The organism is Streptomyces sp. NPDC045955, assembly GCF_056430805.1.
In genome coordinates this window covers 112,031-153,208 of sequence record NZ_JBWKKY010000012.1, presented here as the reverse complement: position 1 = coordinate 153,208, position 41,178 = coordinate 112,031, and the positions used below count along the sequence as shown (strand labels likewise).

Below are 41,178 nucleotides of genomic sequence, written 5' to 3'. Positions count from 1 at the left end.
ACCGCGAGCCGCGAGCCGCGAGCCGCGAGCCGCGAGCCGCGAGCCGCGAGCCGCGAGCCGCGAGCCGCGAGCCGCGAGCCGCGAGCCGCGAGCCGCGAGCCGCTGACCGGCTGGAGGCGCGGGTTTGTTAGAGGCGGCCGCCTTGTCCGGTGATCAGCCTCTTCGCGTGCCCGTGGGGCACGACGCCCACCGGTGGGGCACCTTCCGCGGAGAACGGACGCTGGTCGTCGCCACGCGTACGGTCACGTCGGCCGTACGCATCCTGGAAACGCTGCCCGCGCTGCTTCGCGGCGACGATCGCGTGACCGTCGTCTTCGCTCACGACCCGACCTCTGCGTTCGGCTCCGGCGTTCTCGACCTGCTGCACGGCGCCGGCTGCCGGGTCATGCCCTGGGAACAACTGGAGCGCATCGCCCCCGACCTCATCCTCTCCGCCAGCGAGAACATCGACGTACCGGAAGGACACTGTCCGGTCCTGGTGTTGCCGCACGGGGTGGGCTTCCAGAAGCTGGTGCCGGACTCGCGCGGTCCGCACGAGCGGCTCTCCGGTGCCGTGCCGGATTCCCTGCTGGAGTCCGGCCGTGCCTGGTTGGCCGTATCGCATCCGGCCCAGGAGGAGCAGCTGCTCGCCACGCACCCGAAAGCAGCCGGCCGTACCCTGCTGGTGGGCGATCCCTGCTTCGACGAACTCCTGGCCAGCCGGGAGAGCAGGGATGCGTACCGCGATGCCCTGGGGGTCACGGCGGGTCGGCGCCTGATCGTGGTCAGTTCGACCTGGGGGCCCACGTCGCTCCTGGGACGTCACCCGCACCTGCCCGCGAGTCTCCTCAGCGAACTACCCGGTGATGAGTATCTGGTTGCTGCGATAGTCCATCCCAACGTGTGGGCCGCGCACGGCGCGTGGCAGATCCGGGTCCTCCAAGCGGCTGCCCTGGACGCGGGACTGCGTCTCGTGCCCGCTGTTCACGCGTGGCGGGCCGCGCTCGTCGCGGCGGACGCCGTGGTCGGCGACCACGGCTCGGTGACGCTGTACGGTGCCTCGGCGGGTACGCCCGTCCTGCTGGGGGCGTTCGGCGCCGACGCGGTGCCCGGGACCGCGATCCACGCTCTGGCAGCCGTCGCGCCCCGGCTCGACCCCGATGGAGACATTCGCCGCCAGGTCGAGCACGTGATTCACGAGCACACGCCCGAGCGGTACGCGGCCGTCGCGCAGTCTGCCTTCGCCGAACCTGGACAGGCTCTCCCCCGGCTCCGTGCCGCCCTCTACCGGCTGCTGCGGCTCCCGGAGCCGTCCTCCCCGCCACCGTCTGCGCTGGTGCTGCCCCGGCCCGACCCGCCGGCCTCACCGGTCACCTCCTGGCAGGTGATCACAGAGGTCGAGGGGATCGAACAGGACCACGTGCCCTCGGCTGTCGTCGTACGCCGTTTCCCCGCCGCCGCGCACTCAGGCGGTGGCACGGGCGCCAGCGCGCCCCTGTTCTTCACCCATCTCGCGTGCTCCGACGGTGAACGCGACCGGCGGCTGGTCGAGAGTGCCTCAGTGATCCTGGCCCACCGTCCGGCCCCTACCACGGCAGCTGCGTCGCGGTGGATCCAGGGCACCCTCGAGCGGCTGCCCGGAAGCCTCCTCGCCGCATCGGCCGTCCGCCATGGGGGCTTCCTGATCGGGCTCAGGGACGGCCGGATCGTGGAGGCGGCCGTCACCGGCCCCGAGCTGGACGCGGGTCTTCCGGCCGCCGTTGTCTACGCGTGCCTGCGTGCGGGTCGCCCGCTGGACGACGCCTTCGTCACCCTGCGGATCGGAGACCTGCGGACCGAGGACGTCGTCCTGCGGCTGCGCCCTTCTCCCGCACCGAGCGGCTCGCGGTGACCGGCTGTCACCGGTCGAGGTTCTCCAGCCGCCGACGCAGGTCCTCGGCCACAGGATTGCTGTTGGCCTCGTGGAGCGTGACAGCCCGGGTGAGCCAGCCGCGCACGCTGTCCTGGTGGCTTCCGGCCCGCTCGGCGATGTCGACGAGGGTGACGAGGGCCTCGGCCTCGTAGTGCGTCGCTGTCTCCTCTTCCAGGACACGTACCGCCTCGCGCAGCGCGCGCACCGCCTCCTCAGTGGCGCCCAGGTGGTCATGGACGACACCGATAGCGGCCATGGCCCGCGCAGCCATACGCAGGTCGGGTTCCTCGCGTGCGAGCAGGTCGTGGTGCGCCATGCGCAGGGTTTCCAGCGCTTCGTCGTACTCGCCGCGGGCGTCCAGCGCGCAGCCGAGGAAGTAGGCGGCGATGGCTGCCCCACGGCTCTGTCCCGCCTCCTTGTTCAGTTCGTACGACCGCCGGTAGGCGGGAACGGCCTGGGCAGGGTCGACCTGGTCCAGATACCGTCCGAGGAACTCCTGCACGGAGGCACGCAGAGTGAGGTGGTCGGTCACCTCGGCCCGTGCGACCGCAGTCCGCAGCTCCCTCCCGGCACGGTCGGTCTCGCCGAGGTCCATCAGCGGGCGGGACAGCAGGCTGCGCAGCCGCGCCTCGGCTTGTGCGGCCTCGGCGATATCGTTCGCGGTTTCAGCCGTCTCGGCGAGGGCGGCGGCCGACGCGACGCCGAGTTCGAGCGACTCCTTCCACGCCTCCAGGTGACGGTGGCGCAGGAACAAGGCCGTGAACGCCTCGGCCAGTGGCCAGACAAGGCTGTGCAGCCCGTGCCGGCTCGCGGCCCGCAGGACGGCCAGGACGGCGTGGCGCTCGGCATCCAGCCACTCCAGGGGGGAGGGTCCCGTGCCGACCGCGAAGGGATCGTCCGCGGTGCGCAGCAGCGGTGACAGGTCGGCGATCCGCAGCCGCTCCTTCCTCAGCGCCCGGTCGGCGAACGCGGTGAGAACGAGGTAGTGGGTGGCCACCCTCCTCGTCATCGCCTTCTCCTCCGCCTGCGGCTCCTCCTGCGCGGCGCGTTCCCGGGCATGCAGGCGCACGAGGTCGTGCATGCGGAAACGGCCGTCGCGGCCGGCCTCCACGAGGCTCGCGGTCACGAGCGTGCGCAGCAGGCGCTTGGCACTCGGGGTGTCGAGGTCCGCCGCGACCGCCGCGACTCCGGCGTCGAAGGCCCCAGTCGGCAGCCATCCAAGGAGGCGGTAGAGCCGGGCGGCGTCGGGCGGCAGCAGCCGGTACGAGGAGCCGAGCAGGGCGGACACGGAGTACTCCTCCCCGGGGAGAGTCCCCTGGAATCCTGGCAGGGCCAGCGCGGCAAGCCGGCCGGCTTCGTCCTCCAGTTCCTCCGACAGCGACGTCATGGTCACACCGTCGTCCGTGATCAGGCGGGCCGCCGCTATCTGCAGCGCCACCGGCAAGCCCCCGCACAGCTCGACCAGGCGCTGGGCAGCAGCCCGCTCGGCTGCCACGACGTCCTCGCCGCAGCGGTCGACCAGGAGGGCCAGGCCACCCTCCGGATCCAGGGGTTCCAGTGAGATCAACTGTGCTCCGTCGAGGACCAGTTCACCCAGCTTCCCGTGGCTGGTCACGAGAACGGCGCTCCCCGGGCCCTTGGGGATCAACGGCCGTACCTGTGCGGGCTGGCTCACATCGTCCAGGACGAGCAGCAGGCGCTGGCCGGCGGTGCGCGAACGGAACAGGTTGGTCCGCTCCGCGAGCGACGCAGGCATGCCGGCGTCGCTCACCTTCAGGGATCTGAGGACCATGGCCAGGGCTTCGGACACGTCGGCGCCGACGGTCCCACCGGTGGCCGCCTGGTCACGAAGAGCCGCGAAGTCCACATACAACTGCCCGTCCGGGAAGAGCTGCCGGGACATGCTCGCCCATTTCGCGCCATGGCGCTCTTACCGACCCCCGGCAGCCCGCCGACGACCGTGACGTCGACGCCGCTCCGCCGCCGGGCAGCCGCACCGCACATCGCGTCCAGCAGGGAGAGTTCGCGCCTGCGGTTGCTGAACGGTACGGTCAGCACCGGAACCTGGTCCGGCCGGGCGGTCTCACCGGCCGTTGGCATCGCCGCCGGAACGTTGAAGGTGATACCGCCATGGATCTGCGCACCCTGGAAGGCGGGGCCGTGGTTCACACCACCGCTGATGACGGTGTGCGAGACGTTGCCCGCCCATTCGGCCAGCAGGCCGCGCAACTCGGCTGCGGCGGCGGGCTCTTCCCGAAGAACGTCGAGCAGCCGCTGCCGCCAGTCCGCCTCGATCTCCTCCTCCGCGGCCCTGTCCCCTGCCGCCCGAGCCCGGGCCAGCTCCTCGCTGGCTGCCTGGAGTTCTTCCTCCGCCTCGCCCGCCGAGCGGCGCCGGGCGAGAAACCTCGTCAGCCTCTCCTTGGCGCTCGACCAGGAGTCGGAGATCATCAACCCGACCAGAGTCGTCGCCCCCGACGCCGCGAGCGCCGCCAACTCGGCTTCCACCCAGCCCCCTTCGCATCACTTCCTGCCCTGCGGATCAGGAAAGGCCACGGTAGAACGATCTCGCCGAGTTGGACAGCTCGCCCCACCGAGCAGCCACGATCATCACGTCGCAGGCCTCCGGAGCCGTGTGCGCAGCACAGAGGCGTGACGTCGCAGGAAGGAGACGGTATGCGGAGCGATGTCTCGCACCGGCGCCGGGCCGGCTCGTCCCAGCACGGCATTCCTGCCGAGCCGCTCAAGGGCGCCGACTGGCCCGGCTCTTCGTGGAGTGGCGGCGTGCCGCCGTCGCCAGGAGGGCCGCACCCGCGCCGCCGACCAGGAGTGTTCCCCATTCAGGGACGTGCGCTGCGCGTAGGAGGCCGGCGACGCCGAAGCTCGTGTTCCAGCCTGCCTCCGTGATGGCGGAGCCGAAGCCCTGGATGGACAGGATGGCGCCGAACAGCCAGAGCAGGCCCTGGCCTGACGTGGTCTCCGACGTGTTGAGCTGCTGCCGCTTGGGCATGGCGGGTCCCTTCGAGAGTTTTTCGATGCGGTCGCATCACATCGTGCAGGGTCGGCGATTATGATGCAAGCGCATCGGAAAAGAGGGGTCGAGAGGAGCGGCGCGTGCCCAAGCAGGTGGACTACGAGGAGCGGCGGCTGCGGATCGCGGAGGCGGTGTGCGCTCTGATCACGCGCTCCGGGATGGAGGCCGTCAGCCTCCGGGACGTCGCCGCCGAGGCGGGCGTGTCCATGGGGGCCGTGCAGCGATGCTTCCGCACCAAGGAGGACATGCTGCTCTTCGCGCTGGAGCACATCTCACAACACGTCAGCGAGCGCGCCGAGCAGCGCATCGCCGCGACCTCCACTCCGCAGGCCGCGGCCATCCTGCTCTCACACACCCTGGCCGAACTCGCCCTGCTGGACGAGGAGTCGAGGGCTCAGGCGCATGTGTGGCTGGCCTTCGTCGGCCACGCTCCCACCAGCGAGAGGCTCGCCGCCGTCCTGCATGAGACGTACGGCAAGCTCCATGACCTCGTCGCGTGGCTCATCCGCTACGGCCAGGACACCGAGGAGATCCCGCCGCATCTCGACGCCGTCCAGGAGGCGCGCACGCTCCTCGCCGTCGCCGACGGTCTCACCGTTCACGTTCTCGCGGGGCATCTCTCCCCCGAGACGGCGTCGGCCGTCCTTCAGCGCCACGTCGATTCCCTGTTGCGGTGAGCGCCCGCCCGGACAGTTCGGCACTTTCGCCCCATTTGCACCAGTGTTCTACGGTGGATACGGGCGGATAGGAACGACGCTGCTCATACCCCTCGCACCGATCATCGAGGTGACGGTCATGACGGAGACCACACAGCGCAGAAACACCGCTACCGGGACGGGAAAACAGGACGCGGGCACGACGCCGCAGAGCCGCAGAGGAGATGGCTCCGCTCCCCCGGAGGCCCGGGGAAGCACCGCGATCGCGGACACGGTCGTGGCGAAGATCGCGGGCATGGCGGCCCGGGAGATCCCCGAGGTACACAACCTCGGCGGAGGGATGACCAGGGCCTTCGGGGCCGTGCGCCAGCGCGTGCCGGGCGGGGGCAGTGGGGTCACCCAGGGCGTGAAGGTGGAAGTCGGTGAGCGCCAGGCCGCCGTCGACCTCGACGTGGTCGTCGAGTACGGCGCCGCCATCGCCGACACCGCCGCGGACATCCGGACCAACGTCATCAACGCGGTGGAGCGGATGACCGGGCTGGAGGTCGTCGAGGTCAACATCGCCGTCGACGATGTCCATCTGCCGGACGAGGAGGAAGAAGAAGGCGAGTCCGGGCAGGAGGGGCGGCGCGTGGCCTGAGGGTCCGGGTCCGCCCAAGGGAGGGTCACGGAACTCCCGCAAGTCGCAGCAAGGCGGTCGCGCCCGCCGCCGCCAGTACGACCGCGAGAAACGGGGCCCTGCGCCAGGCGAGCACCCCGCCGGCCAGGACCCCGAGCGGTCGTGCGGGGCCGGTGAAGGCATGGCCGTCGGTGAGGGCGGACGTGGCGGCCAGGGCGGCGAGCAGGAGGACCGCCGAGACCTCCAGCAGTTTCTCGGCGCGCTCCGGGAGCCTGAATCTCGCGCGCAGGGCCGGTCCGGAGAGGCGGAGCAGGAAGGTGCCGGCCGCCAGGGCGAGCATCGCCGCCAGCGTCGGCGTGAGGGAGAGGGCGGTGTCGCTCACCGCGTGGCCTCCTTCCCCGTCCGGACGCTGAACAGGGGCAGGGCGGCCAGCGCCAGCAGGACCGGCAGGCCTGCCGGGAGGAACGGGGTGACGGCCAGGGCCCCTGCGGCGCCGGCCAGTGCCGTGCGCCGCAGGGGCCCGTCCCTCAGCGCGGGCAGGATCAGCGCCAGGATCACCGCGGGGAACATGGCGTCCAGGCCGAGTACGCCGGTGTCCCGCACGGCGCTGCCGAGCAGTGCGCCCAGCGCGGCGCCGACGGGCCAGCAGATCAGGATGCCCAGGCCGCAGAGCCAGTACGCGGCCCGTTTGCGCTCCGGCTCGTCCTGGGCGAGGGCGAAGACGACCGTCTCGTCGTTCATGAGATGCGTGCCGAGCACTCCGCGCCAGCCCCGCCCGAGGACGTCGTGTACCGCCAGACCGAACGGCAGATGGCGTGCGTTGACGAGCAGCCCGGCCAGCAGCGCGGCGATCGGGCTGCCGCCGGCGGCGATGATCCCGACGAACAGGAACTCGGACGAGGCGGCGAGGACGAGCACCCCCATCAGGACCGGGAACCACCAGGCGAACCCGGACGTGACCGCGACGGCGCCGTAGGACAGGCCGATCACCCCTACCGCCAGGCAGACCAGCGCGATGTCGCGAAGCAGCAAGCCATCCAGTGTTCGGCCCCATGGGGCCCGGACTTTCAGTGGCCGGTCTTTCGGTGTCCGGCCTTTCGGTAGCCGGTCTTTCGATGGCCGGTCTTTCGATGGCCGGTCTTTCGCTGTCCGGCCTTTCGGTGTTCGACCGCCCCGTGTTCTCCAGAGCGAACGCATGATTTTTATAGTGAACAAGGCTTACGATGTTCGTCAAGACGAACGAATGACCTCTGGAGCGAACACGCCATGTCCGACGCCGGCCCCGCCCCCAAGCCCCCGATCGAAGTGATCGCCGCGTCACTGCGGGCGGAACGCCTCCGGGTGGGGCTGTCCCTCACCGAGGTCGCCCGCCGGGCCGGGCTCGCCAAGTCCACGCTCTCCCAGCTGGAGTCGGGCACCGGGAATCCCAGCCTGGAGACGCTGTGGGCACTCTGCGTGGCGCTGGAGATCCCCTTCTCGCGGCTGGTGGCCGTGTCGCGGCCGCAGGTGCAGGTGATCCGGGCGGGAGAAGGGCCGGCCGTCGGCTCCGAGCAGAGCGACTACCGGGCCACACTCCTCGCCGCCTCCCCTCCCGGGGCCCGGCGTGACGTCTACAGCGTGGCCGCCGAGCCGGGGCCGCAGCGCTCCTCGGCGCCGCACCCGCCGGGAGTCGTCGAGCACGTCGTGATCAGCTCGGGCCGGGCCCTGGTGGGCATGGCCGACGAGCCGGTGGAACTCCATCCGGGCGACTACATCTGCTATCCGGCCGACGTCCCGCATGTCTTCCAGGCGCTGGAGCCCAGGACTCGTGCGGTGCTCGTCTCCGAGCATCACTGAGGAGTTCCTGGAGGGTTTCCCGGCCGCGGCGAACCTGACCACGGGGCCGACTCACCGAGCCGGAGGAGGTCGCCCGGGTCGTCCGCATGCTCGTGAGCGGCCGCGCCCGCGCCCTGAACGGAGCGGACCTGGTCGTCGACGGCGGCCGGCTCACGACCGTCTGACCCCGCAGGGCCGGGTTGGAGAGGGCGGCCCTGCGGGTCAGGCCGGGCGTTTGCGGGGGGTCGACTTCTTCGCGGCCGTCTTCTTCGCGGTGCTCTTCGACGCCGTCTTCTTCGCGCCCTGGCCGGACTTGGCGGTCGACTTCTTCGCGGACGCCGTGGTCTTCTTGGCCGCCGTCTTCTTCGCGGTGGACGCCGACTTCTTGCCGCCGGTCTGCTTGGGCGCCGCGCGGGCCGTCTTGCGCTGCGGGAGCGACTTGACCTCGGCGTGCTCGCCTGCCTCCTCGCCCCGGGACTCGCGGGCCGCGCGGACGCTGTTCTCCAGGGCCGCCATGAGGTCGAGGACCTTGCCGCCCGCGGCCGGCTCAGGGGCCTGCGGCAGGGCCTCGCCGGCGGCCTTCGCGGCGATGACCTCCTCCACGGCCTCGCGGTACTCGTCGTGCAGGTCCTCCAGGTCGACCTCGCCCAGGGTGTCCATCAGGGCGTCGGCCAGGTCCAGTTCCTGCTCCCGGACCGTGACGTTCGTGTCGGGGGCCACGCCCTCGGGGGCGCGGACCTCGTCCGGCCACAGCAGGCCGTGCATCGCGATGGCCTCGCCGACCACCCGGAGCATGCCCAGGCGCTCCCGGCCCCGCAGCGCGAACTTCGCGATCGCCACCTTGTTGCTGCGTTTGAGCGCCTCCCGCAGCAGGGTGTACGGCTTGGCCGCCGGGGCGCCGCTCGCCTGGAGGTAGTACGCGGCGTCCATCTGGAGCGGATCGATCCGGTCGGCCGGGACGAAGGCGACGATCTCGATCGTCTTGGCCGTCGGGATCGGCAGGCTGGACAGGTCCTCGTCGGTGATCGGGATGATCGAGCCGTCCGCGTCCTCGTAGCCCTTGCCGATTTCCCCCTGGGTGACCTCGCGGTCCTCCAACTCACAGAACTTGCGATAGCGGATGCGGCCGCCGTCCTCGGTGTGGATCTGGCGGAAGGAGATCGAGTGGCTCTCGGTGGCGTTCACCAGCTTGATCGGAATGCTGACCAGGCCGAAGGAGATGGCGCCGTTCCAAATGGATCTCACGTGCAGCACCCTTCCGGTCACTCTCGGGAGCGTTTGTCACGATTCGCGTGGGATTCTTATCGTATGGCGCCTATCACCGTGGTGGAGGGGCGACGGCTCCCGCTCAGCAATCTCGAGAAGGTGCTGTATCCCGCCACCGGCTTCACCAAGGGCGAGGTCCTGCACTACTACGCGACCGTCGCCGAGGTCCTGCTGCCCCATCTGCGCGACCGGGCGGTGTCCTTCCTGCGGTATCCGGACGGGCCGGACGGGCAGGTGTTCTTCACGAAGAACGTCCCGCCGGGTACGCCCGACTGGGTCACCACCGCCGAGGTGCCACGGGTGGAGGGACCCTCGCGGATGGTGCTGGTGCAGGACCTGCCGAGCCTGATGTGGGCGGCCAACCTCGTCACGGAGTTCCACACCCACCAGTGGCTCGTCGACTCGCCGGACGAGGCCGACCGCATCGTCTTCGACCTGGATCCGGGAGCGCCCGCGACCATCGTGCAGTGCTGCGAGGTCGCGCTGTGGCTGCGGGAACGGCTCGCGGCGGACGGCATCGAGACGTACGCCAAGACCTCCGGCTCGAAGGGGCTGCATCTGCTCGCCGCCGTGCGCGGGGCGTCCTCCGAGCGAGTGTCCGAGTACGCCAAGTCGCTGGCCGTCGAGGCGGAGAAGGCCATGCCCCGGCTCGCGCTGCACCGGATGACCAGGAACCTGCGTCCCGGGAAGGTCTTCGTCGACTGGAGCCAGAACGCCGCGCGCAAGACCACGGCGACCCCGTACACGCTCCGGGCCCGCCCCGAGCCGACCGTCTCGGCGCCCGTGACCTGGGAGGAGGTCGAGGAGTGCGGCTCACCCGGCCGGCTGGACTTCCACGCCACCGACATCGCGGCCCGGGTGCAGGACTACGGCGACCTGCTCGCCCCGCTCCTCGACCCGGACAGCGCGGGCCGGCTGCCTTAGGCCGTGTCCGCAAAGTCCCGCCTGCCCCGCGACGCCCGGCACGCTCCCCCACTGCCTCAAGGGCGTGGGAGGTGCCCCCACTCGCCGCACCGGACGAAGCCCCAAGTACACCCAGTACGAGGGACTCCGCCCGGCGCACCGAGAGCACGCACCAGACGCCGCGGAGCCCGCCCTCCGGGCGGACGACGGGACTTCGCGGACACGACCTAGGGGTCCTTTCACTGTGCCCGCCCGGGCCGCGCGGTCTGGCACCCCGCCTCGCCGTGTTGCCGAAACGTCTACGTGGCTCCTCCCCCAGCTCTCGGCTCCGCTCGAGCCGGGGGCGCACCCATCGAAGGCGCTCCGGCGCCTTGCGATGCACGGCACCAGACCACGCGACCTCATCGGGCGCTCATGGCGAGAGGACCCCTTGGTCACGGGGCGCCCTCAGCAGGTACGGGCCGCGTATGCCCTCACACCCGCGTCCAGGTGTTCCGGTCCCGTGCCATCGCGTGCAGGGCCTCGACGTCCGCCGGCTTCAGGACCCCGCCCTGCCGGGCCAGGGTCTGCACCTCCAGGTCCGTGAGGACGCGGACCTCGCGCGGTGCGGCCGGGACCGACACGGCCGTCGGGCCGACCAGGGCGAGGACGGGGCGGACCTCCGCCGTCAGGGCGTAGGAGGCGCGGTCGGCGTCGGCGCGGACGCCGCGCAGCAGGGCGGTCGGTTCGCGGCGGCCCAGGGCGACCATGGGGTCGGTGACCGTCACCCGCTGCTTGCGCGCGTACAGGGTGTGCAGGGCGTACAGCCCGCCGGGGCCGATCAGCAGGTGGTGGATGCGGCGGCCGCCGGGGAGCGGGACGGAGTGCACGGCGTGCCAGCCGGCGCCGTCCAGGCGGTCCAGGGCGTCCCCGACCGTCTGCTCCGCCTCCAGGGCCCTGCGGCGCGGGTCGGGGCGCAGTCGGCGGGCCGGGCCGGGGTCGCGGTCGAGGGCGACGAGGAGGGCCTCGCCGGGGCGGTTGGGGGCCAGGTCGTCGTCGGGGTGGAGGGTCAGCCGGGCGAGCTCGGCGGGGGTCGGCACCGGGGGCGGCCCCACCGTCACCGCGCCGGTGAGGAAGGGCCCGAGGGCGCGGAGCACGTCGTCCTCACGATCCTCGCCCAGCAGGTTGACCCGGCCCGCCTCACGGTCGTACCAGGCGATGTTCCGGCCGTCCGGGAGGCAGACGTACAGCCGTTCCTGACCGTGACGCCAGGTCGGTATGACGCGCAGTCCGTCCATGCACCATCACCCCAGACCATGGGAACAGGCGGGGTGCTGCGGGGGCAAGAACCCGGCTACCTTTGAGAGGAGTTGAACCCGCCGGGCAGACCCGAGGGCGGTGACGCCGGGGAGGCGCCGTTGCGTACCCGCAGGAAACCCGATGTTCCGGCTCCGGAGAGCCCCTGGGACGAGGTCGTCCCAGGGCTGTGGATGGGCGGCCACGAGTACACCGGAGGCCTGGGCCATCCGGAGTTCGCGGTCGTACGGGACGAGTTCGACCTGGTGCAGACGCTGCTGCGGCTGCCGGGGCACGGGCCCGATCCGGACGTCCCGCACCACGTCTGGCCCATCCCCGACGGGCCGCTCGACGGGACGCAGCTCGCCGGTGTGATCCGGCTGGCCGAGGCCGCGTGCGAGGCGCTGGACGGGGGCCGCAAGGTCCTCGTCCGCTGTTACCACGGGTACAACCGCTCCGGCCTCGTCGTCGCGCACGCGCTGATGCGGCGGGGGAGCTCCGCCGACGCGGCGATCCGGCTGATCCGGGACCGCCGTTCGCCCTGGGCGCTGCACAACGAACTGTTCGTCGAGTACCTGCGGGCCGGGCTGGCGACGGCCCGGCTGCTGGAGGAGCTCACCGAGTAGGGCGGCACACGGGCTCCCTCGCGCGCAAATAGGACTTCCCTACGAAATAAGGTGTACGGGGCCGACGGTCGGTCCGAGCCGTGTGATCACCCTCGAACCGCAGGAGTGCAGTGCCCGTCAGCCACGCCCGCAGCCTCCCCGGCCGCCCCGATGACCTTCCCGGCCCCGAGGCCGGCCCTTCCGGCTGCTCGGACGGCCCGTCGGGCCGCGCCGACGGCCGCCGCCGGAAGCGCGGAAGGACTGCCTGGGGTGTCGTCGGTGTCGGCTTCCTTCTCCTGGGGGCCGTGGGCTGTGGGGACGCCGGGGGGCTGGAGGGGGCCGGAGCGACGCCGACGGCCGTCGGGCCGGCTCGGCTCTGGCCCGAGCTGACGCCGGCGTCCCGTCCGGCCTTCGAGATCGGCGAGGTGAACACCGAGGTGGTCAAGGGCATCAAGGTGCCCGGCGACGACATCCGCCGGGTGAACCCGGTCGGCGTCGTCCGGGCCGAGATCGCCGCGAACCCGGGCGACTACGCCGGCGACAAGGCGCCCTACCGCGACACGAACCGCCGGATGGCCGACTGCGGCAAGGGCCCGGAGCACGGACGGTGCCCGGTCCTCAGGCCGTACTACCGGGACCTGACCGGCGACGGGCGCGACGACCTGACACTCGGCTTCCGGCTGCTTCCCGGCAAGACCACCGCGGTGCGCGTCTACACCGTGGACCAGCACCGACTCGTGCAGGTGATGGCCTGGGAGGACGCGCTGAGCGGCGTCGAACTGGCCGGGCGTTCCCTCGTCATCCGCTCGCCGTCCGAGGTCGCGGGCTACGAGTACCGCCTGCAGTGGACCTGGGACCGGGACCAGCGGGCCATGCTCCTCACCCAGGACGAGATGCTGCGCACCGGCCCGCGGAAGCACTCCCTGCACCCCTCCGCCACGCCCTCCGCCACACCCTCCGGTTCCCCGTCCGCCTCCTCCCCCGGCGTCTCCCCCTCGGCGAGCACGGGATGAGACACACGCTCCCCCAGTGGTCCGGGACGCTCGCCGCGAAGGCCGCCGCCTTCATCACCGTCATGTGCTGCGCGCTGGCCGCCCTGCTCGGCGTCCTGGTGCACGTACAGGTGACGAACCAGACCGTCGACCAGGCCCGCGACCAGGCGTTGCAGCGGCTGACGCAGGCGACGGAGCGGTACGAGGCCGGGGACTCGCTCAAGCATGGCGCCGGCGTGGATCCCCCCGGCCTGCCCACGACGCTGCGCGACCTCGCGGTCACCGGGGACCGTGGCACGATGGTCGCCGACTTCGCGGGGCGCCCCACGATGTGGGCGGCCGGGCCCGCCGACGGCCACCGCGCCCTGGCCGTCGCGGTCGACTACTCGCAGCAGGCCCGCACCATCGAGGGCCTGGACCGGGCGATCCTGTGGTCGTCGGGGCTGGCCATCGGGGCGACGCTGCTGGTCGGCGCGTTCGCGGTGACGCGGGTGACGCGGCGGCTGCACACCACGGCGCTGGTGGCCCGGCGGATCAGCGCGGGCGACCTGGACGCGCGCGTGAACGACCCCCGTACGGACCCGCGGACGAAGGTCCCGGCGCGCCCGCAGGACGAGGTGGCGGCGGTCGCCGCCGCGCTGGACTCCATGGCGTCGTCCTTGCAGGGCAAACTGCTCGCCGAGCAGCGGTTCACCGCGGACGTGGCGCACGAGCTGCGCACCCCGCTGACCGGGCTGCACGCGGCGGCCGAACTGCTGCCGCCCGGCCGTCCGACCGAGCTGGTGCGGGACCGGGTGGCGGCCCTGCGCACCCTCACCGAGGACCTGCTGGAGATCTCCCGGCTGGACACCGGCCGGGAGCGGCTGGAGCTGGACACCGAGCTGTTGGGGCCGCTGGCCGAGCGGGTGGTGCGGGGCGCGGGGAGCGACACGGAGGTCAGGGTCGTACGGGACGTGGCCGTGGAGACGGACCGGCGGCGGCTGGAGCGGGTGCTGGAGAATCTCGTGGCGAACGCGCACAAGCACGGGCGGGGGCCGGTGGTGCTGACCGTGGACGGCCCGGTGGTCACCGTCCGGGACCACGGGGACGGTTTTCCGGAGTACCTGGTGGCGCACGGGCCGCAGCGGTTCCGGACGGAGGGCGGCGCCAAGGGGCACGGTCTGGGGCTGACCATCGCGCTGGGGCAGGCCGAGGTGCTGGGGGCGCGGCTGGAGTTCGGCAACGCCCCGGACGGCGGTGCGGTGGCGACCCTGAGACTGACCACGGAGTGAGAGCCCGGGGCCTCGGGTGATCGTCGTCCTGCGGGCCGCATGTGGCTGGTCGCGCGGTTCCCCGCGCCCCTTCGCGGCGTCCACCTATGGCCCAGCGTGAAGGGCGGGGGCCGCAGGGCGCTCCTAATGTGGCGATTAGTCAGCTTCGGCACTTTCGCCGCACCTTCGTCCCCGCATGGAGGTAACTCATGTCCCTGCGCTCCCGCCTCTCCATAGCCACCGCCGCCGGACTCCTCGCCGCCGCGGCCGCCGTCACGCCCGCTGCCGCCACCGCGCACGACGACGGGGACCCGAGCGGCGGCAACGGCGGCCACAGCCACCACGATCCGAGCGGCGGCAACGGGGACGGACACGGCAACCACGACCCGCGCCTGTTCACGGGCGTCGTCACGGCGAACACGCTGGCGCTGCGCAGCGCCCCGAACCGCGGCTCGCAGATCATCCGGTTCGCCCACCGGGGCGACATCGTCAAGATCTTCTGCAAGACCGGAGGCGAGACCGTGCAGGGCAACCCCCTCTGGTACCTCCTCACGGACGGCACGTGGGCCTGGGGCGCGGCCCGCTACATCGACAACATCGGTCCCGCGCCACGCTGGTGCTGACCCTACGTCACCCAAAGGCACACAAGACCCACTGCTTGGGTAGGTTCCGGACATGAGTAAGGCCGGAATCACCGTGGCGACGGCGGACCCGCCCACGCCCGCCGTCCGCCGCCTCCCCCGGCGCCGTGGCGTCGAACTCGCCCTCATCGTCCTCGCCGTACTGCTGTCCGTGTACGGCTACTGCGCCGTGGGCCTCGCCCGGCACGACGCCCTCCCGCCCGGTGCCGCCGGCTACGGCGCCGGGCTCGGCGTGCTCGCGCTCCTGGCACATCTGGCCGTGCGCCTGCGGGCCCCGCACGCCGACCCGCTCCTGCTGCCCATCGGCGTGCTGCTCAACGGGCTCGGCCTGGTGCTCATCTACCGGCTCGACCTGGAGACCCCGGGTGACCGGGCGGCACCGGCCCAGCTGATCTGGTCGACGCTGGGCGTGGCACTGTTCATCCTGGTCGTCCTGCTGCTGCGGGACCACCGGGTGCTCCAGCGGTACACGTACGTCTGTGTCGTCGCCGCGCTCGTGCTGCTCACGCTGCCGATCCTGTTCCCGGCGGTGAACGGTGCCCGCATCTGGATCCGGATCGCCGGGTTCTCCATCCAGCCGGGCGAGTTCGCGAAGGTACTGCTGGCGGTGTTCTTCGCCGCGTACCTGGCCGCGAACCGCAGCGCCCTCGCCTACACCGGCCGCCGCCTCTGGAAGCTCCAGTTGCCCACCGGCCGGGTCCTCGGCCCGATCGTCGCCGTCTGGCTGGTGAGCGTCGGCGTCCTGGTCCTGGAGCGGGACCTCGGGACCTCGCTGCTCTTCTTCGGCCTGTTCGTCGTCCTGCTCTACGTCGCCACCGGCCGCACCGGCTGGATCGCCCTCGGTCTGCTGCTGGCCGCGCTGGGGGCGGTCGCCGTCGGCCGGCTGGAGCCGCACGTGCACAGCAGGATCGAGACGTGGCTGCACCCGTTCGCCTCGATCGAGGCGGGCGAGGGACCGGACCAGCTCGCCCAGTCCCTGTTCGCCTTCGCGGAGGGCGGCATGCTCGGCACCGGCCTCGGCCTCGGTCACTCGATCCTCATCGGCTTCGCCGTGAAGTCGGACTTCATCCTGGCCACGGCGGGCGAGGAACTCGGCCTGGCAGGCCTGTCCGCGATCTTCCTCCTCTACGGACTGCTGGTGGAACGCGGCTACCGGGCCGGCCTCGCCCTGCGCGAGCCCTTCGGGCGGCTGCTCGCCGTCGGCCTCGCCTCGCTGGTGGCGCTCCAGGTGTTCGTGATCGCGGGCGGGGTGACCGGCCTGATCCCGCTGACCGGCATGGCGATGCCGTTCCTGGCGCAGGGCGGCTCGTCGCTCGTCACCAACTGGGCGATCGTGGCGCTGCTGGTGCGCGTCAGCGACTCGGCACGCCGCCAACACGACGGGCCGGGCCCCCGGTGACGCGGCACATCCGGCACGCCGGCGTCTTCTGCGCCCTGCTGCTGGTGGCGCTGCTGCTGAACGCCGCCCGCGTCCAGGTCGTCCAGGCCCCGGAGTACGACACGAACCCCGCCAACCGCCGCCCGGAGATCTTCCGTTACGGGCAGCCGCGCGGCGACATCCTGGTGGGCGGCCGGCCCGTCACCGGCTCGAAGGACACCCGCGAGCACCTGCGCTACGAACGGACCTACACCGACGGCCCGCTGTACGCGCCGGTCACGGGCTTCGCCTCCCAGCTGTACGGGACGACGCTCCTGGAGAAGGCCGAGGACGGCATCCTCTCGGGCACGGATCCGATGCTCGCGCCTTTCCCCTTGTGGAACGACTTCACCCGCGCGCACAGCCGCGGCGGCCACGTCGTGACGACCCTCGACCCGGCCGCACAGCGGGCGGCGTACCAGGGACTCGCCGGGCGCAAGGGCGCGGTGGCGGCGCTGGACCCGTCGACCGGCCGGATCCTGGCCCTGGTGTCCGCCCCGTCCTACGACCCCCAGCCGCTGTCCGGCAACGGAGCGGCGGCGGCCAGGGCGTGGAAGCGGCTGAACGCCGACCGGGACCGTCCGATGCTCAACCGGGCGGTACGGCAGACGTATCCGCCGGGCTCGACGTTCAAGGTCGTCACCACGGCCGCCGCGCTGGACTCCGGCGTGGTCAGGGACCTCGACGCGCCGACGGACTCCCCCGACCCCTACACCCTGCCCGGGACCCGGACCCGCCTGACGAACGCGTCCCGGGGCTGCCGGGACGCCTCCCTGCGGGAGGCCTTCATCCTCTCCTGCAACACGGTGTTCGCCAAGCTCGGCGTGGAGGTGGGCGTGACGGACATGACGGCCACGGCCCATGCCTTCGGCTTCAACGACCCGGCGCTGCGGGTGCCCTTCCCGGTGGCCCGATCCACCTTCGACACCTCGCTCGACAAGGCCCAGCTCGCCCTGTCGTCGATCGGCCAGTACAACACCCGCGCGACACCCCTCCAGATGGCGATGGTCGCGGCGGCCGTCGCCAACGGCGGTCAGGTACGGGAGCCGTACCTGGTGGAGCGCACGACACGACCGGGCGGCAGCACTCTCGCGACAGCGGGTTCACGCGCGGTCCGCCAGGCGATGTACCCCTCGACCGCGGTCCGGCTGCGGGCGCTGATGCGGGAGGTGGTCGAGGACGGCACCGGGCACCGGGCCGCGATCCGCGGCGCCAAGGTGGGCGGCAAGACCGGCACCGCCCAGCACGGTCTGGGCAACTCCGGTACGCCGTATGCCTGGTTCGTCTCCTGGGCGCAGGGCGACCGTGATCTGGCGCCGCGCGTGGCGGTCGCGGTGGTCGTGGAGGACGCGGAGGCGGACCGCGATGACATCAGCGGCGGGGGTGACGCGGCGCCGATCGCCCGGGCCGTGATGGAGGCGGTGCTCAAGGCCCGCTAGTCAACAAGTGGCACCCAGGGGATTGACGGCCTTGCTGACAGGCAGTCTCATAAGGGGGGACAGTGACGTGTGCACAACGAGGTGGGCAGCCATGACGACCCTGACGGAAGCCGACGCGCTCGACGGCCTGCGCGATGCCCTGGGCCTGCTCAAGGACCGGGAGCAGGTGGCCCAGCGGCTGCTCGACTCCTCCGCCAAGCACTCCTTCGACCCGGACAAGGAACTGGACTGGGACGCGCCCTTCGAGGAGGGCAAGTGGTTCTGGCCGCCGGAGCTGGTGTCGCTCTACGACACCCCGCTGTGGAAGCGGATGAGCGAGGAGCAGCGCATCCTGCTCTCCCAGCACGAGGCGGCGGCCCTCGCCTCCCTCGGCATCTGGTTCGAGATCATCCTGATGCAGCTCCTGGTCCGCCACATCTACGACAAGGCCGCGACGAGCGCGCACGTGCGCTACGCCCTCACCGAGATCGAGGACGAGTGCCGCCACTCCAAGATGTTCGCCCGGCTGATATCCCACGGCGGCACGCCCTGGTACCCGGTCAGCCGCGTCCACCAGCACCTGGGCCGCCTGTTCAAGACCATCTCGACCACTCCGGGTTCCTTCACGGCGACGCTCCTCGGCGAGGAGGTCCTCGACTGGATGCAGCGCCTGACGTTCCCCGACGAGCGGGTCCAGCCCCTCATCCGCGGCGTCACCCGCATCCACGTGGTGGAGGAGGCCCGCCACGTCCGCTACGCCCGCGAGGAACTCCGCCGCCAGATGGTGACGGCCCCCAAGTGGTCCCAGGAGTTCACCCGCATCACCTCCGGGGAGTTCGCCCGCGTGTTCTCGGTGGCGTTCGTGAACCCCGAGGTCTACACGAACGTCGGCCTGGACCAGCGAGAGGCCCTCGCACAGGTACGAGCGAGCGGACACCGCCGCGAGGTCATGCAGACCGGCTCCAAGCGGCTGACGGACTTCCTCGACGACATCGGGGTACTGCGCGGAGTCGGACGGCGGCTGTGGAAGTCGTCGGGGCTGCTGGCCTAGGAGCACAAGCACCCGCACCCGGGCACGGAGAGAAGGGGACGGGCCGGGGAGGGTGTCCGCCCGCAGCGATTGGCGCGTCAAGGGGGAGTCGGTCGGTACGCAACCCCGTCGCGCCGTTCCGAGGACGGACACCCCCCGACGCGGCCCCGAACCACCAGCCGACCGCGGGCGCAACGCGCACCCCCACCGAACCGGCCACAGGCCGCCGCAGGCACCCCGCACCCCCGGTTACGCTGCGTGTCATGACACCAGCCGCCCCCACCCCCGCCTACCGGCGCCTCAGTGTCGAGGAACGTCGTAGTCAGCTGATCACCGCCGCGCTGTCGCTCTTCGCGCACCGCGCCCCGGAGGACGTCTCCCTGGACGACGTGGCGGAGGCGGCCGGGGTGTCGCGGCCCCTGGTCTACCGGTACTTCCCGGGCGGCAAGCAGCAGCTGTACGAGGCCGCCCTCCGCTCCGCCGCCGACGAGCTGCGGCACTGCTTCGACGAACCCCGCGAGGGCCCCCTGCTCCCCCGCCTGTCCCGCGCCCTCGACCGCTACCTGGCCTTCGTCAACAAGCACGACGCCGGCTTCAGTGCCCTCCTCCAGGGCGGCAGCGTCGTCGAGACCTCACGGACGACCGCCATCGTCGACGGCGTACGCCGCGCCGCCGCCGAGCACATCTTCCGGCACATGGAGGTCACCGAGCCCGGCGCCCGCCTGCGGATGACCGTCCGGATGTGGATCACCGCCGTCGAGGCGTCGTCGCTCATCTGGCTCGACGAGGACAAGCAGCCCCCCGCCGAGGACCTGCGCGACTGGCTCGTCGAGCAGTTCTTGGCCATGCTGACGGTGACCGCCCGCCGCGACCCGCAGACCGACGCCCTGGTCGTGGCCCTCGCCGAGGAAGTCTGACACTGGTCCCGTGAAGAGCGAAGACACCCCCTTCGAGGGCGGCCCCATGGACGGCAGGGTCCTGCCCGTCCTGCTCGGCATCACCGGCCACCCGCCCAAGACGTACCGCATCCCCGTCCCGGACCCCGCCGGCGGTCCGCCCACCGTCCTGGTCTACCGCCGCGCACCCCGGGGCCAGGGCCGGGTCGGACTGACCCACCGCTGGAAGTACGAGTACGCCCCCGAGGGCGCACCGGCCCGCCGGCTCAACTGGCCCTGGTCGAAGCCAGACGCCACGCCGCCCGGCAAGCGGGACGACGCCGACGGGTGACCCCGTTGCGCCGAACCGCGCACACCCACCGCGCGCACCTCGCGCACACGCCTGATCCTCACGGTGTCCGGCGGCGAACAGGCCGCCCAGCAACGGAGGTGATGGCATGTCAGGAAGCCTTCTGCGCCTGGTCTGCACGGCGGCGGTGGCAGCAGCAACCGTCCTCGCTCCCGTCCCCGCCACGGCTGCCCCGGAACCGGAATCCGACCTCGGGCAAGACCCCGCCGCCGTCTCCGACCTCCTGACGGACCTTCAGCAGCTGTACCGCAAGGCGGAACAGGCCACCGAGGCCTACAACGCCACCGAGGAGAAACTGAAGAAGCAGCGCGCCGAGACCGACCGTCTGGACCGCGCCCTCGCCCGCACCCGGCTCTCCCTGCACGACAGCCGGGGCGCGGCCGGCCGTCTGGCCCGGCAGCAGTACCAGAGCAGCACCGACATCTCCCCGTACGTACGCCTGCTCCTGGCCCGCGACCCGCAGCACGCGATCGACCAGAGCCGTGTGATCGGCAGGCTGGCGCGAGAACGGGCCGGCATCGTCGGCCGACTGACCGGCGACGAACGCAAGGCCCGGGACCTGGCCCGCAAGGCCCGCAAGGCCCTCGACGATCAGCTCTCCCTCACCGAGCGGCGGAAGAAGGAACGGGACGAGGTCCTGGAACGGCTCCACGACATCGAGGAGCTGCTCGCCTCCCTCAGCCGCGACCAGCTCACCGCCCTCGCGGAGTTCGAGAAGGAGGGCGTCGCCAAGGCACAGCAGAAGTTCATCGCGTCCGGCGCGCTCAGCGGCGTCACCAACGGCGACGACAGCAAGAGCGGGAGCAAGCGCAAGAACAAGAACAAGAACAGCAGGAACAACACCGACAACGGCGTCCGCAAACCGTCCGCCGGGGGCGACCGCGCCGTGCGCTACGCCGTGCGGCAGCTCGGCAAGCCCTACGAGTGGGGCGCACACGGCCCGGAGTCGTACGACAGCTCGGGCCTGACCTCGCGGGCCTGGGCGGAGGCCGGGACACCCATCCCCCGGACCAGCCAGGAGCAGTGGAAGCGGCTGCAGCGGATCCCGCTCCCGGAGCTGCGGCCGGGGGACCTCGTCGTGTACTTCACCGAGGCCACGCACGTGGCGCTGTACCTCGGCGACGGCATGGTCGTACAGGCGCCCCGGCCGGGCGCGAAGGTGAAGGTGTCACCGATCGCGGCCAACCCGGTCCTGGGCGCCGTACGCCCGGACCCGGACGGGAAGCCCCTGCGGCGCTAAGAGCCACCGGAGCTCCCCGAGGGCGCCACGGACGGGTCGGACGAGTGATACGAGGGCTGCGACAGGGAAGGGACCTACGCGGCGCCCGCGCCGGACACCTCGACGAGGTAGGCCTGCGTCTTCTCCGGGTCGTAGAAGAAGTTCTCGAAGTCGGCCGGGTCGTTGAAGCCGTTGGCGAACCGGTCGGCGACCGGCTGGAGCTCACCGGCGGCGCCGATCAGGTTCAGGATGTGCTCCGGCGGCGGTGCGAGCATCGCGTTGGTCCACTTGGTGACGTGCTGCGCGGTGGCCCAGTAGCGGTCGAAGGTGGCCCGCATCCACTCCTCGTCGAACGGCTTGTCGCCGCGCTCGACGATCGAGGCGAGGTAGGCGGCCGCGCACTTCGACGCGGAGTTGGAGCCCTGGCCGGTGATCGGGTCGTTCGCGACGACGACGTCCGCCACCCCCAGCACGAGCCCGCCGCCGGGGAGGCGGCCGACGGGGTTGCGGACGGTGGGGGCGTAGCGGCCGGCCAGCGTGCCGCCGGCGTCGGTCAGTTCGACCCTGGTGGCCCGCGCGTACTCCCAGGGGACGTACCGCTCCATTAGTTCCAGGGTCAGGGAGAGGTGCTCCGCCGGGTCCTTGACGCCGTTGAAGACGTCGAGCGGGCCGCCGGGTATGCCCTCCCAGAACAGGATGTCGGCGCGACCGGAGGTGGTAAGGCAGGGCATGACGAACAGTTCGCCGACGCCCGGCACGAGGTTGCAGCGGACCCCTTCGGTGTCGGGGTGCTCGGGGCGCGGGCCCAGGCCGTGGACGTACGACACGGCCAGCGCGCGCTGCGGCTCGCTGTAGGGGGACCGCTCGGGATCCCGGGCGAACATCTGCACCAGCTCGCCCTTGCCGGCCGCGACGAGCACCAGGTCGTACGTCCGGGCGAAGTAGTCGAGGTCGCCGACGGCCGCGCCGTGGATGACGAGCTGCCCGCCGCGCTGGGCGAACGTCTCCATCCAGCCGGCCATCTTCACGCGCTGGTCGATCGACTGGGCGTACCCGTCGAGCCTGCCCAGCCAGTCGATCGCACGGGCCGCGGGGCCCTCGGCCCAGGAGCCGGGGGCGGCGACGGAGACGCCGAGTGCTTCGATCTTCGGGGCCTGGGACTCCCAGAAGTTCAGCTGGAGATCGCGCTCGTGCTGGAGTGCCGTGTGGAACATGCACTGCGTCGACATGACCCGGCCGGTGCGGATCTCGTCCGCCGTCCGGTTGGACATCAGGGTGACCTCGTACCCCTGCGACTGGAGGCCGAGAGCGATCTGGAGCCCGGACTGACCGGCTCCGACGACGAGTATCTTCCGCATGCGGGGTTGTCCTCTACTCGGGGGTTTCGTCGAGCGCGTGGCCCACCAGGGCCAGGAGGGTCTCGATCACGGAGATCCGGCGACGCGCGTCCATGATCATGACAGGTATGTGTCGCGGGATGGTCAAGGCCTCCCGCACGTCCTCCGGCTCGAAGAGCTCGCTGCCGTCGAAGTGGTTGACCGCGACCACGTACGGCAGTCCGGAACTCTCGAAGTAGTCCAGGACCGGGAAGCAGTCCTTCAGACGGCGGGTGTCGGCCATGACGACGGCGCCGATCGCGCCGCGCACGATGTCGTCCCACATGAACCAGAACCGCTGCTGGCCGGGCGTGCCGAACAGGTACAGCACCAGGTCGTCGTCGAGCGTGATGCGCCCGAAGTCCATGGCGACCGTGGTGGTGGTCTTGCCCGGCGTGGCGGTGAGGTCGTCGGTGGCCTCGCTCGCCTCGGTCATCAGCGCCTCGGTCTGCAGGGGCGTGATCTCCGAGACGGCGGTGACCAGCGTGGTCTTGCCCACGCCGAAGCCGCCCGCCACCACGATCTTCGTGGCGATGGGGGCACGGGTGCGGTCCGTCTCCCAGGCGTGCATGCTCTCGCCGGGCTGGGCGAACGGGGATGTACCAGCGACGCCGTGAGCGGCGTCAGAGACGACGGAGTCCACTCAGCACCCTTTCCAGCAGAGCTCGATCCGGGCGGCCCGTGCCATGGCCGGTGCCCGTCCCGTACACACGGATCTTTCCCTGGTCCGCGAGGTCGCTGAGGAGCACGCGGACCACGCCGAGCGGCATCTTCAGCAGCGCGGCGATCTCGGCCACCGTACGCATCCGGCGGCACAGTTCGACGATGGCCCGCAGCTCCGGCATCACGCGGGTGGAGAGGTTGCCGTTCGCCAGTTCCTTGCGCTCTTCCGGGGCGTCCAGCGCGGCGGTGCTCGCCACGAACGTCTCCACGAGGAGGACGTGGCCGAAGCGGGTGCGGCCGCCGGTGAGCGAGTAGGGGCGGACCCGGGCGGGTTTGCGGTCACCGCCGCGGACCGGGAGCTGCTGCCTGGGCGTACTGCTCATCGTGCACTCCCCGTCGTCTGGGAATCCTCCAGGGATTTCCGCAGTTCGCTGCGGAGCTCGGGCGTCAGGACGTGACCGGCGCGGCCCACGAACAGGGCCATGTGGTACGCGACCACGCTCATGTCGCAGTCCGCGGAGCCGTGGACGCCGAGCAGCGAGCCGTCGCTGATGGACATCACGAACAGGCTGCCCTCGTCCATCGCGACCATCGTGTGCCGGACCCCGCCGAAGTCCATCAGCTTCGCGGCGCCGACGGTGAGGCTGCCGATGCCGGAGACGATGGTGGCCAGGTCGGCGGCGGAGCCGCGCGGGCCGCTCTTCCTGGCCCCGCGGCCCTGGAGAGCCTCCCGGGCCTGCTGGTTTCGGTGGTCGTCGGAGGACAGCAGAAGCAGTCCGTCGGACGAGACGACCGCGACCGAGAGGATGCCGGGAACCTCCTCGACCAGGTTGGTCAGCAGCCAGTGCAGGTTGCGGGCCTCACTGCTCAGTCCGATCAGTCCGAAGGTACTGGGAGCGGTCAACTGCTTGCCTCCTCGACTGTGCCCCCCGTGGCTTCTTCGGCTTCAGCTGGTTCTGACGCGCCGGTGTCCGGCCGCTTGTGCGAGGCCGTCTTCTCGGCGATCTCCGCCTCCACCTCGCGGTAGCCGGCCTGGGCGCCCTGCCGGAAGCCGCCGAGGCGGCGGCGGAGGGCTTCGGCGTCCACGGAGCCGCCGCGCTGGCGCGGGGCGGTGGCCGGAGCGGTGATCTTGGGTGTGCGCTTGGGGAGGCCCTTGTCGGTGACGCGTTCGTGCTCCACGTCGGTCTCCGCCTCGGCCTCGCCTTCGGCATCGTGGTTCCCACCCGCACCCCCCGTGCGGGTTTCCTCGTCGCCTGCGGACGGCCCCTGCGGGGCGGCCGCGGCGTCGCCGGCCGCGGGCTCGTGCCCCGCCGGGGCCGGCTCGTCCTGCGGGATCGGGGCCAGCAGCTCCATCGTGGTCTCGGCAAGGGTCTCCGCGGGTGCCGTCACCTCTGCCGCCGGGGCGGCCGGCTCCGCCGCTTCCGCCGGTTCCGGATGCCCGGCGGCCTCCGTGTGCGCGGCGACCTCCTCGCGCCGTACCGCCTTCTCCGCCAGCGCCACCAGCGGGTCCCCGTTGCCCGCGCGGCCGTGCAGGACGTTGGAGTTGGCCTCGGCGTCGGCGCCGGGGAACGCGACGGTGTGGCCGGTGCCGGAGTGCGGGCCGGAAGCCGGGACGGCCGCCGCCGGCGCCGCCGCCAGCAGGGCGCGGGGCAGGACGACGACCGCCGCGACACCGCCCTGCTTCTGCTCGCGCAACTGCACGCGCACACCGTGCCGGTGGGCGAGGCGGGCCACGACGTACAGGCCGAGACCGAGACCGTCCTCGCCCTCCTGGTCGTACGGCGCCTCCGGGTCGAAGTCGGCGAGGCGGGCGTTCAGGCGCTCCAGCCGGTCCTCGGCCATGCCGATGCCCTCGTCCTGGACGGAGAGCATGACCTCGCCGTTCTCCAGCAGCCAGCCGGAGATCTCGACGGGCAGGTCGGGTGGCGAGAACGAGGTGGCGTTCTCCAGGAGTTCGGCCAGCAGGTGGGACAGGTCGTCCGCGGCGAACCCGGCGATGTGCGCGTGCGGCGGCAGCGCGGCGATCCGGACCCGCTCGTACCGCTCGATCTCGCTGACCGCCGCGCGGACGACGTCCACGAGCGGCACGGGCCCGGCGGCGTGCTGGACGTGCTCGGTGCCGGCGAGGACGAGGAGGTTCTCGCTGTGCCGGCGCATGACCGTGGCGAAGTGGTCGAGCTTGAACAGCGTGGCGAGGCGGTCCGGGTCCTGCTCGCGCTCCTCCAGGTTCTCGATGACGGCCAGTTGCCGCTCGACCAGCCCGAGGGTGCGCAGCGCGAGGTTGACGAACGTACCGCCGATGGCCGTGCGCAGCCGCTCCAGCTGGGCGGCGGACTCGGCGAGTTCGCCGCGCAGTTCCTCGCGGGCGTCGGCCATCTTCTGGCGCTGGCCGACGAGGTGCTTGCGGTCGGACTCCAGCGTGGCGATCCGCTCGGTGAGGGCGACGGTGTGTGCGTGCAGGGCGTTGACGGAGCGGACGACCTGGGCGAACTCGTCGTTGCGGCCGGTGAACTTGACGGGTTCCTCGGCCGCCGGGACCTCCGCCTCGGCCAGCCGCTTCGAGCCCAGGCGCAGGACCGCGAGGGGGCGTGTGAGGCTGCGGGCCATGCCCGTGGCGACGCCGACGGCGAGCAGCATCAGGGCACCGAGGACGGCGATGCGGATCTCCAGCGCCGTGACGTCGTCGTCACGCAGCAGCTCCAGGTCCTTGGTGCGGCGGTCGTAGAGGGCGGACTCCACGCCGCGCATCAGGTCGACCCGCGCGGAGAGGGCCGTGTCCAGCTTCCGGGCGTTGGTGGAGCGTTCGCCGCTCGAGAGGGTCGGCTGGTCGGTGAGCGTGGCGAGGTACTTCTCGGCGGAGTTGACCTCGGTGCCGGTGACCGTGTTGTCGAACGAGGCGCGGGCCGCCTTGGGCGCGGTGTCGCGGAAGTCGGCCAGGGCCGCGTCGGAGCGCAGCCGGGCCTGCTGGGCTGCGGCGCTCAGGGCGTCGCGCTGCCGGGTGTCGGCGTCCGAGGAGGTCTCGGTCGGCAGGCCGGTGACCGGGTCGATGACCGTCTCGGTGCCGCGCGGCACGCTGAGGGCGGCGAGCAGCAGCCCCCGGGCCGCGGCGGCCTGCTGCACGGCGGAGTCCAGCTCGGCCAGGGCCTGTCCGCCGGAGCCCGCGCGCGGCGGCGTCTGCTGCGCCAGCTGCTCGGCGAGCCGGTGGAGTTCGGTGATGGCGGCGGAGTACGCCTGGTGCGCTTCGAGGGCGTTGCTCTTGCCGGTGAGCGCCGCCCGGCGTACGGCCGCGATCTCGTCGAGGCCGGAGCGGAGCGAGGCGGATGTGTCGGTGTCGCCCCGCAGCTCCTCGACCTGCCGGTCCACGCGGGCGCTGCGCTGCTCGGAGGGCGCCTTGGACTTGGGGCGGCCGGCCGCGATGTAGGAGGTGACGTCGTCGCGCTCGTCGGCGAGGGAGTGCGCGAGGGTGAGGGCGTCCTGCGTCTGCTCGGCGAGCGTCACGAGCTCCTGTGAGTCGTGGAGTTGCCCGGAGGCGGCGAGGACGGACGGGGTACCCGCACCGGCGATGGCCGCGGCGACCACGGCCACGGCGACGATGAGCCGGTTGCGTACATGGGTGGGGCGGCCCTTGCCGGTGGGGGGCGTCGGCTCAGCGCCCTGAACGGGGGCCGTCTGCTTGCCTGTGCGACGAGGCCGCGACATCTGCACCGGTGCTCGCATTCCTGACTCGTGAACTCATGGGCCCGGATGACGCTCCGTCAACTGGTGCGTACTCCAGGTACACTTCCCGACCCTCCCAGCGCCGGTGGGCAGCGCACGTGCATCACCTGACCCGCCACCCGAAGGAGTGAACCCCGGAGGAGAGTTGGGGGGCAAGTTCCGCTGGCCCTTGCAGCGGCCTTGCGCGGCAGGCCGGTTGGACGCCGCGCGCGGGCGGTGGCAGTATTCGCCACCACGCCTTCCCGGAACAAATCATTCCAGCCCAAACAGGGCGTCTGACCTGCACGACGGCACCGGTCCGGCAACCTTTGCCAGCGTTTTGCGGACCTTGTGAAGGGCTCGTGCAGACTGGCTGGATGCGTACTGAACTCGCCTCGGAACCGGGAGACGCGGACCGCCCCAACGAGGACTTCGCCAGTGTCGGACTACCGGCCTCCGGGCAGGGCGGTTCGGTCGTCGTCCTGGACGGTGTCACCCCACCGAAGGGCGGGACGGGTTGTCTGCATTCCGTCCCCTGGTTCACCGCGCGCCTCGGCGGAGCCCTGACCGAACTGACCGTTTCACTCCCGGATGTTCCCCTGGTCGACGCCTTGTCCCGCGCCATCGCGCGTACCGCCGAGGCACACGCCTCAACCTGTGACCTTTCTCACCCCCGCACACCTCAGGCCACGGTGGTCGTGGCCCGCTGGTCCCCGGGGGCGGTCGAGTACCTGGTCCTGTCGGACTCGGCGCTCCTCGTGGAGTCCCCGGACGGTGTGGTGACGCCCTTGCTGGACGACCGGCTGGCCCTTCTCCCCCGCTCGGCCCTGGCCACGGACGCGCTGGTGGACTCCACGCTCCGCAACCGGGAGAACGGCTTCTTCACGGCGGCGGCCGATCCCTCGGTGGCCCGGCGCGCGGTGACCGGCACCCTGCCCCGGCGCGAGGTGCGTGCACTGGCCGCCCTGACGGACGGCGCCGCCCGCTGGGTGGAGCGGTTCGCGGAGGGCGACTGGACGGACTGCTTCCACCTCCTGCGCAAGGAGGGACCGCAGGCGCTGGTGGACCGGGTGCGGACGCTGGAGCGGGCGGATTCGGCCAGGTCGTTCCTGGGCCGGAGCAAGACGCACGACGACGCGACGGTCGTGTACGCCGAGTTCTGAACAGCCGGCCGCTGTCACAGCGAGCGCTGGGTGCTACTTCTCCATGCCGCGGTTGAGCTGGTGCAGCAGCCGGGCCAGTTCCGTGACCTCGCGGGTGTCCCAGTCGGCCAGGCGGCCGGCGTAGCGGGCGCGGCGGGCCTCGCGCACCCGGCGGACCCGGTCGTGGCCCTCCCGGGTGAGGGCGACCAGCCAGGCGCGTCCGTCGGCGGGGTCGGGCTCGCGGGCGATCAGGCCCAGGTCCTCCAGGGCGCGCAGCTGGCGGGACATCGTGGCCTTGCCGACGCCGATGTAGGCGGCGAGCTCGGTGGCCCGCTGCTTGCCGCACTCGTCCAGCCGTACGAGCAGGCCGTACGCGGACGACTCCAGGTCGGGGTGGACCTCCCGGGCCATCTCACCCTGACTGGCCCGGGCCCGCCGCAGCAGCACGGTCAGCTCCCGCTCCAGCGCCAGAAAGGCAGTCTGATCCACACCGGTTCCGGCCAGGGAGGGGTCCCGGTGTCCGTCGTCGTTGCCGTCCTCGTGCACGTGAGCCCCGCCTCGGTTGTCGCCCGCTACCTGCATTTTCCGCCATGTGCGGCCGTCGCCGCAGTTCGGCAAGTATTCCGCAGGTCACGGGGTGTGCGTCCACAGGGCCGCCACACGGTGAAGGCCCGGGCCTCCCTCACGGGACCCGGGCCTTCCCTCATCCGATGACCTCCGTCACGCGGCCACCGGAACCTCCGGCGCCGCATCCGCCGTGGCGGGCGCCAGCGCCAGCTCAAGGACCTGGCGGACGTCGGTGACGGTGTGGACGTCGAGCGTGTCCAGCACCTCCGCCGGGACGTCGTCCAGGTCGGGTTCGTTGCGCTTGGGGATGATCACGGTGGTGACCCCGGCGCGGTGGGCTGCCAGCAGCTTCTGCTTCACGCCGCCGATCGGCAGGACCCGGCCGGTCAGCGAGACCTCGCCGGTCATGGCCACGTCCGTGCGGACCAGACGGCCGGACAGGAGCGAGGCGAGGGCCGTGGTCATCGTGACGCCGGCGCTGGGGCCGTCCTTGGGGACCGCGCCCGCCGGGAAGTGGATGTGCACGCCCCGGTCCTTCAGATCGCCCACCGGCAGTTCCAGCTCGGCACCGCGCGAGCGCAGGAAGCTCAGCGCGATCTGCGCGGACTCCTTCATCACGTCCCCCAGCTGCCCGGTCAGGGTCAGCCCGGCCGCTCCCGTCTCGGGGTCGGCCAGCGACGCCTCGACGTACAGCACGTCACCGCCGGCACCCGTCACCGCGAGGCCCGTCGCCACGCCCGGTACGGACGTCCGGCGCTCGGCCGGGTCCTGGGCGGACTCGGGCACGTGGTGCGGACGTCCGATCAGAGAACGCAGGTCCTCGTCCCGGACGGTGAACGGCAGCTCCCGCTCACCCAGTTCGTGCTGGGCCGCGACCTTGCGCAGCAGCCGTGCGATCGACCGCTCCAGGTTGCGCACGCCCGCCTCGCGCGTGTACTCGCCTGCGAGCTTGCGCAGCGCGCCCTCGTCGATGGCCACCTCGTCCTTGTCGAGCCCCGCCCGCTCCAGCTGGCGCGGGAGCAGGTGGTCGCGGGCGATGACGACCTTCTCGTCCTCGGTGTAGCCGTCCAGGCGGACGATCTCCATCCGGTCGGCCAGCGCCTCCGGGATCGCCTCCAGGACGTTGGCGGTCGCGAGGAAGACCACGTCCGACAGGTCCAGCTCGACCTCCAGGTAGTGGTCCCGGAAGGTGTGGTTCTGCGCCGGGTCGAGCACTTCGAGCAGGGCCGCGGCCGGGTCGCCCCGGAAGTCCGAGCCCACCTTGTCGATCTCGTCGAGCAGCACGACCGGGTTCATCGACCCGGCCTCCTTGATGGCGCGGACGACCCGGCCGGGCAGGGCACCGACGTACGTACGCCGGTGACCGCGGATCTCGGCCTCGTCGCGCACACCGCCGAGGGCGACGCGCACGAACTTGCGCCCCATCGCGTGGGCGACGGACTCGCCCAGGCTGGTCTTGCCGACGCCGGGCGGCCCCACGAGCGCGAGAACGGCACCGCCGCGCCGCCCGCCGACCACGCCCAGTCCCCTTTCGGTACGCCGCTTGCGCACCGCCAGGTACTCGGTGATCCGCTCCTTCACGTCCTGAAGGCCGGAGTGCTCGGCGTCGAGGACGGCCTGTGCGCCCTGGATGTCGTACGCGTCCTCGGTGCGCTCGTTCCACGGCATCTCCAGGACCGTGTCGAGCCAGGTGCGGATCCAGGAGCCCTCGGGCGACTGGTCGGAGGACCGCTCCAGCTTGTCGACCTCCTTGAGCGCGGCCTCCCGGACCTTCTCGGGCAGGTCGGCGGCCTCCACCCGGGAGCGGTAGTCGTCGGACTCCTCGCCCTCCTGCTCGCCGTTCAGCTCGCGCAGCTCCTTGCGGACCGCTTCGAGCTGGCGCCGCAGCAGGAACTCGCGCTGCTGCTTGTCGACGCCTTCCTGGACGTCCTTGGCGATGGACTCGGCCACGTCCTGCTCGGCGAGGTGGTCGCGCAGCTGCTGGGTGGCGAGCTTCAGCCGGGCCACCGGGTCGGCGGTCTCCAGCAGCTCGACCTTCTGGTCGGTGGTCAGGAACGGCGAGTAGCCGGAGTTGTCGGCAAGCGCCGAGACGTCGTCGATGGCCTGCACCCGGTCGACGACCTGCCAGGCGCCGCGCTTGCGCAGCCAGGCGGTGGCGAGGGCCTTGTACTCCTTGACCAGTTCGGTGACCTGCCCGGGCAGCGGCTCCGGGACGGATTCGTCGACGCTGGTGCCCTCGACCCAGAGGGCCGCGCCGGGACCCGTGGTCCCCGCACCGATCCTCACCCGGCTCCGGCCGCGGATCAGCGCGCCCGGATCGCCGTCGGCCAGCCGGCCCACCTGCTCGACGGTGCCGAGGACACCGGTGCCGGCGTACGTGCCGTCGATGCGCGGCACCAGGAGTACCCGGGGCTTTCCGGGCGTTGTCCGAGCAGCGGCCTGTGCGGCCTCCACCGCGGCACGGACCTCGGAGTCGCTCAGGTCCAGCGGGACCACCATCCCGGGCAGGACGACCTCGTCGTCGAGCGGCAGCACGGGCAGGGTGAGCGGTGTGGACGTCGAAGCCATGATCTCCCCTTCGGCAGTCAAGTTGAGCTATGCCGACTCAATGCTCGGGAGCTGCCGGATGTTCCCCACCCGCCGTTCGCTGTGAGCGATCAACCGTGACGCCAGGGGCGACTGCGGCCGTAGAGTCAGCGACGTAACAGACGAATGCGGCAGGCACCTATTACCAGGGGGCGGCGTGGACCGGACCGTGCAGGCGTGGGTGGACGGGTGGGTCGTGTCGCGCGGGGCCGCTCCGCCCATGACGGAGCCGTGGGGCTGCACGATCGACATGGGGATGAACGGACACGTCACACGGCACGTGTTCGGCGCGACCGGCGACGACCTCGACGAGACGGCCGTCCGCAAGGTGGCCGGCGCGGTGACCGGGGCCGGGGTCTGGCTGAAGGCCTTCCGGGACCCGTCGGTGGTCGCCGGCTGGCTGGACGACAGCTGGTGGATCGACCCGGAGCCCGGCTACCTGATGACCGTCCCGCTGACCCCGGCGGATGCTCCGGACGTGCCCGACGGCTACCGGCTGCGCAGCTGGTCGCGCGGCGGAGTGACGCGTGTGATGGTGGCCGCGCCGGACGGTTCGCTGGCGGCGCGCGGGCAGATCGCCCCGACCGGCGCCACCGCCGTCGCCGACCAGATCGAGACGGCGCCGGAGCATCGCCGCAAGGGACTCGGCAGCCTCGTCATGCGGACGTTGCAGAGCGCCGCCGTTCGGCAGGGGGCACGCACCGGCGTGCTCGCCGGTACGCCCGCGGGGCGAGGGCTGTACGAGGCGCTGGGCTGGGAGGTGGTGGCCCTGCTCACCAGCGCGAAGCACGACCCGCGGCCCTGAAGGGCCGCGCCTTCAGCGCCGGGCCGCTCCGAGCGAGCCGGTACGGCCCCGCCACCGCCGGAGCACCGGCCAGGTCGCCATGCCGATGGCCAGGGCGATCAGGTGCCCCCAGTTCGTCAACGGGTCGGTGAGGGCGAGCAGGTCCTGGAGCAGCATCCCGCCGAAGCCGGCCAGCAGCGGCACCCGCAGCCAGAGCGGCAGCAGTCCGGCCAGGGCGCCGGTGCCGGCGGCGACGCCGAAGCTGACGCCGTAGTCGAGGCGGTGCAGCGAGCTCTCGGGGAGCTGCCCGGCCAGCACCGCGAGCCCGACCGGGACCTCGGTCGCCAGGGTCGCGAGGACGTGCCCGAGCAGGAAGACACCGGCCGTGCGCAGGCCGCCGATCCGCCGTTCCAGCGCGGTCAGCACGAGCACGAACCCGATCGCGAACGGCGAGGCCACCCCGCCCGCCAGCCACAGCGCACTACCGACCAGCACCAGCTCCGGCGTCCGCACCAGGTGCGCCACGTCCGTACTGGAGCCCTGGAGCAGGGCGTGCACCAGGGCGGGGTCCGCGTACGCGGAGAACAGCGAGGTCAGGCAGAGGACGATCCCGTACCCGAACGTGAACGGCGTACCCGTGGGAGAGGGGAACAGCCGCCAGACCCGCGGTGCCCGAAGCCGGGGCTTCTCCACCGGAGCGGACTCCTGTACACCCGGACCCACGGTCGCGCACGGCACCCGGCCGCCGGCCCGCTGCCGCGGCACCCCGTCCAGCAGCGCCGGCACGTCGGAAACGGGCGCACTCGAAGGCGTCGGCGTGGCCGTCTGGTCGGCCGGCGCGGTGCGATCCACGGCGGGGCGCTCCTTCCGTCATGTCCCACCCTTCGCGCACCTCCGGCCCCTGTCTGTGACGGGCGTCACGCCAGACCCGATTCACAGCAACCCGACAGCAGCGCACGGCGTCCCTGGGGGCCGCTCCGTAATGCTTGGCGCCGGACGCCCCTCACCTGCCAGGATGATCGGATGCCCACCTCGAACGACACCCCCCTCGTGCTGGACCGTCGCGAGGGTCCGCACGGCGAGGTCGTGCTGCGACGGCACGGCGGCCGACTGGAGATCATCGCGAACGGCTGTTTCCTGATGGACACCTCGGACGGCCGCTCGGAGCGGCGGCTGGTCGACGCGGCCCTGGACGCACTGACCGGCCGGGACCGCCCGGAGGTGCTGATCGGCGGACTCGGCGTCGGCTTCTCCCTCGCCCACGCGGCGGCGAACCCGCGCTGGGGCGGGATCACGGTCGTGGAACGCGAGCGCGCGATTGTCGAATGGCATCGCGACGGCCCGCTCTCCGCGTTCTCCGCCGAGGCCCTCGCCGACCCCCGCACGGAAATCGTCGAAGCCGATCTCGTGGCCTACGTCAATGAGACATCCGACACGTACGACGCCCTGTGCCTCGACATCGACAACGGACCCGGCTGGACCGTCACGGAGGGCAACGAAATTCTCTACGGAGAGGCCGGACTGGCAAGCTGCGTACGGGTGTTGAGGCCCGGCGGAGTGCTCGCCGTCTGGTCCGCCCAGCCCTCTCCGGAATTCGAAGAAACCCTGCGGAATGTCGGGTTCCAGCAGGTGCGTACCGAAGAGATCCCGGTTGCCCGGGGCGTTCCGGACGTCGTGCACCTCGGCATCAGCCCTGGATAGCAAAGGTGTGCTGACTCCCCGTACGCTGCTCCTCTGACGCCGATCATTCAAGCGTCAATCGCAACCATGCGCAGACCGAGGAATCACCCCACTGATTCCGGAAAGCACACCCCAGGGGCGGGCGATGGAGCAGACACACACCTCCCACAACGGTTCGGCGACGGCTACACCGGGCGCACAGCGCCGGGTTCTCGTCGTCGAGGACGACGCCACGATCGTGGACGCCATCGCGACCCGCCTGCGAGCCGAGGGATTCCTCGTGCAAACAGCGGGTGACGGTCCGGCCGCCGTCGACACGGCCGAGGCCTGGCAGCCCGACCTGCTGATCCTCGACATCATGCTGCCGGGCTTCGACGGTCTGGAGGTCTGCCGACGGGTGCAGGCCGCCCGGCCGGTGCCGGTGCTGATGCTCACCGCGCGCGACGACGAGACCGACATGCTGGTCGGGCTCGGCGTCGGCGCCGACGACTACATGACGAAGCCGTTCTCGATGCGGGAGCTGGCGGCGCGTGTGCACGTGCTGCTGCGCCGCGTGGAGCGGGCCGCGCTGGCCGCCGCGACGCCGCGCAGCGGGATCCTGCGCCTCGGCGAGCTGGAGATCGACCACGCGCAGCGCCGGGTCCGGGTGCGCAGTGAGGATGTTCACCTCACGCCCACCGAGTTCGATCTCCTCGTGTGCCTGGCGAATACCCCGCGCGCGGTGCTCTCCCGCGAGCAGCTGCTCGCCGAGGTCTGGGACTGGGCGGACGCCTCCGGCACCCGCACGGTCGACAGCCACATCAAGGCGCTGCGCCGGAAGATCGGCGCAGAGCGGATCCGTACGGTGCACGGCGTCGGCTACGCCCTGGAGACCCCGACGCCATGAGCGGCGGGCCGGCCGCACGGAGAAACCCCCGGGAGCCGGAACCCTGGGGCGGGGTGAGCCCGTTCTCGATCAAGACCAAGCTGGGCGCGCTGGTCGTCATCTCGGTGCTGATCACCACGGGCCTGTCGGTGATCGCGGTGCACACGAAGACGGAGCTGCGCTTCATCACGGTCTTCTCGATGATCGCCACGCTGCTCATTACGCAGTTCGTGGCCCATTCGCTCACCGCACCGCTGGACGAGATGACGGCCGTGGCCCGTTCCATCTCGCAGGGCGACTACACCCGCCGGACGCGGGAGAACCGCCGTGACGAGCTGGGCGACCTGGCCGTGACGATCAACGCCATGGCCGACGAGCTGGAGGCCCAGGACAGCCAGCGCAAGGAACTCGTGGCGAATGTCTCGCACGAGCTGCGCACGCCCATCGCGGGACTGCGCGCGGTGCTGGAGAACATCGTCGACGGCGTCACGCAGGCCGACCCGGAGACGATGCGCACGGCGCTGAAGCAGACCGAGCGGCTCGGCCGCCTGGTGGAGACGCTGCTGGACCTGTCCCGGCTGGACAACGGCGTCGTACCGCTGAAGCAGCGGCGGTTCGAGGTGTGGCCGTATCTGTCCGGCGTGCTGAAGGAGGCCAACATGGTCGCCTCCGTGCGCGCGGGCATCGCCACGGGCTCGGGCAGTCACACCCGTACGGACGTCCATCTGCACCTCGACGTGCACCCGCCGGAGCTGACCGCGCACGCCGACCCGGAGCGCATCCACCAGGTCGTGGCCAACCTCATCGACAACGCGGTCAAGCACAGCCCGCCGCACGGCCGTGTGACGGTCAAGGCGCGGCGCGGCGTGCTGCCGGAGTCGCTGGAGCTGGAGGTCCTGGACGAGGGCCCCGGCATTCCGAAGTCCGAGTGGCACCGCGTCTTCGAGCGGTTCAACCGCGGCAACGTCAAGCGGCCGCAGGGGCCGGGGAGCGACGGCGGTACGGGTCTCGGCCTGGCCATCGCGCGCTGGGCGGTGGATCTGCACGGCGGGCGGATCGGAGTGGCCGAATCCGAGCGGGGTTGCCGGATTCTTGTCACTCTTCCAGGCCTTCCATCTGTGCCAAGTTGACGTAAAGTTCGAAGCGGAGCCACAAGATCCACGGGCGTCCGCACTGACGGACACGTGTGATCAGGCACAGGCCCGCGCCGTCGGCGTATGAGGCCCTGCCCCGCCCTTCCCTCTTTAAGCGGAACCACGCTTGTTTCCCGCCATTTCAAGCCCCGAAACACACTTCAAGATGTGACTTGCGCGACGTTGAACGGGCCCGACCTGACCTACCCCGTCCTGGGGGCGTAGCCTTGATTCCCGCTGTCCATCATCTTGTGAAGCGGAAGAGGGCGGTTGCCGCCGTGTCGCCACAGTCCCCCAGTAACTCGAGCATCTCGACCGACACCGACCAAGCGGGGAAGAACCCTGCCACGTCGTTCGGTGCCAACGAGTGGCTCGTCGACGAGATCTATCAGCAGTACCTCCAGGACCCGAATTCCGTAGACCGAGCCTGGTGGGACTTCTTCGCCGACTACAAGCCGGGCGCCGCTGCCGCCTCGGCTCCGGCGGGTACCGCGGCCGCGGGGGCCGCGGGGACCTCCCCCACGCTCGAATCCACTCGCGCGGGGGGACCCCCATCCGCTCAGCCGGCGGCCCAGCCCGCCCCCGCCCAGGCTGCGGCCCCCGCCCCGGCGGCCTCGAAGCCCGCGGCCGCCGCGCCGGCTCCCGCCCAGGCGAAGCCCGCCGCGCAGGCCCCGGCTCAGGCCCAGGCACCGGCTCAGGCGAAGGCCGCCCCGGCCGCCAAGCCCGCCGCCGCGAAGCCGAAGGCCGAGCCCGCCGGTGAGGCCCCCTCGGGTCCCGAGCAGGTCGTGCTGCGCGGCCCCGCCGCCGCGGTCGCGAAGAACATGGACGCCTCCCTGGAGCTGCCCACGGCCACGTCCGTGCGCGCGGTCCCGGTGAAGCTGCTGTTCGACAACCGCATCGTCATCAACAACCACCTCAAGCGGGCGCGCGGCGGGAAGATCTCCTTCACGCACCTCATCGGCTACGCGATGGTCCAGGCCATCAAGGCGATGCCGGCGATGAACTACTCGTTCGCGAAGGTGGACGGCAAGCCGACCCTGGTCAAGCCGGAGCACGTCAACCTCGGTCTCGCCATCGACCTGGTCAAGCCGAACGGCGACCGCCAGCTGGTCGTCGCGGCGATCAAGAAGGCCGAGACGCTGAACTTCTTCGAGTTCTGGCAGGCCTACGAGGACATCGTCCGCCGCGCCCGCGACGGCAAGCTGACGATGGACGACTTCTCCGGGGTCACGGTCTCCCTGACCAACCCCGGCGGTCTCGGCACGGTCCACTCGGTGCCGCGTCTGATGCCCGGCCAGTCCGTGATCATGGGCGTCGGCTCCATGGACTACCCGGCGGAGTTCCAGGGCACCTCCCAGGACACCCTGAACAAGCTCGGCATCTCGAAGGTCATGACGCTCACGTCGACCTACGACCACCGGGTGATCCAGGGCGCCGCCTCCGGCGAGTTCCTCCGCCAGGTCGCGAACCTCCTGCTCGGCGAGAACAATTTCTACGACGAGATCTTCGAGGCGCTGCGCATCCCCTACGAGCCGGTCCGCTGGCTCAAGGACATCGACGCGAGCCACGACGACGACGTCACGAAGGCCGCCCGTGTCTTCGAGCTGATCCACTCCTACCGGGTCCGCGGCCACGTCATGGCCGACACCGACCCGCTGGAGTACCAGCAGCGCAAGCACCCCGACCTGGACATCACCGAGCACGGCCTCACCCTGTGGGACCTGGAGCGCGAGTTCGCCGTCGGCGGCTTCGCCGGCAAGTCGATGATGAAGCTGCGCGACATCCTCGGTGTGCTGCGCGACTCGTACTGCCGCACCACCGGCATCGAGTTCATGCACATCCAGGACCCCAAGCAGCGCAAGTGGATCCAGGACCGGGTGGAGCGCCCGCACTCCAAGCCGGAGCGCGAGGAGCAGCTGCGCATCCTGCGCCGCCTGAACGCCGCGGAGGCGTTCGAGACCTTCCTGCAGACCAAGTACGTCGGCCAGAAGCGCTTCAGCCTGGAAGGCGGCGAGTCCGTCATCCCGCTGCTGGACGCGGTGCTGGACTCGGCCGCCGAGTCCCGCCTGGACGAGGTCGTCATCGGCATGGCCCACCGCGGCCGCCTGAACGTCCTCGCCAACATCGTCGGCAAGTCGTACGCCCAGATCTTCCGCGAGTTCGAGGGCAACCTCGACCCGAAGTCGATGCACGGCTCCGGCGACGTGAAGTACCACCTGGGCGCCGAGGGCACCTTCACGGGCCTCGACGGCGAGCAGATCAAGGTCAGCCTGGTCGCGAACCCGTCGCACCTGGAGGCGGTGGACCCGGTCCTGGAGGGCGTCTCCCGCGCCAAGCAGGACATCATCGGCAAGGGCGGCACGGACTTCACGGTCCTGCCGGTGGCGATCCACGGCGACGCGGCCTTCGCGGGCCAGGGCGTGGTGGCCGAGACCCTGAACATGTCGCAGCTGCGCGGCTACCGCACCGGCGGCACGGTCCACATCGTCATCAACAACCAGGTCGGCTTCACCGCGGCCCCCGAGTCCTCGCGCTCCTCCATGTACGCGACGGACGTGGCCCGCATGATCGAGGCCCCGATCTTCCACGTGAACGGCGACGACCCCGAGGCCGTCGTCCGCGTCGCGCGGCTCGCCTTCGAGTTCCGCCAGGCGTTCAACAAGGACGTGGTGATCGACCTCATCTGCTACCGCCGCCGCGGTCACAACGAGTCGGACAACCCGGCCTTCACCCAGCCCCTGATGTACGACCTGATCGACAAGAAGCGCTCGGTGCGCAAGCTCTACACCGAGTCCCTCATCGGTCGCGGCGACATCACCCTGGAGGAGGCCGAGCAGGCGCTGCAGGACTACCAGGGCCAGCTGGAGAAGGTCTTCACCGAGGTCCGCGAGGCCACCTCCCAGCCGGCCACGGTCGAGCCGTCGGACCCGCAGGCCGAGTTCCCGGTCGCCGTGAACACCGCGGTGACCACGGAGGTCGTCAAGCGGATCGCCGAGTCCCAGGTCAACATCCCCGACCACATCACCGTCCACCCGCGTCTGCTGCCGCAGCTGCAGCGCCGGGCGTCGATGGTCGAGGACGGCACCATCGACTGGGGCATGGGCGAGACCCTCGCGATCGGCTCCCTCCTGCTGGAGGGCGTCCCGGTCCGCCTGGCCGGCCAGGACTCGCAGCGCGGTACGTTCGGCCAGCGCCACGCGGTCATCATCGACCGCAGCACGGGCGACGAGTACACGCCGCTGCAGTACCTCTCCGAGGACCAGGCCCGGCTCAACGTCTACAACTCCCTCCTCTCCGAGTACGCGGCGATGGGCTTCGAGTACGGCTACTCGCTGGCCCGCCCCGAGGCGCTCGTGATGTGGGAGGCGCAGTTCGGCGACTTCGTCAACGGCGCGCAGACGGTCGTGGACGAGTTCATCTCGTCGGCCGAGCAGAAGTGGGCCCAGACCTCCGGCGTCGTCCTGCTCCTCCCGCACGGCTACGAGGGCCAGGGCCCGGACCACTCCTCGGCCCGCCCGGAGCGCTTCCTCCAGATGTGCGCCCAGAACAACATGACGGTCGCCATGCCGACGTCGCCGTCGAACTACTTCCACCTCCTGCGGTGGCAGGTGCACAACCCGCACCACAAGCCGCTGGTGGTCTTCACGCCGAAGTCGATGCTGCGCCTGAAGGCGGCGGCCTCGAAGGCGGAGGAGTTCACGACCGGGCAGTTCCAGCCGGTCATCGGCGACCCGACGGTGGACGCGACCGCGGTCAAGAAGGTCGTCTTCTGCGCCGGCAAGGTCTACTACGACCTGGAGGCCGAGCGTCAGAAGCGCGGCGTCACCGACACGGCGATCATCCGCATCGAGCGCCTGTACCCGCTGCCGGGTGCCGAGCTCCAGGCGGAGATCAAGAAGTACCCGAACGCCGAGAAGTACCTGTGGGCCCAGGAGGAGCCGGCGAACCAGGGTGCCTGGCCGTTCATCGCGCTCAACCTGATCGACCACCTGGACCTGGCGGTCGGCGCGGACGTCCCGCACGGCGAGCGCCTGCGCCGCATCTCGCGCCCGCACAGCTCGTCCCCGGCGGTCGGTTCCGCGAAGCGGCACCAGGCCGAGCAGGAGCAGCTGGTGCGTGAGGTGTTCGACGCGTGAGCCACTGAACACCGGCTCGTAGCAAGGCCCGGCCCCGGGAACATGCGTCCCGGGGCCGGGCCTTTCGCCGTCCCGGAATGTCAGATCGGCTGCGGTGCGACATCCCATTGGAGCTGTTCGACCTTCGCGAGGGCGGCCTCGCTGAAACCGACGTCCTCCTGGTGGCCGTAGGCCTCGCCCTCACCGATCCGCGCGGTGATCACCGTGCCGTCCGGCAGCTGGACATCCTGGATGTGGCTCATCTCGTCCCCCGCCGAGTCCCCCGCCGGACCGATCGAGCACGGCCGGCGCCCACGTACACCAGACGAGGGTCATATCCAGGTTGGCTGCCCGTGACCTAACCCGTTCCCGGCCACGGTCTCGCGGGACCGCACGGCCTACCCTGGAGGGGTTGGCAAGAGGGCTTGCCCCGTCCGGATCAGGAGCACGAGTTGTATTTCACCGACCGCGGCATCGAGGAGCTGGAAAAGCGGCGCGGCGAGGAGGAGGTCACCTTCGAGTGGCTCGCCGAGCAGCTGCGGACGTTCGTCGATCTCAACCCCGACTTCGAGGTGCCGGTGGAGCGGCTGGCCACGTGGCTGGCGCGGCTGGACGACGAGGACGAGGAGTAGGACGTTCCCGGGACGGTCAGTCGCGGGGGTGGGTGAGGCCGTAGGCCAGGCTCAGCGAGCCGTGGGCGAGGAGCAGGGCCCCCGCCGCGATCAGGCCGCCGTTACGCCGCCGTACGCCGCGGGCCGTGAGCGGTACGCCCGCCGCCACCTGGGCGAGGGCCAGGGTGCGGGCCCCGGGGCCGCCGGTCCAGGGGATCCAGGGGCCGATGCGGCTGTGGTCGACGGTGTCGCGTTCCGCGATCGCGTCGTGCCGGCCCGGCCATTCGACCGGGAGGCTGTCCGGCTGGAGTGCGGCGGCTTCCCGGAGGCGGTCGGCGGGCCGGCCGGGGGCGAGTTCCGGGGGCAGTGAGACGCCCACGCGCGCGAGGACCACGAGCAGGCGGCGCAGACGGGCGCGGGCGTCGGCCGCGGAGTCGGCCTTCGTCAGCCGGTCGAGGGCTTGGAGGTCCAGGACGGGGTCGAGGCCCACGCGCGCGGCGAAGGTGCGCATCGCCTCCTCCTCCCCCGCCGGGACCCCGCTCGCGAGCCAGACGAAGCCGACCGGGCGGCGGAAGCCGGTCGCGAGCGTGAAGCCCGCGTGGTCGGCGTCCCACCACAGGGCGAGAACGGGCCAGGGCGCGCCGACGGCGAGGGCCGTGGCCCAGCCTGTGACCACTCGGTCGACGG

38 protein-coding genes and 1 pseudogene (1 of these 39 running past the window's edge) are annotated in these 41,178 nt (G+C 71.6%); 23 read left to right on the top strand and 16 right to left on the bottom strand.

The window, feature by feature from the left end; all coding sequences use genetic code 11:
• Window positions 1-166 precede the first annotated feature (166 nt).
• Entirely contained in the window at window positions 167-1,870 is a 1,704-nt protein-coding gene (locus AC07F0_RS25185; protein ID WP_478982053.1) for a hypothetical protein, read from the top strand.
• 7 nt (window positions 1,871-1,877) lie between these two features.
• Here AC07F0_RS25185 and AC07F0_RS25180 read toward each other — a convergent pair whose 3' ends face one another.
• Together AC07F0_RS25180 and AC07F0_RS25175 are read right to left on the bottom strand one after the other, a co-directional pair.
• Window positions 1,878-3,794 carry an NB-ARC domain-containing protein gene (locus AC07F0_RS25180; RefSeq protein WP_478982051.1) on the bottom strand — a complete coding sequence of 639 codons (1,917 nt, stop codon included), beginning with the start codon at window positions 3,792-3,794 and terminating at the stop codon, window positions 1,878-1,880.
• Window positions 3,795-4,631: 837 nt separating this feature from the next.
• Window positions 4,632-4,898 carry a hypothetical protein gene (locus tag AC07F0_RS25175; protein ID WP_478982049.1) on the bottom strand — a complete coding sequence of 89 codons (267 nt, stop codon included), beginning with the start codon at window positions 4,896-4,898 and terminating at the stop codon, window positions 4,632-4,634.
• A gap of 104 nt (window positions 4,899-5,002) precedes the next feature.
• On the opposite strand from AC07F0_RS25175, the gene AC07F0_RS25170 reads away from it, so the two are divergent.
• The gene (locus AC07F0_RS25170; protein ID WP_478982047.1) at window positions 5,003-5,599 is read left to right on the top strand and encodes a TetR/AcrR family transcriptional regulator; all 597 of its coding nucleotides are present in this window, start codon (window positions 5,003-5,005) and stop codon (window positions 5,597-5,599) included.
• Window positions 5,600-5,717: 118 nt separating this feature from the next.
• Complete coding sequence (locus AC07F0_RS25165) at window positions 5,718-6,218, top strand: Asp23/Gls24 family envelope stress response protein (protein ID WP_478982045.1); 501 nt, start codon at window positions 5,718-5,720, stop codon at window positions 6,216-6,218.
• A gap of 25 nt (window positions 6,219-6,243) precedes the next feature.
• On the opposite strand, the gene AC07F0_RS25160 is transcribed toward AC07F0_RS25165, so the two are convergent.
• Window positions 6,244-6,579, bottom strand: a complete 336-nt coding sequence (locus AC07F0_RS25160; protein ID WP_478982043.1) for an AzlD domain-containing protein — start codon at window positions 6,577-6,579, stop codon at window positions 6,244-6,246.
• Entirely contained in the window at window positions 6,576-7,229 is a 654-nt protein-coding gene (locus AC07F0_RS25155; RefSeq protein WP_478982041.1) for an AzlC family ABC transporter permease, read from the bottom strand. Before AC07F0_RS25155 ends, AC07F0_RS25160 begins: the two co-directional genes overlap by 4 nt.
• A 234-nt stretch (window positions 7,230-7,463) precedes the next feature.
• Here AC07F0_RS25155 and AC07F0_RS25150 point away from each other — a divergent pair, with 234 nt between their 5' ends.
• Entirely contained in the window at window positions 7,464-8,033 is a 570-nt protein-coding gene (locus AC07F0_RS25150; RefSeq protein WP_478982039.1) for a helix-turn-helix domain-containing protein, read from the top strand.
• Window positions 8,034-8,119: 86 nt separating this feature from the next.
• The gene (locus AC07F0_RS25145) at window positions 8,120-8,197 is read left to right on the top strand and encodes a hypothetical protein (RefSeq protein ID WP_478982246.1); all 78 of its coding nucleotides are present in this window, start codon (window positions 8,120-8,122) and stop codon (window positions 8,195-8,197) included.
• 37 nt (window positions 8,198-8,234) lie between these two features.
• Here AC07F0_RS25145 and ku read toward each other — a convergent pair whose 3' ends face one another.
• On the bottom strand, window positions 8,235-9,257 hold the full coding sequence (ku, locus tag AC07F0_RS25140; RefSeq protein ID WP_478982037.1) for a non-homologous end joining protein Ku: 1,023 nt from the start codon (window positions 9,255-9,257) through the stop codon (window positions 8,235-8,237).
• A gap of 63 nt (window positions 9,258-9,320) precedes the next feature.
• Between ku and ligD the strand changes: the two genes are divergently transcribed.
• Window positions 9,321-10,202, top strand: a complete 882-nt coding sequence (gene ligD, locus AC07F0_RS25135; protein WP_478982036.1) for a non-homologous end-joining DNA ligase — start codon at window positions 9,321-9,323, stop codon at window positions 10,200-10,202.
• 452 nt (window positions 10,203-10,654) lie between these two features.
• On the opposite strand, the gene AC07F0_RS25130 is transcribed toward ligD, so the two are convergent.
• A complete protein-coding gene (locus AC07F0_RS25130; protein ID WP_478982034.1) occupies window positions 10,655-11,458 on the bottom strand; it encodes a nuclease-related domain-containing protein in 804 nt (267 codons plus the stop codon).
• Window positions 11,459-11,578: 120 nt separating this feature from the next.
• On the opposite strand from AC07F0_RS25130, the gene AC07F0_RS25125 reads away from it, so the two are divergent.
• From AC07F0_RS25125 to AC07F0_RS25080, 10 genes and pseudogenes are all read left to right on the top strand, one after another.
• Window positions 11,579-12,082, top strand: coding sequence for a protein-tyrosine phosphatase family protein (locus AC07F0_RS25125; RefSeq protein WP_436729682.1), 504 nt, complete (start codon window positions 11,579-11,581; stop codon window positions 12,080-12,082).
• A gap of 110 nt (window positions 12,083-12,192) precedes the next feature.
• Complete coding sequence (locus tag AC07F0_RS25120) at window positions 12,193-13,074, top strand: hypothetical protein (protein WP_478982032.1); 882 nt, start codon at window positions 12,193-12,195, stop codon at window positions 13,072-13,074.
• Window positions 13,071-14,324 carry an ATP-binding protein gene (locus AC07F0_RS25115; protein ID WP_478982030.1) on the top strand — a complete coding sequence of 418 codons (1,254 nt, stop codon included), beginning with the start codon at window positions 13,071-13,073 and terminating at the stop codon, window positions 14,322-14,324. The genes AC07F0_RS25120 and AC07F0_RS25115 overlap by 4 nt, the downstream gene beginning before the upstream one ends.
• Before the next feature lie 188 nt (window positions 14,325-14,512).
• Window positions 14,513-14,926, top strand: a complete 414-nt coding sequence (locus AC07F0_RS25110) for an SH3 domain-containing protein (RefSeq protein WP_478982026.1) — start codon at window positions 14,513-14,515, stop codon at window positions 14,924-14,926.
• Window positions 14,927-14,978: 52 nt separating this feature from the next.
• Window positions 14,979-16,343: an FtsW/RodA/SpoVE family cell cycle protein gene (locus tag AC07F0_RS25105; RefSeq protein ID WP_478982025.1), complete on the top strand. Its 1,365-nt coding sequence runs from the start codon at window positions 14,979-14,981 to the stop codon at window positions 16,341-16,343.
• Window positions 16,340-17,800 carry a penicillin-binding transpeptidase domain-containing protein gene (locus AC07F0_RS25100; RefSeq protein WP_478982023.1) on the top strand — a complete coding sequence of 487 codons (1,461 nt, stop codon included), beginning with the start codon at window positions 16,340-16,342 and terminating at the stop codon, window positions 17,798-17,800. Before AC07F0_RS25105 ends, AC07F0_RS25100 begins: the two co-directional genes overlap by 4 nt.
• 91 nt (window positions 17,801-17,891) lie before the next feature.
• Complete coding sequence (locus tag AC07F0_RS25095; protein WP_010040330.1) at window positions 17,892-18,830, top strand: AurF N-oxygenase family protein; 939 nt, start codon at window positions 17,892-17,894, stop codon at window positions 18,828-18,830.
• Between the two features lie 242 nt (window positions 18,831-19,072).
• Complete coding sequence (locus AC07F0_RS25090; RefSeq protein ID WP_478982021.1) at window positions 19,073-19,726, top strand: TetR/AcrR family transcriptional regulator; 654 nt, start codon at window positions 19,073-19,075, stop codon at window positions 19,724-19,726.
• Between the two features lie 10 nt (window positions 19,727-19,736).
• The gene (locus tag AC07F0_RS25085) at window positions 19,737-20,036 is read left to right on the top strand and encodes a hypothetical protein (RefSeq protein WP_478982020.1); all 300 of its coding nucleotides are present in this window, start codon (window positions 19,737-19,739) and stop codon (window positions 20,034-20,036) included.
• A 106-nt stretch (window positions 20,037-20,142) separates the two neighbouring features.
• A pseudogene (locus AC07F0_RS25080) lies at window positions 20,143-21,405 on the top strand (C40 family peptidase).
• On the opposite strand, the gene AC07F0_RS25075 reads toward AC07F0_RS25080, so the two are convergent.
• From AC07F0_RS25075 to AC07F0_RS25055, 5 genes are read right to left on the bottom strand one after another with little or no spacing between them, the layout of a single operon-like run.
• Complete coding sequence (locus AC07F0_RS25075) at window positions 21,369-22,631, bottom strand: styrene monooxygenase/indole monooxygenase family protein (RefSeq protein WP_478982018.1); 1,263 nt, start codon at window positions 22,629-22,631, stop codon at window positions 21,369-21,371. The pseudogene AC07F0_RS25080 and the gene AC07F0_RS25075 sit on opposite strands and share 37 nt — an antisense overlap.
• A gap of 13 nt (window positions 22,632-22,644) precedes the next feature.
• Window positions 22,645-23,292 carry a GTP-binding protein gene (locus AC07F0_RS25070; RefSeq protein ID WP_478982016.1) on the bottom strand — a complete coding sequence of 216 codons (648 nt, stop codon included), beginning with the start codon at window positions 23,290-23,292 and terminating at the stop codon, window positions 22,645-22,647.
• On the bottom strand, window positions 23,273-23,695 hold the full coding sequence (locus AC07F0_RS25065) for a DUF742 domain-containing protein (RefSeq protein ID WP_478982014.1): 423 nt from the start codon (window positions 23,693-23,695) through the stop codon (window positions 23,273-23,275). The genes AC07F0_RS25070 and AC07F0_RS25065 overlap by 20 nt, the downstream gene beginning before the upstream one ends.
• A complete protein-coding gene (locus AC07F0_RS25060) occupies window positions 23,692-24,216 on the bottom strand; it encodes a roadblock/LC7 domain-containing protein (RefSeq protein WP_478982012.1) in 525 nt (174 codons plus the stop codon). Before AC07F0_RS25060 ends, AC07F0_RS25065 begins: the two co-directional genes overlap by 4 nt.
• The gene (locus AC07F0_RS25055) at window positions 24,213-27,029 is read right to left on the bottom strand and encodes a sensor histidine kinase (RefSeq protein ID WP_478982010.1); all 2,817 of its coding nucleotides are present in this window, start codon (window positions 27,027-27,029) and stop codon (window positions 24,213-24,215) included. Before AC07F0_RS25055 ends, AC07F0_RS25060 begins: the two co-directional genes overlap by 4 nt.
• Window positions 27,030-27,385: 356 nt before the next feature.
• Between AC07F0_RS25055 and AC07F0_RS25050 the strand changes: the two genes are divergently transcribed.
• Window positions 27,386-28,171 carry a protein phosphatase 2C domain-containing protein gene (locus tag AC07F0_RS25050; protein ID WP_478982008.1) on the top strand — a complete coding sequence of 262 codons (786 nt, stop codon included), beginning with the start codon at window positions 27,386-27,388 and terminating at the stop codon, window positions 28,169-28,171.
• 33 nt (window positions 28,172-28,204) lie between these two features.
• Here AC07F0_RS25050 and AC07F0_RS25045 read toward each other — a convergent pair whose 3' ends face one another.
• Both AC07F0_RS25045 and lon read right to left on the bottom strand, forming a co-directional pair.
• Window positions 28,205-28,696, bottom strand: a complete 492-nt coding sequence (locus tag AC07F0_RS25045) for a MarR family winged helix-turn-helix transcriptional regulator (RefSeq protein ID WP_436730761.1) — start codon at window positions 28,694-28,696, stop codon at window positions 28,205-28,207.
• A 174-nt stretch (window positions 28,697-28,870) separates the two neighbouring features.
• Window positions 28,871-31,285, bottom strand: a complete 2,415-nt coding sequence (gene lon, locus AC07F0_RS25040; protein ID WP_478982007.1) for an endopeptidase La — start codon at window positions 31,283-31,285, stop codon at window positions 28,871-28,873.
• 175 nt (window positions 31,286-31,460) lie between these two features.
• On the opposite strand from lon, the gene AC07F0_RS25035 reads away from it, so the two are divergent.
• Window positions 31,461-32,108 (top strand): GNAT family N-acetyltransferase, encoded by a 648-nt coding sequence (locus AC07F0_RS25035; protein ID WP_478982005.1) that lies wholly within the window; start codon window positions 31,461-31,463, stop codon window positions 32,106-32,108.
• 12 nt (window positions 32,109-32,120) lie between these two features.
• On the opposite strand, the gene AC07F0_RS25030 is transcribed toward AC07F0_RS25035, so the two are convergent.
• Entirely contained in the window at window positions 32,121-32,939 is an 819-nt protein-coding gene (locus AC07F0_RS25030) for a rhomboid-like protein (RefSeq protein ID WP_478982003.1), read from the bottom strand.
• Window positions 32,940-33,110: 171 nt separating this feature from the next.
• Between AC07F0_RS25030 and AC07F0_RS25025 the strand changes: the two genes are divergently transcribed.
• From AC07F0_RS25025 to AC07F0_RS25010, 4 genes are all read left to right on the top strand, one after another.
• On the top strand, window positions 33,111-33,788 hold the full coding sequence (locus AC07F0_RS25025) for a spermine/spermidine synthase domain-containing protein (protein WP_478982001.1): 678 nt from the start codon (window positions 33,111-33,113) through the stop codon (window positions 33,786-33,788).
• Between the two features lie 124 nt (window positions 33,789-33,912).
• On the top strand, window positions 33,913-34,653 hold the full coding sequence (locus AC07F0_RS25020) for a response regulator transcription factor (RefSeq protein WP_010040369.1): 741 nt from the start codon (window positions 33,913-33,915) through the stop codon (window positions 34,651-34,653).
• Complete coding sequence (locus tag AC07F0_RS25015) at window positions 34,650-35,762, top strand: HAMP domain-containing sensor histidine kinase (protein WP_467368430.1); 1,113 nt, start codon at window positions 34,650-34,652, stop codon at window positions 35,760-35,762. Before AC07F0_RS25020 ends, AC07F0_RS25015 begins: the two co-directional genes overlap by 4 nt.
• 281 nt (window positions 35,763-36,043) lie before the next feature.
• Entirely contained in the window at window positions 36,044-39,901 is a 3,858-nt protein-coding gene (locus AC07F0_RS25010) for a multifunctional oxoglutarate decarboxylase/oxoglutarate dehydrogenase thiamine pyrophosphate-binding subunit/dihydrolipoyllysine-residue succinyltransferase subunit (protein WP_478981999.1), read from the top strand.
• Between the two features lie 80 nt (window positions 39,902-39,981).
• Here AC07F0_RS25010 and AC07F0_RS25005 read toward each other — a convergent pair whose 3' ends face one another.
• Window positions 39,982-40,143: a hypothetical protein gene (locus tag AC07F0_RS25005; RefSeq protein WP_478981997.1), complete on the bottom strand. Its 162-nt coding sequence runs from the start codon at window positions 40,141-40,143 to the stop codon at window positions 39,982-39,984.
• A gap of 189 nt (window positions 40,144-40,332) precedes the next feature.
• On the opposite strand from AC07F0_RS25005, the gene AC07F0_RS25000 reads away from it, so the two are divergent.
• A complete protein-coding gene (locus AC07F0_RS25000) occupies window positions 40,333-40,512 on the top strand; it encodes a DUF6104 family protein (RefSeq protein WP_023586593.1) in 180 nt (59 codons plus the stop codon).
• A gap of 16 nt (window positions 40,513-40,528) precedes the next feature.
• Here the strand turns inward: AC07F0_RS25000 and AC07F0_RS24995 are convergent, their stop codons facing one another.
• Window positions 40,529-41,178 carry the 3' portion of a hypothetical protein gene (locus tag AC07F0_RS24995; RefSeq protein WP_478981995.1) on the bottom strand. It continues 181 nt past the right edge of the window, so only the last 650 of its 831 coding nucleotides appear in the window; the start codon falls outside the window, past its right edge; the stop codon is at window positions 40,529-40,531.

Coding starts and splice junctions, on each gene's coding strand:
- AC07F0_RS25180 (WP_478982051.1), bottom strand. CDS start 3,794: ATGTCCCGGCAGCTCTTCCCGGACGGGCAGTTGTATGTGGACTTCGCG.
- AC07F0_RS25175 (WP_478982049.1), bottom strand. CDS start 4,898: ATGCCCAAGCGGCAGCAGCTCAACACGTCGGAGACCACGTCAGGCCAG.
- AC07F0_RS25165 (WP_478982045.1), top strand. CDS start 5,718: ATGACGGAGACCACACAGCGCAGAAACACCGCTACCGGGACGGGAAAA.
- AC07F0_RS25150 (WP_478982039.1), top strand. CDS start 7,464: ATGTCCGACGCCGGCCCCGCCCCCAAGCCCCCGATCGAAGTGATCGCC.
- AC07F0_RS25145 (WP_478982246.1), top strand. CDS start 8,120: ATGCTCGTGAGCGGCCGCGCCCGCGCCCTGAACGGAGCGGACCTGGTC.
- ligD (WP_478982036.1), top strand. CDS start 9,321: ATGGCGCCTATCACCGTGGTGGAGGGGCGACGGCTCCCGCTCAGCAAT.
- AC07F0_RS25130 (WP_478982034.1), bottom strand. CDS start 11,458: ATGGACGGACTGCGCGTCATACCGACCTGGCGTCACGGTCAGGAACGG.
- AC07F0_RS25115 (WP_478982030.1), top strand. CDS start 13,071: ATGAGACACACGCTCCCCCAGTGGTCCGGGACGCTCGCCGCGAAGGCC.
- AC07F0_RS25110 (WP_478982026.1), top strand. CDS start 14,513: ATGTCCCTGCGCTCCCGCCTCTCCATAGCCACCGCCGCCGGACTCCTC.
- AC07F0_RS25105 (WP_478982025.1), top strand. CDS start 14,979: ATGAGTAAGGCCGGAATCACCGTGGCGACGGCGGACCCGCCCACGCCC.
- AC07F0_RS25095 (WP_010040330.1), top strand. CDS start 17,892: ATGACGACCCTGACGGAAGCCGACGCGCTCGACGGCCTGCGCGATGCC.
- AC07F0_RS25090 (WP_478982021.1), top strand. CDS start 19,073: ATGACACCAGCCGCCCCCACCCCCGCCTACCGGCGCCTCAGTGTCGAG.
- AC07F0_RS25075 (WP_478982018.1), bottom strand. CDS start 22,631: ATGCGGAAGATACTCGTCGTCGGAGCCGGTCAGTCCGGGCTCCAGATC.
- AC07F0_RS25065 (WP_478982014.1), bottom strand. CDS start 23,695: ATGAGCAGTACGCCCAGGCAGCAGCTCCCGGTCCGCGGCGGTGACCGC.
- AC07F0_RS25055 (WP_478982010.1), bottom strand. CDS start 27,029: ATGCGAGCACCGGTGCAGATGTCGCGGCCTCGTCGCACAGGCAAGCAG.
- AC07F0_RS25050 (WP_478982008.1), top strand. CDS start 27,386: ATGCGTACTGAACTCGCCTCGGAACCGGGAGACGCGGACCGCCCCAAC.
- lon (WP_478982007.1), bottom strand. CDS start 31,285: ATGGCTTCGACGTCCACACCGCTCACCCTGCCCGTGCTGCCGCTCGAC.
- AC07F0_RS25025 (WP_478982001.1), top strand. CDS start 33,111: ATGCCCACCTCGAACGACACCCCCCTCGTGCTGGACCGTCGCGAGGGT.
- AC07F0_RS25020 (WP_010040369.1), top strand. CDS start 33,913: ATGGAGCAGACACACACCTCCCACAACGGTTCGGCGACGGCTACACCG.
- AC07F0_RS25015 (WP_467368430.1), top strand. CDS start 34,650: ATGAGCGGCGGGCCGGCCGCACGGAGAAACCCCCGGGAGCCGGAACCC.
- AC07F0_RS25005 (WP_478981997.1), bottom strand. CDS start 40,143: ATGAGCCACATCCAGGATGTCCAGCTGCCGGACGGCACGGTGATCACC.